The organism is Flavobacterium panici (assembly GCF_903819335.1).
Classification (GTDB): Bacteria; Bacteroidota; Bacteroidia; order Flavobacteriales; family Flavobacteriaceae; genus Flavobacterium; species Flavobacterium panici.
In genome coordinates, this window is sequence record NZ_CAIJDE010000040.1 from 115,343 (window position 1) to 164,064 (window position 48,722).

Below are 48,722 nucleotides of genomic sequence, written 5' to 3' on the forward strand. Positions count from 1 at the left end.
GGAAGAAATCCTTTATACGTTGTTGACGGTATGCCTACTGATAACATCAACAATATCAATACAAATGATATTACCTCTTATGAGATTTTGAAAGATGCTTCTGCCCTTGCAATTTATGGAACAAGAGGGGCAAATGGAGTAATTATGATTACAACTAAAGCTGGTAAAGGAAAACTTGTTGTTGATGTTGACAGCTATACGGGATTCAGAACACCTTTAAAGAAGGTAAAAATGGCCAATAGTGATCAATATATTCAATATAGTAATGCCGCTTTTTCTGCTCAATATCCAAGCGGAAGATTTTCTACAAATCAGCCATATAATACGAATTGGTTTGATGAGATAACAAGAACAGGTACTTATTCTCAAAATAATATCTCACTTTCTGGATCTTCAGAAAATATCAAATATTTTTTAAGTGCTGGTAATTACGAAGAAAAAGGTATTTTGAATGGAACTGATTATGGGCGTACTACATTTAGAAGTAATAATGAGTTCAAAATTTCAGAAAAACTTAGATTAACGCAAAACTTTAGTGTAAGTTCTATAAAAAATACACCTAAGCCTTTAAGTGCTTTTACTTCTGCTTACAGACAATCTCCACTTGTGCCTGTACGTTTCCCAAGTGGAAAATATGGTGTTCCGTTTGAAAATAACGGAGTTATATCTGAAAGTGGTGATTCATTTAATTCAGTTGGAAATCCAGTAGTTGCTTTAGATTATAATAATGAGCAACAACAAACTGTGATTTTACAGGGTGGATTAAAATTAGATTGGGATATTCTTAAATCGTTAAAGTTTACATCACAGTTTAATGGAGAATATTATACTTACAAACAGTATAATTATGTTGATAATTTAGCTTTATGGCTAGCAGCAGACCCTACAAGAGTTGAATCAGCTTATGATTCAAACACTTTGAATAAAAATACATTGACAAGAAATAGAGATCAATATTTCAATTGGAATTTATCAAACTACTTAACTTATAACAAAGTATTTGGTGAAATTCATGATATTGAAGTTACTGCGGGTATTGAAGCTAACGTAATTGGCACAAGAGAAAAATTATCTATTGATAGAAAAAATGTAGATGCAAATTCTAATTATTGGTCATTAGGCGGTGTGCCGTATGCAGCTAATGTAACAGGGTATAAAGATGAGGCTATCAACGAAAGAAGATTAGCTTCTTATTTTGGACGTTTCCAATATAAATTAATGGATAGATATTTACTTACAGGTACTTTAAGACGTGACGGATCATCACAATTTTCAGAAGCTAATCGTTGGGGGACATTTCCATCAGTTGGTTTAGGATGGATTGTAACTAAAGAAAGTTTCTTGTCAGACATAAAAGGGTTGGATTTATTAAAGTTGAGAGGTTCTTGGGGTAAATTAGGAAATCAGGATGTACCATTGAACGTTCAGTCATTTACTTCTGGAGTTGATTATAACGGAGGTACAGGTGTTACTATTAATTCACAAATTGACCCAAATTTAGGATGGGAAATTGTAGAAGAAACATCTTTAGGTTTTGATATTGAACTTTTTCAAAATAGATTAAAAGGAACTTTTGATGTTTATGATAAAAATACAACTAATGCAATCTTAAATGTTTTACCATATTCACCTTCAGGAATTACAAAAGAGTCTCCAACTCATGTGGGTGAAGTATCTAATAAAGGTATTGAGGTTTCGCTGCGTTGGGATGACAAGATAAATGATAATTTAAGTTATTGGATAGGAGGAAATTATTCTCATAATAAAAATGAACTATCTAGACTTAAAGATGTTCAAATTGCACCGACTAACGGAGGTTCATTAGGAAATGGTCAGGTTACAAAAGTACTTGATAATACATCAGTGGGAAGACCACTTGGAAGTTTCTACATTTATGAATATGCAGGTGTAGATCCGGCAAATGGACAAATGCTTTATTATAATGCAAACGGAGACAAAGTAGCTCAGGGTGCATTAGACCAAAATCGTGATAGAAAATACGTAGGTACAGTTTTACCAAGTTCTAATTACGGAATCACATTAGGGTTAAACTATAAAAGAATTGATTTCTCTGTAGATGGTTATGGTACTGCGGGAGCTAAAGTTTACAATGGTAAAAAATCGCAGCGTTTTTATGGAGAAAACGTAGAAGCATCTCTTGTTAATGATTATTGGACTCCAACAAATACTAATGCTTCAAACCCTGCACCATTTAACCAAGTTCCAGTTGCATCAACTTATTACTTAGAATCTGCGGATTATTTTAGAATCAATAATATTACATTAGGATACAAACTGCCTCTTAACGAAGATGGATTTATTAACTATTGCAGAATTTACGTAAACGCAATGAATCCGTTTATTAGCCAAAAATTCTCAGGTTTTTCTCCTGAAGTTGTAGGAGACGGTGAGGTGATTAAAGGAACTCAAGGAATTGAGTTGGATGCATATCCGGCATTAAGAACGTTTGTAATTGGGGCTAATTTAAAATTTTAATATTATGAAAAAGATATATATATCACTTTTTGTGCTTGCATCTCTATTTTTATCTGGATGTTCAGATGATTTTTTAGATGTAAATCCAACAGAAAATAAGCCTGCTGATCCAGAGTTAATTAATAATGATCAGGATGCAACAACAATGATAGATGGGATTTACAATATATTTTTATCTTGGGATATGTCATCATTTGCATGGAACGGAGCAACAAGTATTATCTCAGATGATGCAGATAAAGGTTCTGATCCTGGAGATACAGGAACAGATAAAGATGTTTTAGACAATTTAACTTATAATGCCTCAACACCTTCATTTAAAAGTATTTGGGATTATAATTATGCAGGTATCAATAGAGCTAATCAAGCACTTGCAATTTTACCAAAATTAGATAAAGTAACTCCTTCTTTAAAAAACAGATTAGAAGGTGAATCTAAATTTTTAAGAGCATTTATGTATTTTACTTTGGTAAAAGGATTTGGAGGAGTGCCTATTGTTGATCATTTACCAATTCCAGGAAATGCAGACGATAAAATTATGCAGTTGACCCGTAAAACTCCGGCAGAAGTTTATGCTTTTATTGAAAGTGATCTAAACAGAGCGATTGAAACATTACCATTAAAATCTACTTATACTGGTAAAGATGTTGCAAGAGTTTCAAAAGGATCTGCTTATGCATTATTGGCTAAAGTAAATTTATATCAAAAAAACTGGCAGAAAGTAGTTGATAATTGTGATAAAGTGACTGGATATACTTTAGTTTCAGATTATTCTTTACAGTTTAAAAAGGAAGGAGAATTTGGTTCAGAATCAATTTTTGAAATTAATGGAATTGGAGGAACTTCTTCTCCAGGATTTGGAATTGGAAATTATTCAGTATCTCAAGCACCTCGAGGAGCTGGAGGCTGGGGCTGGGGCTTCAATACACCAACAGAAGGTTTAGCAAATGCGTATGAGCCAGGTGACGTTAGAAAAAATGCAACAATTATCTTTAGAGGAACAACTTTGTATGATGGAAGAGAAGTAGCTTCAACAGTTAGCAATCCTAGATATAATTATAAAGCATATTCATCAGCTTTTTACAATCAGGAATTTACAGATACAAATCTTAGATATTTGAGATATGCTGAGGTTTTATTAATGAAAGCCGAAGCTTTAAATGAATTAGGACAGACAGCAGCTGCTATCCCTTTATTAAATCAGGTAAGACACAGAGCTAATTTAGGTGATACTCCTGCAGTATCTCAAACAGATGTAAGAAAAGCAATCTACAAAGAAAGAAGAGTAGAACTTGCTTTTGAACACGACAGATGGTTTGATATTATTAGAACTGGTCAGGCAGAGGCAGCTATGGCAGCAGACGGTAAAACATTTGTGGTTGGAAAACACGAATTATATCCAATCCCATCTAGTTTCCTTCAACAAGCAGTAGGATATTCATCTCAAAACCCAGGCGGTTACTAAAATCTTAAAATCACTTCCTTCAAACTTTTGAAGGAAGTGATTATTTATTCAATATTTAAATTTTTATAATGATTAGAATTTCAGTTTTATTTTTAGCTTTTACTTTTTTTAGTTGTGGATCCAATGCTGAGAAATCAAAAGGAAATGCAGAAGAAAATACTTCTGGTGTTGCATTAACAGATGAACAGCTTCTTGATGCTGTTCAAAAACAAACTTTTAAATACTTCTGGGATTATGCAGAACCAAATTCCGGATTAGCCAGAGAACGTTTTCATCCAGACGGAGTTTATCCTGAAAACGATTCAAATATCGTTACAACAGGAGGTTCAGGTTTTGGATTAATGGCCTTGGTTTCAGGAATGTCTCAAGGTTATATCACAAAAGAACAAGGAGTAGAAAGACTTAACAAAATTGCAGATTTTTTAGGCAAAGCAGATCGTTTTCATGGCGCATGGTCACATTGGATCGATGGAAATACAGGAAAAGTAAAACCTTTTGGAACCAAGGATAATGGCGGCGATTTAGTCGAAACTTCATTCTTGGTTGCAGGGATGATTACAGTTCGTGAATATCTTAAAGATGGCTCTGAAAAAGAAAAAGCTGTAGCGCAAAAATACGATGTACTTTGGAAAGGCGTTGACTGGCAGTGGTATACAAACAATAAAAATGTTTTATACTGGCACTGGTCGCCAAGTTATGCTTGGGAAATGAATTTTCCACTACAAGGATATAATGAATGTTTGATTACCTACGTTATGGCAGCTTCATCTCCAACGCATACAATAGATGCAAAAGCATATCACGAAGGATGGGCGAGAAGCGGTGGAATTGTTTCTTCTAAAACAAAATATAACATTCCGTTAGTTTTAAAACACAATGGAGCAGAAGAATTTGGAGGTCCTTTATTTTGGGCACATTATTCTTATGTTGGTTTAGATCCAAATCAATTGAAAGATAAATACGCGAATTATTGGGATTTGAACGTAAATCAAACCAAAATAAATTACCAATACGCAATAGAAAACCTAAAGAAAGTAAAAGGTTACGGAGCAGATTATTGGGGATTAACAGCATCTTATTCAAGAAATCCTGATGGATCTATTGGTTATAATGCCCACATGCCAAGTAATGATCAGGAAGTTATTTCACCAACTGCAGCAATAAGTTCTATAGTATACACACCAAAAGAATCAATGGCAGTAATCCGAAACTTATATGACAATCATAAAAAAGAAACTTGGGGAGAAGCTGGTTTTTATGACGCTCTAAGTTTAGGAAACAATTGGGTTGCAAAACGTTATTTAGCTATTGATCAAGGACCTGAAGTAGTAATGATAGAAAACTACAGAACTGGTTTATTGTGGAAGTTATTTATGAATGCACCAGAAGTAAAACAAGGTCTAAAAAAACTTGGATTTACATCTGGAAAATACGGTATTTAAGAAATAATCTATTATGAAATACAAACTAGGTTTAGCACTGCTGTTTATTTCTGCATTAAGTTTTGCACAAAGTGAAACCACTGGAAAAATAAAAACAGTTATTGTAACGAATAATGAATTAGGCTACATATTGCATAAACCAGCCAATACAAAAGATAAAAAGCCATTAATAGTTTTTATTTCAGGAGATGGGGAAAAAGGGACAGACATTGAAAAAGTAAAAATTCATGGACCTTTTAAATATTTAAAAACACATCAGTTAGACGTTTATGTTTTGGCGCCGCAATGTAAAGAAGATGAAAATTGGAATACAGAATCAATTTACGAACTGATTTTAAAAATTCAGAAAGAAAACAAAATTGATTCAGAACGAATATATGTTACTGGTTTGAGCTCAGGAGGCTGGGCTTCGTGGAATTTGGCTTTTGCACATCCGGATCTATTTGCCGCAAACGTACCTGTCGCTGGCTTTGTAGATTTAATTCAGTTAGAGAAAACTTGTGAAATAGCCAATATTCCAACCAGAATTTTCCACGGATTATTAGATGATGTGGTAAAAGTAGATTATGCTATAAGCGTTTACAAAGAATTAAAAAAATGTGATGCAAAAGATGTTCAGTTAACTATTTTTGATGATGCTGGACACGACAGCTGGACACGGGTTTACGACAATCCCGAAATTTATGACTGGATGTTGAAACAGAAAAAATCGAATACGAACAAATAAATATTATAGAATGAAAAACAAATTAGTCTTACTTTTTTTAGGATGTGCTGTTTTGGGTTACGCTCAAAAAAAGAGCACAAAAAGTACAGTGAAAATTAAACCTAAGTCAGAGTTTGTAGCAGAATTAATGTCAAAAATGACATTAGAAGAAAAATTAGGACAGTTAAATTTACCAACATCTGGTGATATTACAACAGGACAAGCAAACAGCTCAAACGTTGCAAAAAATATCGCAGAAGGAAAAGTGGGCGGTTTGTTCAATATAAAATCAGTACAAAAAATTAAAGAAGTACAAAAAATCGCTGTCGAACAAAGCCGTTTAAAAATTCCATTACTTTTTGGTATGGACGTTATCCACGGTTACGAAACAACATTTCCAATTCCGTTAGGATTATCTTGTACCTGGGATATGGCTTTAATAGAAAGAAGTGCGCAGATTGCTGCAAAAGAAGCAAGTGCAGACGGAATCAACTGGACATTTTCTCCAATGGTAGATATCTCACGCGACCCACGTTGGGGAAGAGTTTCTGAAGGTTCAGGAGAAGATCCGTACTTAGGAAGCCAGATTGCAAAAGCAATGGTTAACGGATACCAACAGCACGATCTTTCAAAAAATAATTCCATTTTAGCGTGTGTAAAACACTTTGCATTGTACGGAGCACCAGAAGCAGGTCGTGATTACAACACAGTTGATATGAGCCATATCAGAATGTTCAATGACTATTTCCCACCTTACAAAGCAGCAGTTGACGCTGGAGTAGGTTCGGTTATGGCTTCTTTCAATGAAATTGACGGAATTCCTGCAACTGGAAATAAATGGTTAATGACTGATGTTTTAAGAAAACAATGGGGTTTTAAAGGTTTTGTAGTAACAGATTTTACAGGAATTCCTGAAATGATCGAACACGGAATGGGTAACCTTCAGGACGTTTCTGCTTTAGCATTAAACGCTGGTGTAGAAATGGATATGGTTGGAGAAGGTTTCTTAGGAACTTTGAAAAAATCATTAGACGAAAAAAGAGTTTCAATCGAAACAATTGACAATGCCGTTAGACTTATTTTAGAAGCAAAATATGACTTAGGATTATTCCAGGATCCATATAAATATTGCGACGAAAAAAGAGCTAAAACGGAGATCTTTACAACAGACAGCAGAAAAGAAGCACGTCAAATCGCTGCACAATCATTGGTATTGTTAAAAAATCAAAATCAATTACTGCCACTTAAAAAATCAGGAACAATTGGTTTAATCGGGCCTTTGGCAGATGCTAAAGAAAATATGCCGGGAACATGGAGCGTTGCTACAAGAATGGAAAATGCCGTTTCATTATTAGCTGGAATTAAAGAAGTTGCAGGACCATCAACAAAAGTTTTATATGCTAAAGGAAGTAATTTAGATTACGACGAAGAATTTGAAACTAAAGCAACAATGTTTGGAAAAACATTACACCGTGATGCACGTTCAAAAGAAGAATTATTAGCAGAAGCTGTAAAAGTAGCACAGCAATCTGATGTGATTATTGCTGCAATTGGAGAATCTGCAGAAATGAGCGGAGAATCAAGCAGCCGTACGAATTTAGAAATTCCACAAGCGCAAAAAGATTTATTAAATGCATTATTAAAAACTGGAAAACCAGTTGTTGTAGTTTTATTTGACGGACGTCCGTTAGTAATTACTGATGAAGAAAAAACAGTTCCTGCCATTTTAAATGCTTGGTTTGCGGGTACAGAAGCTGGTTACGCAATTGCTGACGTTTTATTTGGAGATGTAAATCCTTCTGGAAAATTAACAACAACTTTCCCAAGAAGCGTAGGACAATTGCCAATTTATTACGCACACAAAAATACAGGAAGACCACTTTCTAATACAGAAGGGAAATTCGAAAAATTCAGATCAAATTATATTGACGAAAGAAACGAACCTTTATTCCCATTCGGATTTGGTTTAAGTTATACAACTTTTGATTATTCAAACCTGAAAATTTCTTCTGATAAAATGAATTTTAGTGGAAAACTAAAAGTAACGGTTGATGTAGCAAATACAGGAAATTTTGACGGAAAAGAAACAGTTCAATTATACATTAGAGATTTAGTTGGTTCAGTAACAAGACCAGTTAGAGAATTGAAAGGTTTCCAAAAAATAGCACTTAAAAAAGGTGAAAAACAAACAGTAAGTTTTGACATTACTGTTGAGGATTTAAAATTTTATAATTCTGATTTGCAATTCGCAGCAGAACCTGGACAGTTCGATATTTTCGTTGGAGGAAATTCAACTGCCGACAAGAAAGTTAGTTTTGAGTTAACTAAATAGTTGGTTTATTGATTAGTAAGGCCCTCCGTTTGGTTGACGGAGGGCTTTTTTTATAAAACAACATTTTTATAAAACATAATTTTAAAATAATGAAGACTATTAAAGCACTCAGAATACTACTTTTTTTAGCAGTAATAATTGTTTTTCAATCATGCTGTGTAAAGGAGAATGCAATAGTGGCACATCGCGGCGCATGGAAAAAAAATAACCTTCCTGAAAATTCTATTGCTTCTTTAAGACATGCTATTGATTTAAAATTGCCCGGATCAGAATTTGACGTTTGGAGAACTGCAGATGATTCGCTTGTAATTAATCACGATGCACATTATAACAAATTGCTTATCGAACAAACCAATTATGCTGACTTAATAAAGTTTAAACTTTCTAATGGAGAAAAACTTCCAACATTACACGAATACATTTCAGAAGGAAAAAAGAATAACAAACAAACTCTTTTAGTCTGCGAAATAAAACCTTCGGAAATAAATAAAGAAAGAGGACAAAAAACGGCGTTAATGTCTGTTGAAATCATTAAAAAGCTAAAAGCAGATAAAAACACCTGCTATATAAGTTTCGACTATGAAATTCTAAAACAAATTAGACAAGTTGACCAGAAAACAGTTTTGCAGTATTTAGAAGGAAATAAATCTCCAAAAGAAGTAAAAGCAGATAATATTTCAGGTGTCGATTATCATTATTCAGTCTTTAAAAAACATCCCGAATGGATTAAGGAAGCGAAAGACAATAAGATTATTCTAAATGCCTGGACAGTTAACGAAGCGGCTGATATGGATTGGATTATAGCTAATAAATTCAATTACATTACCACAAACGAACCTGAACTTTTAAGCGAAAGATTAAAAGAAAAAAAATAGATTTTCATCATCATTTTACTAAGAGATTGAATTCTATAAACTTAAAAAGAATACAAATGAAAAAGATATTCCTATTGCTTTTGGCTGCCTGTACAACAAGTATTTGGTCGCAAAAAGCTAATATTCCCGGAAAAACAGATTGGTTTGACCCAAATAAACCCGCAACAACTTATTGTAACCCAATTAATATTGGCTACAATTTCACCACTCATAATCATAACGGAATTCCTGAATCGCGCCGTTCCAGTGCTGATCCTGTCATTATCACTTACAAAGGTGAATACTATTTATTTGCAACTAATCAGGCAGGTTTCTTTTGGAGTAAAGACATGTCAGACTGGAATTTCGTTTACGGAAGTTTTCAAAGAAAACCCGGCGACGATGATCAATGTGCACCTGCGGCGTGGGTTGTAAACGATACCTTATTTTATGTGGGTTCAACATGGAATAGAGATCATCCAATTTGGAAAACTGCCGACCCAAAATCGGGAAAATGGACACGTCACGTAGACAAAGCTATGCTGCCAACTTGGGATCCTGCCATTTTTCAGGATGATGATAAGAAAGTATATATGTATTATGGTTCAAGCGGAAAACTGCCGCTTGTAGGTACTGAGGTTGATTATAATACATGGCTTCCAAAAGGGAATCAGGCAGATTATGCACAATTATACAAAGCTACAGAAGTAGAAGATATTCAGCGTCCGTATGGGCAGATCAAAGAAGTTGCGATTTTAAATCCTTCAGCTCATGGCTGGGAACGTTTTGGTCCAAATAATGACATGGAACCTGCACCTTGGGGAAATTTTATTGAAGGAGCGTGGATGACGAAACACAACGGAAAATATTATATGCAGTATGGCGCGCCTGCAACCGAATTTAAAGGTTATGCAAACGGAGTGCATGTTGGAGATAATCCGTTAGGACCATTTACGTATCAAAAACATAATCCAATGTCATATAAACCCGGCGGATTTGTAATTGGTGCCGGACACGGAAATACTTTTGCAGATAAATACGGAAATTATTGGAACACAGGAACATGTAAGATTTCTATAAAAGACCGTTTTGAGCGTCGTATTGATATGTTTCCTGCTGGATTTGATAAAGATGATGTCATGTATTCTATTACGTCTTACGGAGATTTTCCAATTGTTCTTCCAACAGGTAATCGTGACCAGACAAAAGGAGCTTCATCTGGATGGATGCTGCTTTCTTATAAAAAACCTGTAACGGTTTCTTCTTCTGAAGAATGTTTGGAAGTTGAAACGCACAGAATGGATAACGGCGGAAAAAAAGTCTACGAGAAATTTTGTTATGGCTCTGAGAATTTAACCGATGAAAATATTCAAACGTATTGGTCTGCTAAAACAGGCAATCCGGACGAATGGCTTCAAATGGATTTAGGCCGTCAAATGGAAATTAAGGCACTGCAGATCAATTATGCAGATCATAAAGCAACGCAGTATAACAAAGCAATGGATATTTATTATCAGTATAAAATATTCATGTCTGATGATGCACAAAACTGGACTTTGGTGGTTGATAAATCTAAAAATGATAAAGATGCTCCGCATGATTATGTTGAATTAACAAAATCATTTAAAGCGCGTTACATCAAAATGGTTAACATTCACAATGCATCTGGCTTGTTTGCCATTTCTGATTTCAGGGTTTTTGGAAATGGATTATCAGAAAAACCAAAAGCAATTTCATCTTTTAAAGTAGACAGAAATAAACTGGATTCAAGAAACGCTATGATTTCATGGAAAAAACAAAATGATGCTGTAGGATACAATATTTATTACGGAATTGCTCCGGATAAATTATACAACAGTATTATGGTTTATGGAGATAACGTATACGATTTTAGAGGTTTAGACAAAGGAACAAAGTATTATTTTACAATTGAACCTTTTAATGAAAACGGAATCGGTACAAAAAATAAGATTATCGAAGTAAAGTAACATTATTTTAAAGAAAATAAGAAAAACTCTAATTATGAACAAAAAAGGTTTATAATTAGAGTTTTTTTTTGAGAAATGGCTGCGAAAAAACTCTGACAGTTCTACAGAATTTTGTTTCTTTGTAAGAGAAGCCAAAAAAGCAACATAACCCCAAAATGTTATTAAAATTATGAAAAAAACGATTCTTTTAACTGCATTAGTTTTAAATGGATTGACCGCATCTTTTGCTCAGTCAAATGATGAAAAAAACATTAAATTATTTTATAAAAAAGCTCTAACCGAAGCTAAATGTTATTCTTGGTTAGAATATCTTTCAAATGATATCGGAAGCCGTTTATCTGGATCAAAAGGTGCTGCAGAAGCTGTTGAGTATACAAAAAGACAATTAGAAACTCTTGGACTTGATAAAGTTTATCTGCAGGAAGTTATGGTTCCTCACTGGGTTCGCGGTGAAAAAGAAACTGCTTTTATCGTAGATGGAAAAGTAAAAACTGCTGTGCCAATTTGTGCATTAGGCGGATCTGTTGCTACTCCAAAAACTGGACTTACAGCAGAAATAATTGAAGTGCAGGGAATTAAAGAATTGAATGAATTAGGTGCTGATAAAGTAAAAGGAAAAATTGTTTTTTATAACAGACCAATGAATCCTGAAAATATCGAAACTTTTACCTCATATGGTGCGTGTGTAGACCAAAGATATGCCGGTGCAAAAGAAGCTGCTAAACTAGGAGCTGTGGGAACAATTGTTCGTTCAATGAATTTACGTTTAGACGATTTCCCTCATACAGGAGCGCAGAGTTATGGTGATTTGCCAAAAGAGCAATATATTCCAACCGCAGCAATTAGTACAAATGGAGCTGAATTATTAAGTAAAACTTTAAAAGTAAATCCAGCTGTAAAATTTTATTTCAAACAATCTTGCGAAACATTGCCAGATGTATTATCTCATAACGTAGTTGGAGAATTAACAGGATCTGTAAACCCATCAAACATTATGGTTGTGGGCGGACACTTAGATTCTTGGGATTTAGCCGATGGTTCTCATGATGATGGAGCAGGAGTAGTACAAAGTATGGAAGCTATCCGTATTCTTAAAAACTTAAATTACAAACCAAAAAATACAATTCGTGTAGTATTATTTATGAACGAAGAAAATGGTGGAAAAGGTGGTGCTAAGTATGAAGAGCTTTCAAAACAAAATAATGAAAATCATATTTTTGCATTAGAAAGTGATTCAGGCGGATTTTCTCCAAGAGGATTTTCTATTGAAGCTGATGATGCTAATTTGAAAAAAATACAAGGATTTAAAGACTTTTTTGAACCTTATTTAGTTCATAGTTTTACAATTGGACATGCGGGTTCAGATATTAATCATTTAACGTCTAAAGCAATTGTTAAAGCAGGATTAAAACCAGATTCTCAGCGTTATTTTGATTACCACCACGCAGCAAATGATAAATTTGATGCCATCAATAAAAGAGAATTAGAACTTGGTGCAGCAACAATGACTTCGTTACTTTATTTAATTGACCAAACAGGAATTGTTCTTCCTTCTGCAAACTAAGATTTTTAAAATCGATATATCTAAAGCTGCGAGTATAAACTCGCAGCTTTTTTATTAGATGAAATTCTAAATTTTAATTTTTCATTACTAGTAAGTAGTAAAAAAACGTAATTGGAATATTAGAAAGCAGAATTAAAATTTTAACAGCAATATCTCTTCTTTGTTCAGGAAGATGAATAAACCGGTCTGTTAAGTGAATGAACATTATAGCATTTACAATTATGGCTGAAAATGCAAATGGCCAGGCAATTACAAGAATGTTCGGACTTTGATTTGTAATAATATAAAGTATAAATAGTATTGTAATGATAATGAAAGTTCCAATTGCTAACTCTGTAGATTGTTTTTCTTCAAATGTTTTATGGTTGATTGTTTTCATAAGTTTTAAATTTTAAATGTTTGTTGAATAGATTCGATAGGCATCAAAAGCATTTTTGAAAAATCCAAATAATAGAACGAATGTGCTTGTTTTCCTCTTTTAAATTGCTCCATGAAATATTTTATTTTCTTAGGATAAAATATTGTCCCAGTTAAAATAACCATAAACAAATACAAACTTCTTTTTCCATTTCCAAGAAGGTAATACTGCATCCCGATTTCTTCATAAACAGAAATTCCAGTATTGGTTAAAACATGAATAATATCATGATCCTCCAGTTTTTCCTGAATATCAAAATGATTTTTGAAGTGAAAATTTCCTAAACCATAGCCTAAACTATCTTTAGGGAAATTCATTAATTCGGTTTTATTGATTTCCCACGGATCATTTTTCTTAAAATACTTCTGATAAGGTTTTTTAGTGGTTTCGTATAATTTTTCAATTAAATAATCTCTCATACTTGGTTAGTTAAAAGTTCTTTGAGTTTCAAAGTGAATAATCAAATAAAAAAGCTAATTGGTTTTAAAATTAGCTTTTTTGTCGAATTTTAGTAATTATCAATTATAGTTTTAAGCAAATTTGAATCGTCCAGGTCAGAAGGGGCAACCACTTTTTCCTCTAACGGAATTTCATTGCCATATCTTTCTTTTAATATTTTTTGAACTCTTGGGTCTTCTAAATTAAAACTCTTCAATTCTCTTAGTTTTGAAAGCTCGATTCCGGCGGCGTTTTTATATATCTTCCAAACCAATTCAGAACAATAAATTCTAGTATCTGTCCATTCAAAATAAGCGTCATATTCTTTTCCATCAAACTGCTGGCTGTACTCTTTCATTTTTTCAAGAACAGCCGGAGTTAAAACTTTATCAGCATTTTTTAATCGTTTTACCACATATTTATTGTCTTTTCCGTGCTGAATCCATTCATCAAAAGGCGTAAGTTTTACAGGCTGAACGGCTTCAAAAACAAACCAATTTCCGTTTACATTGTAAATAATTCCGCAATGAGAAAATTTAGAATTAGTTGCAATTCGTACCGCTTCGCATTGAGGAGATTGTGAAGTTTGAAATATAATATCTCCATCCTGAATTTTACTCGATTCAGTTTTCGTTTCCGTCTTTGTTTTTGAAAACGGATTATTTGGAAAAACTTTCATAGCCACAAATAGCGCTAAGCCAAAACTTAGTGCGAATGTGATGATAAGGAAAATATATTTTTGTTTTTTCATGATGTGTTCAAATAGCAAATAAAGTACTTTGAGTTACAAAGTAAATAATAAAAAAAATAGTTACCAAATAAATGATAACTATTTTTAAAATATATTTTTGAAGAAGTATTAGATTCTAAAGATTCCTCCAACAGCAATAATTCTTTGAAAGTAATAAAAGTGCTGTGAGGCCTTATCATCGTTACTTACAGTAGTTTTAATATCGTGCATATCGATATAACCGCCTTTTAGTTCTCCCTGAAGGTAGAAATGTTTGAAGAAAGTAATATTTAGACCCGCTTTTGCAGAAATACCATAACCAGAAACATGAAAATCATCATGACGTTCTTTTCCTAAAAGAGTAGTATTGGTTTTAGGATATAAAATACCAGCTCCTAATCCTTCAGTCAAGTTAATCTGTACTTTGTCAATATTTGGAAGACTGAACAATTTCGAAATATCATCAAATCTTGAAACCTCTGTATTAATGTAATTTAAACCATCTGTATGTTCGTACATTAAAAAAGCAGGTCCATTTGGATTAGTAACCCCCATGTCATAACCACCTTCTATAGCACCATTTAAAGACATATCTACAGGTCTATTAACGTAATCTCCATTGTAAAGAGCAGCAGCAAGATCATTCGCAGGTAAATTAATATAACCATTAACTTTTGCTGTTTGATTCTGAGCCATTACATATTTCATATGATCAACACCAATTGTAACACTATAGTGATCACTAAAGAAATAACCCAATCTCAAATTCGTTTGAGGAATTGTCATATTAGCAGGGTTGATATAATCAACGTGCCATCCTTTTGGTTTATCATGAGCAGACATATCTTCTACTCTAAACTTATAATCTTTTCCAGTAAAAGTTACATCAGATTTTGAGTAACTTTCTCTGTTACCACCCCACATTACAAAGAATTTTCCTTTGTTGTGAGCAGTATATTTTTGTACAGGTATTTCTTCCTGAGCAAAAGTGTTTAATGAAAAACACAATAAGAAGAAAACTAAAATATTTGTTTTCAATGAACGTAATGTATTAAATTTAAAATGAGTTAACTGTTTTTCTGATAGCAACAAGCTTATTCATTAAACCTTCAAAATAGTCTAAATGAAGCATGTTAGCGCCATCACTTTTTGCGTTTGCAGGGTCAAAATGTGTTTCGATAAAAATTCCGTCAACACCAACTGCAATACCAGCTTTAGCAACAGTTTCGATCATATCAGGTCTTCCGCCCGTAACTCCGGCAGTTTGGTTTGGCTGTTGTAAAGAATGCGTAACATCTAATACCGTTGTTGCATATTGCTGCATAGTAGGAATTCCTCTAAAGTCAACAATCATGTCCTGGTAACCAAACATAGTACCACGATCTGTAACGACAACATTTTCGTTATTACAGTCTAATACTTTTTGTACAGCATGTTTCATACTTTCAGGACTCATAAATTGTCCTTTTTTCAAGTTTACCACTTTTCCCGTATTTGCAGCTGCCACAACTAAATCAGTTTGGCGAACTAAAAATGCAGGAATTTGTAAAACATCAACGTATTGTGCTGCCATGTCAGCATCTTCGTTAGTATGAATATCTGTAACTGTTGGAATTTGAAAAGTTTCAGAAACTTTTCTTAAAATTTTTAAAGCTTTTTCGTCCCCAATTCCAGAAAAACTGTCAATTCTGGAACGGTTTGCTTTTTTAAATGATCCTTTAAAAACATAAGGAATTTTAAGATTGTCGGTAATACCAACTAATTTTTCAGCAATTCTAAGAGCCATTTCCTCTCCTTCAATAGCGCAAGGTCCCGCCAATAAAAAGAAATTCCCGCTGTCAGTATGCTTAATTTGTGGAATATGTTGTAAGTTCATAAAATTATTTTTTTGCCCTGCAAAGGTAGTTATGATTTATGAATAGCAGATGAAGATTTAAGATTATTTTAAGAGCAATAATTGTTAAATATGTAATACTTTTCTGTACGTAATCGGTTTCTTTATTTTTAGTAAGAGTTTCTACACAAGAGTTATTATACCGTCAAATTAAATTCGGTTTTTAAAATGGTATTCAATTGATCATCTTCAAAAGGAATAAGTTCAGTAACTCCGTTTGTTACTGATTTTATCGAATTTTTAAATAGTATTTTTTTACCCAACGGGTTCTGTAAAACCACAATTAAGTTTTGTGTGAAAAATGAATCAGGATGTGAGTAATTGTAATGATTGGCAGGTTTAAAATCGATCCATCTTTGAGGAGTTAAATCAAACGAATATAGATCAGACCAATCTTTTCCAATTTTTATTTGCAGTAAATAGTCATCATCTTCTGTTTTTACCAAAGTAAAAGTATCAAAATCCTGCTGAATTTCAGTTCCAATTTGACTCAGTTTTAAAGGTTCTCTAATACTATTACCTCCAAATCCTAAATCAATCAAATAATCTTCATTTTCAATTTCAGCAATAATTGCTAAATGCGTTTTAGCATTTGGAATAGGATTAACCAATGGACGTACCGCAATATAATAATGTGGAAGACCAATTTCCTGAAGTAATAAAGAAAAGATTCCGTTAACCTGATAGCAATAGCCGCCACGATTTTTAGTTACGATGTGGCTTACAATATCATCACCAAGAAGAGAAATTGTTTTACCTGCCTGTACATCAAGATTTTCAAAAGGCACACTAAATATCTGACTTTGCATCAGTTTTTTTATTCCAGATAAGTCTAATTTAATTTCTTCTGAAAAATTGATTCTGTTTAAATATTGCTGTAAATCGAAACTTGGAGCTTCAATTTTATATTTTTTTGATTGTTCCATTTGATTAAATTTTATTTGTTTCGATAAGAAACAAGAGTGTTAGAAGCATATAGAAATGCTTATTTGTAAAGTTACAAATTCAGTAAGTTTTGAATTCGATTTTTTTGATTTTTTCTTTTGCCAGCTTGTTACCAATGCGCTGTTAACGCGAGCGTCCCGCTCATGCTAACGAGGATTAATCATTAACAATATTCTTTTTTGCTAATACAGCATTTAATACATTTAACAAAACTGTAGTATTCCAGTCATTTAAATAGCTGTAACCACGATTAACATTAACTGCATCATCTTTAGAATAAATAGCGAAATAGGTTGAATATCTTTTAGTTCGAACTTTTTCCCACGGAATTAGTACGTTTTTTTGTTTTAAAGATGAATTGCTAATTATGCTTAAACCATCTTTATTAAAAATAACTTCACCAATTTTGAATTCTTCGCCTTGTTCAGATTTCTGGATATAATTTGAAGTTAAATCTCCAAAATAAAAATCCCAAAGTGATAATAATATGTCATTACAAAGTTTATGATATTCGTCTTTCTTTCTGCCAAAGTAAGTTTTGAAATTAATCTTGATAACTTGATTATCATTACTTCGAATTGAAATTATATACTCACGTCCAAAAGTAAATTTATATTGCATCCACTTTACTCCGTAACTATATTCTAAAATTTGATCTTTTTTGAAGGTAACAAATGAATCATTTCTTAGATCTTTACTCTCGAATTTTAACTCGTTTTCATTAATGAATAATTTTCGAGGATAGTTATCTGTAATTCCTCTTCGTATAATAAACTCTTTTTGAACCATTTTATTTATCGCAATTGTTTTTTTAGTTTTTGGTAATGTAATCCAAACAAAATTTGTCCAGTAAAAAATAGAATGTTAATGCAAATATTTATAAAGACAATTATTTGTATAAGATTTACAAAACTATCAGCATCTAAAGAATGAAGATCAAATAGTTCAAAAACGCTTAGCAGTCCAATAAAAACTGCAGGAAATGTCATTAAAAAATGAATAAGGAATTTTTTTAAATTTAATTTGTTTGTAATTTTAGAAAGTTTCCAATAATAAACTGTGGTTATAAAAAGAATAATGAACTTAATTAAATTTGAAATTGTTCTTCCTGCAATAACATTGGTATGCCAGCCTGGAATCATTGATGATAAAAAATCTGATTGCAAATAGATGATATGATAAGGAAATAATAGAAGTAATAGAATTAAAAAAATAATAAAGGCTGATTTCGATTTGATCATTTTATAAGTCTAACTATTTGTAATTTTTTTTAATAAAATATTGAATAACAATAACAACAAAAAGAATTAAAGCAGAAATAAAAGTAAGTCCAATTAAACCAACAAATGGCATTCCGCATCTTGGTGAATTTGGATGTTGTTCAAAGTATTTTGAAAAATTATAAGAAGCAATACAATAAGAAGTAATTGCGAAAACAAATTGAAGAACTATATTAGTTATACATACGGTTTTAAACTTAAAAGAATAATTTCTGAAAATAGATATTGTCCCAAATATTATTTGAAATAATAAAGGAAGAACGATTAAAACGAGAGGAGTTATTCCTAACATATAGGGTTTAATATATAATTATTGTTTACTCCTTTTTCAAACTCAATCCCATCGGAACCATTAAAATTCCCTTTTCATATATATTTAAATACAGCGTAATAGGTTTTTTTTGTCCTTCCCAAGTCAGTTCGTATACATTTAAAAATCCGGCGCCCATACTGCTTCTTTTAGTTGGAAAAGGGCAGCAGGTTTCTAAGCGTTTATAAGTGATTTTTTCGCCGTTTGGTCCCGCTAAAGCATTCAAAAAACGAACCTCATTTGTCGCTTCATCCTGCGTATTTCTAAAAAATAGATTTACCGGATAATCAGGATCATAACCGTATTTTTTGTCTTTGCTAAATTGTGTAATAACAAACGTATTATTCTTATTTAAAATTAAATCAGGAGCATTATCATCTACATTTTTTAAAGTAGATTTTGTACTAATACAAGAAGTTACTGAAATTAATAGAACAATAAAAAGACTAATTTTTTTCATGGTTGAGGTTTATTTTGGTCACACAAATGTAAAAGGTTTTTTGTCACAGATTATAAATTCAAAAAGAAATAGAATAAAAAACTCCGTGATAATTTGTTTAATCTGTGTTATCAGCGTGCTATTATGCTTCCTTTTTTGAATTCAGTTTTAATATACCTTTTACAATCAGATATTGTGCCACAAGATAAGTAAGCATAATAATAAACGAACTTTTCTGAATTGGAAAATGAAACTTGTTGATTGCCAAAATACTATCAGAAATAACAAAAAATAATGCACCAAAAAAGACATATTGGTTCGCTGGTTTTTTCCAGATTAAAAGTCCGTTGTAAGCAAACAAAAGCATAACAGAAATTACGCTGGCATAAACGATAACCGGAATTTTTAAATCGCCTAACGCAGGTAGTAAAACCGATAACATTCCGATTAAATAACAGGCGATAACAAGGCTTCCGAAAATAAAAATTATAGTATCTCTTTTCATTTTCTCTTTAATCTGTCTGTTAAAAAGTACGCAATAAATGATGTGAGAGATTAGAAAAGAAACTAGTCCCAAAATAAAATAGATTTCGGCAATGTCTGCAAAAAGTAGAATTACGTCACCAATCCATGAAAATACCAATGCCGTTAAAAGAATATTTTGCGTTGGAAATTTTTTAGAAAAATACACTCCAACAATTAATAACGGAATTAAAGCCGGTTTTAAATAACAGTCTAAACTTTCATATCCCAGATATAAAAGCAGTAAATATATAAAGCTGAAAGCAATATAAATTTTAAAGAATACAGCATTTTTCATTATGTGGTTTGTGGGTTTATGGTTTGGTTTTGGTTAGCTTTAAAATCGATGGTTACAAAGTAAATCGTGATTAAAAACGATATACTTAAATAGCCCAGAATGATATAATTACTAAAGGAGAAAACAGAATTTAAACCAAACCAATCGCCGTAAAATGCTATAATTGTAATAGCGATCGATAACCTGAAACCTTCCCAAAAAATGGCAAACCTGCTTTTGTCCATTAATTCAGAATTGCTGTAAATGGTAACGAGGATAAAAAATCCGTAAACAAAGATATTTGGCAGGCCAATTTTGGCAATATTATCAAAAAGAAAACTGACAAACAAAAGCGTAATTAGAATTTGTGTAACCGACCAATAAATCAGTTTTTGCGAATTCTGAGTTCCGTATTTATTAAAATTAAAAACATCTTCAATTTTGTTTACAGGATATTTTTGTTCAAAATTTTCAGGCCGCCATCCGGTTGGCTTAAACCAGATGGTAAGTTTGTCTTTCCAGCTTTCGGCACGCCAGGCATCTTTTATTAATAACGTTAAATGCTGAAAATTTATTTTTATTGGATTCCATGTATTCGCTGGTCTTGTGATTCCGAAAACTGGTGGAACATCATCTAATTCTTCCTGAAAAGTACCAAAAAGTTTGTCCCAGAAAATAAAGATCTGTGAATGGTTTTTATCTAAATATTCAGGATTTATAGCGTGATGAACACGATGATGTGAAGGTGTAACTAAAATATGCTCCACAAATCCCATTTTTTTAATATGTTTGGTATGATACCAAAATTGTAAAAACAAGTGGAGTGGAAGCGTAATGGCAATTACAGAAGCCGGAACGCCTAATAACGCAGCAGGAATCAACAAGAAAGTAAACAAATTGACTAAACTCGCAATAGGCTGACGAAGCGCACAGGCGAGATTAAACTCTTCACTGCTGTGGTGAATAGCATGTTTGTTCCAAAGAAAATTAATTTGATGTGCCAGTCGGTGGCTCCAATAGCCATAAAAATCGATAACAAAAAAGGCAATAAAATAGGAGAGAATATTGGCTTCCTGATGAAAAACAGCAATTTTAGAAACCATCCATTCATAAGAAAGAAAAGTGACGCTGAGCCCTAAAACATCTTTTACAGAATTAGTAATTCCGGAGCTTATACTGGAAACGCTGTCGATTAATGGAGCAGTATCGTTCTTTTTGTAAATGCCGTATAGTTTTTCAATTACAATTAAAACCAGAAAAATCGGCATTGCGATAATTAATATTTTTCCATATTCTTCCATAAAAAAACATTCTATTTTATTTCAAATATAAAATAAAATAGAATGTTTTTTAAATTATTGGTAGATTAAACAATTTCGGCGCTCAGTCCGGCTTCCAAAAGTTGTGTACATTGAGGTTTTAATTTATCCATAGGCCCTGTTTTTACAGTGCATTTTCCGTTGTAATGTACAATTAAGGAACATTGTTCTGCTTGCTCAGGTGTGTGGTCACACACGCGCATTAAGGTATCAATTACGTGGTCAAAAGTGTTTACATCGTCATTATACACAATGATTTCGTTATTGAATCCGGTCGCTTCTTTTTCGCGAACTCTTTCTCTTACTTTTTCTTTAGTACTCATTTCTTTTTAGTTTTTTGTACTGCTGTAATTACTACTAACTAATTTACGTATTTTAATGAAACCCAGTTGTTTCTTTGAAGTTTTTTAACATAAGTCAATCCTTTTTCAGTGCACGAAGCATCGATAAACGGAATGTCTTCTTCATAAAAACCGCTAAATAAAATAATTCCGTTTTTGTTTAAACAATCTACATAACTCTGCATATCGTTTAATAAAATATTTCTGTTGATATTAGCGATAATCAAATCGTAACTTTTTCCGGCTAATAAAGCAGCATCGCCTTCGTAAACGCTAATATGTTTGCAATTATTGCGTTCGGCATTTTCGATAGAATTTAAATAACACCAATTGTCAATATCAATAGCATCGATTGGTTCAGCGCCTTTCATTTCTGCCAAAATAGCCAAAATAGCAGTTCCGCAGCCCATGTCTAAAGTTTTAAGACCTTTTACATCCATTTCTAATAAATGCTGAATCATCATATGTGTAGTTTCATGATGTCCGGTTCCAAAACTCATTTTAGGTTCGATTACGATATCAAATTCAGCATCGGTTTTTGGGTGAAAAGGAGCGCGAACATGGCATTTTCCGTCAACATCAATAGGTTCGAAATTCTTTTCCCATTCTTCGTTCCAGTTTACCTGATCGATTTCTTCAATTGTATATTCAATTTTAAACTCTTCTGATTGTAAAATATAAATATCATCCAGAATATTCTCATCCCATAAATCTTTCTTCACAAAAGCCGAAATTCCGTTTTCTGTTTCTGTAAAACTTTCAAAAGCTTTTTCGCCTAATTCAGCCACTAAAATTTCTGATCCAAGTTCTTTTGGCTCAATTGTAAAATGATATCCTAAATAAATATTCGACATAAATAATTTTTTTGCAAAGGTAAGAATCCAAAGCAGAAGTTGTTTAAAAATCTAAGTGAACATTATTAATTTAAGAATTATTTAAAACATAAAAAAAGCGATACTATTTAAGTATCGCTTATATTTTTTTTCTGCCACAGATTAAAAGGATTAAAAGGATTTTTTTTCTGCCGCGAATTCACTAATTTTTTTAATTTGAATTTGTGAATTCGTGGCGAAAAGTCATAGAAAATAAATCTGTGTAAATCTTTTTAATCTGTGGCTAATAAATTTAGATAGCCGTTACAATTGCTAAGAAATCATCTGCTTTTAATGCAGCACCTCCAATTAAACCACCATCAACGTCTGGTTTAGAGAAAATTTCTTTAGCATTGTCTGGTTTTACAGAACCACCGTATAAAATAGAAACTTCATCAGCGATTTCAGCTCCAAAGGCTTTACGGATAGTTTCTCTGATAAATTCGTGCATTTCCTGTGCCTGTTCTGGTGAAGCAGTTTCTCCAGTTCCAATTGCCCAAACAGGCTCATAAGCTAAAACAACTTTTGCCCAGGATTCTTTTGCAATGTGGAAAATTCCGTCACGTAATTGGTTTTCAACAATATTGAAATGATTTCCTGATTGACGATCTTTTAATTCTTCTCCAAAACAGAAAATTACAGTTAAATCATGTTTTAAAGCTGTATCTACTTTACTTGCGATTAATGCATCAGTTTCGTGGAAAATAGCTCTACGCTCAGAGTGACCTAAAATTACTGTATTAACACCAATACTTGTTAACATATCTGCAGAAATTTCTCCTGTAAAAGCACCGCCTTCAGCCTGGTGAACGTTTTGTGCAGCAACACCAATAGTTGTGTTTTTTACTTTTGCTACAGCAGCTTGTAAGTTTACAAATGTTGGAGCAACGATTACTTGTGCAGTAGTTTGTGCTGGTATTTTAGTGATTAATTCGCTTAACAATTCTTCAGTTTGTGCTGCGTTTTTATGCATTTTCCAGTTTCCTGCAACAATCTTTTTTCTCATTTTGGTAGTTTTTGTTATTTTTTAATTTTTTGTTTTTTGTTGTGATTTGTGTGCTGTTTAAGCTTGTTTTAAACTTTTTAAAGTTTCATTGATTTTATCAAAATCAGTTTCGATAGCACGGTAAAGAACAATTTTCCCTGTTTTGTCAATGATAATGTATCTTGGAATCCAGTCTAAATCGATCGCTTTTCCAAAAACACCTTTCATACCGTCGTTCATCATAAAATGATCGCCTTTTAATTCGTGTTTTTCAATTCCAATTTTCCATTTGTCAGCTGTTTTATCAGCAGAAAGAAATAAATACGAAACATCAGGATTATTAGCTTGCAGCTCCTTAACTTTTGGCATTGCTTTTACGCAGTCGCTGCACCATGAAGCCCACACTTCAATGACTAAAGTTTTTCCTTTATATTTTTTTAAAATGCTTTTGAAAGAAGTCTGACCTCCTTCAAGAGTTAATAATTTTTCAGACAAAGCTTCTTTAGAAAAACTTGTTTTCTGAGCTTGTGAGCATGAGAAAGTTATAAATGCGATAATAAGTAGTGCCGTTTGTTTCATGTGATAAATGATTTTTAACAAAGTTAAACAAACAATTGGAAAGCCAAATACAGATTAACAAAATTTGAAGAGTCATTTATTTTGTAACAAAAAGTTAATTTTCGGTTAGAAAATGAAGAATGAAAACGTAATAGTTGAGGATGAAATTCACGATTTTTTAAATATTGCTTTTTCGAACACAAAAAAATGATTGGATTTTTAGTTTTCTGAATGATTTTGGAAGCAAAAAAACGTCAGGTTTGAAGTAAAAAATCCTTTAATAAATTTAAATTATTAAAGGCTTTGCTATGTTTTTCTTTCGGGATTTTTAATTCAGCTCATAATTTCCATTTGCCCATTTTTTGCATGGAACAATCCATTCATCTAAAGCTTTATATAAAAAGCCATGTTTTAAATTCGTATTCAGTTCAATTTGTTTGAAATGATTTATTTTGAGTTTTGAAGTTTCTTTTCTTCTGATTGCCGAAACGCCATAAATATCTGATTTTTCATAAATGGTTAAAATGTTTCCGCAGAAATTAATATCCGGAATTTCTTCAATATCTACATCTCTAAAACATCCAATAAAAACAAAATTCACATCAGGATTTGCTAAATAGGTTGAAACATATTGTGCAATATAACCGCCTTTTGAAGTTCCAATTACGGTTATTTTGTTTGGTGAAACTCCTTTTTTTAAAAGCGTTTTGATTTGTTTTACGACTTTTTCTGCGTAATCAGAAGCATTTGTGTTTTTCTTTCTTTTTTCGCTAAAAACAATAAAATTATCTTTCCTGAATGATTCTAAAATTTCATTGTATTCGGCTTTGCCATATTCAGGATGCGGAGTATTCAAATCATTTTCTTCAACAAATTTATTATGAAAAAAGAAAATATAACGCTGGTCTGCAGTCTGGCTAAAAACTGTACTATTGCAAAGTATTATAAGTGATAAAATAAAAAACTTAATTGTATTTGGCATCGATTATTGGTTTTGAGTATCAATTAAAATCTTATAAACTCCAGTTGTTTTATCTTCCTGAAATTCTACATTTTTGATTTCCAGGGATGTTATTACAGTAGAACTACAATGCTCACTTTTTCTTTTTTCAGTAGAAACCTGAAACTCAAAAATACTTTTGTCTTCTATCTTTACAGCATATTTAAATGTTCCTGCATCCCATCCCATAGCATTGAAGCCAAGACGATAAAGATTATCTTCTTTTAGGTAAGCATATTGTATTATTTTGTTTTCGTTTAAATCAGTTATGGTTACCGCCTTTTTTGCATCAAATGTGCCATTTTTAAATAAATTCTCTCCAGAAGTTTTATCTACAAATTCAAAAGTAACAGAAGGTGGAGATGTAGTACAGTTATAAGGATCGCTTGTGCAGCCAAAACTAGTAATTATTAATAAAATAAGTGATAATTTAATTAATCTCTTCATAGGTTTGATTTTGTTTTTGATTGAGTCAAATATAGGATTATTATTATATTTAAAATCTTTTTCTTACTAAAAGATAATTGTAAATACTAATGATAAAAGGGAAAATTATAAAGGTAATCCAAATTGCAAATTGTTTGGGAACAGTTTGATAATAATAGTTTAAAAAGAAGACTGTACCAATAATGACAATACAAATCAGGGAATGAATTAGCGGCACCTGCTGATCTGAATACCTATTAATATGTTCGTCTTTGAGTTCTCTGAATTCTTCAAAATATCTTGAATTGAAAAATCTTTTCCATCTTGGCAGGAAACCAATAAGCATCATGAAATTCTGAATCATATAAATGCTTGAAACCCCTAAAAGAAAATATTGAATGGCAACGTATATTCCCTGTAGAATATCATCTGAGTTTGCAGTATTGTGATTTTCATAAATTGAATTTAGATTATCTATAGCAAAAAACATCATGATTATTGAGCTCCAGATACTTAAGATAAATTTGTTTCTGTTTGATAAATGAGTTTTTGTAAAAGCATGAAAAAAAGAAAATAATGAAAATGAAATACCAATAATTATTAAGGTTTGGGAAATTATGTTGTCAAAGTTGATCAAACCGTTATCAACTACCCAATATATCATGGCAATCGAGAGAAATAATGTTATGCCTTCTGTTAGTTTTGGAGTAATATTTCGTTCGTTAAATATTCGGGAATAAATAACATAAAAGACAAAGAATATAAAAGGCCAAAATACAAGGCATCTATTCAAAATGAATTCAAGACTGCAATTTGATTCATCAACTATACTGCATAAAAAAGAACCGAGGAGAAATATAAAAATAAAAGAAAGGATTCCTATAAAAACGGATGTTGTCCATTTATTTGAAATTCTCCTGCTTTCAAAAATTACTCCTGTAATTAATGCCAAAATCTGAAGAGAAACTAAATGTGTACCAGAAGATTTGTGAATATAAAAATCATAAGCTGCATAAATAATTAAAAATAATATAAATAAAAACAGGAAAGGATTTGAAAAAAACAGCCTTAGTAATTTTGTCATCATAGTTATAAATTGGTTTTATTTAAGATTTGGTTGTTGGTTTTGTGCTAAAAAAAACGCCAATATATCTAAAAAATAGAATATTGGCGTCTTTAATTGTTGTCAAATATTGTTAAATGCCATAAGCAACATCAGATAATTTTAAATCATCAACATCGTTGTAATGTACTTTTTGAACTACAGTTCCTTTGTGTAAAACCACGATACTTGGATTGGCTCTTTCGACAGTTTTTAAAGCTGTTGCATCGCAGAAATAAAAATCAACATCTAAATTGTATTGTTTTTTTGCTTTTGCAATTTCCTCAGCTCCAGAAGCCGTCATTGCAATTACTTTATAACCTTTTGCTTTTGCATCTGCAGCAACTTTTGCTAGTTTTTTCATTCCGTCAGGATTTGATAAAGCCAAATCATAGGTTACAAAAATTAAAAGTTTAGGCAGTTTTAATAATTCTGCTTTGTAGTCAGAATCATCTTTTGTCATTGTAAAATCGTGAATTGGCGGTACATAACCTTCTGTAATCACTTTGTCTTTTCTGTCCACAAAAGTAGCGCCTTCCGGAATATTCATTAAATCTTTCTCTGTAAATTCTTTATCAACTCCGTTTACTTTATAAATAAACACCATTTCAACTACAGATTTTGGTGCGCCTTCCGGAATTTCCATTCCTTTTTCGATGTTTGTTCCAACTTTGTATGGACGGAAATCTTTTATAGGATTATGATTTAAAACCCAATACGCCATAATTGCACTCAAAGTAACGCTTATTATTGTAATCGCATTTGTAACCGTATTTGAAAATAAAGGTTTTACTAATTTTTGATTGATGAATAAAATCAAAATAAAGAATAATAAAACAACATCTTTTGTGAATGACTGCCAAGGTGTTAAATGCAAAGCATCGCCAAAACATCCGCAATCTTTTACCACATCAAAATAAGCAGAGTAGAAGGTAAGGAACGTAAAAAAAACGATTAAAAGCAATAATGCCCAAATTGTTGTTTTAGCTTTATATCCCACTAGTAACATTACACCCAAAACTACTTCTAAAATTACCAGAAAAATAGCTAAACCTAAAGCCAATGGTTCTAAAAATGGCATATTGAAAACTGGTTCACTAAAATATTCGGCTAATTTATATGAGAACCCAACAGGATCATTTAGTTTGATTAATCCGGAAATGATAAATAATACACCGACAAATAATCGGGAGAATTGAGTAATGATGTTTTTCATAGGGTAAATATTAAATTTGAAATTCCAATATTTGAAAATCTAAATTCCAAAATCTTGTTGAAAAATTGGAATTTGGAATTTGTTTTTTGGAATTTTATTTGTTTATTGGGTTTAAAATCAAGGCAAAAACCGAGTAATTAATCATATCCTGATAATTTGCATCTATTCCTTCAGAAACTAAAGTCAGGCCTTTATTATCTTCAATTTGCTTTACGCGAAGTAACTTTTGCAAAATTAAATCGGTTAAAGAACTCACACGCATATCACGCCACGCTTCGCCATAATCGTGATTTTTAGCTTCCATTAAATCTTTGGTTAGTTTTACTTTAGCATCATATAATTCGGTTGCTTTTTCAACATCCAAATCCGGCTGATCAACAACGCCCAGCTCTAGCTGAATTAAAGCCATGATAGAATAATTGATGATTCCGATAAATTCTCCTTTTTCATCCTCATCAACTTTACGAACATCATTTTCCTGTAAACTTCTGATTCGTTGTGCTTTTATGAAAATTTGATCGGTCAATGAGGGAAGTCTTAAAATTCTCCATGCACTGCCGTAATCTTTCATTTTATTGATAAATAAGGTGCGGCAAACCGTAATTACATTATCAAATTCAAGGGAAGTATTCTTCATTTATTGCTGTATATTTGCTAAAATTTCTCCAAAAATAAGGATAATTTTTTAAGAGTTTCAAGTTTAAGGTTTTCTTTGTTTCAAGTTTTTTCTAAACAAATTGTTAATGCCGATAACTTGAAACTTAAAAATAATGTTTCAAGTTTCAGGTTTGAAGTTTCAAGTTGATGCAGATCGCGCAAGTTCTAGAACTTGAAACCTGAAACCTGAAACAAAAATAACAAAACAGATGACGATTAACTGCAAAGGCGAACTTATAGATTTATCGATTCCTAAAGTTATGGGGATTTTGAATGTTACGCCTAATTCTTTCTTTGATGGAGGAAAATATAAAAACGAAGATGAAATTATTTCTCAGGTAGATAAAATGCTGTCTGAAGGAGCTTCATTTATTGATATTGGAGCTTATTCAAGTAAACCAAGTGCCGAATTCGTTTCGGAACAAGAAGAAATCGACCGAATTGTTCCTGCCATAGAATTGATTTTAAAGCATTTTCCGAAAGCTTTATTATCAATAGATACATTTAGAGCCGAAGTTGCAAAAGCGAGCATAGAAAGTGGCGCAGCGATTATAAACGATATTGCAGCGGGAGAGTTAGACGATAAAATGTTTGATGTTATTGCAAAATATAACGTTCCCTACATTATGATGCACATGCGCGGTAATCCGCAGACTATGCAGAGTTTGACAGAATATGAAGATATTGTAAAAGAGATACTTTTCTATTTTTCTGAAAAAGTGAAACAGGCAAGAGCTTTAGGAATCAACGATTTGATTCTCGATCCAGGATTTGGTTTCGCTAAAACAACCGATCAGAATTATGAAGTCATGCAAAAAATGGAGCTTTTTAATCTTTTAGAATTGCCTGTTTTAGCTGGAATTTCAAGAAAATCAATGATTTATAAAACGCTTAATATAACTCCGCAAGAAGCTTTAAACGGAACAACTTTTTTAAATACAATTGCATTGACAAAAGGTGCGAAAATTTTAAGAATTCATGATGTAAAGGAAGCGATTGAATGTGTGGCTTTATACAACAAATTGAATTTGAATACTATTTAAACGACAGATTTGTCATTCCGAGGAACGAGGAATCGCACTCGGGATTCGACAAAGATTGGCGACATTCTGTGTGGAGTTTCTAGTGCGATTCCTCGTTCCTCGGAATGACAAACTTTGAGTAAAATCATTAGATAAAAAATTAAATAATATGAAATACTTCTCTTTGATCATAATCTGTTTATTATTTTCCTGCGAAAAAAAACAAGATGTTCTACTTCCAAAATCAAACATAACAATTGTAAAAGATGTACAAGATCTTTCACCAATTTATATCTTTTTTGAAACCGATGGAAAAGACACAATCGCAGATGTGAACCGAAAAAGTGCGATAATTTCAACCAACTGGATTTTCAATATTGACAAACGTCTGCCTCTAAAAGTAGTAATTCCGGAAGTAATGAAATTACAGGAAAAAAAGCGAGCCGACAGCGCCCACAAAAATGAAAATGCCGAAAATTATTATTCTTACGCAGATTCTATTGGGAAAAATTTAGCCTTTGTGCCTTTCACGAAAGTGTATTATAAAACAGAAAAACCAAGTAGAGAAAATTTGGTAGTTTACTTTAGAAAAGGAAAAAAACAGGTTTTTATGGCAAATAAGGAAATAAAAGTTTCAGAAATACTACAACGTTTCTACACTATAAAATTTGAAAGAGTGCCAGATTTGGTGTTTTTCTTCGATAAGAACATGACTTATGAAGAATACATACAATATAAAATTCTACTGCAAAAACATGTAACTTACAATCTAGATAAACTTCCAGTAGAGTTCATTAACTAAAAAACTGAGCACTGAAAACTGTGACTGAATACTAATTTTATTGATGATGATAAGGTTCATTACGTAAAATCGTAAATCCGCGATACAATTGTTCGATAAAAAATAAACGAACCATTTGATGCGAAAACGTCATCAGCGAAAGCGAAACTTTTCCCTGTGCTTTGCTGTAAACTGTATCAGAGAATCCGTATGGGCCGCCAATTACAAAAACCAAAGTTTTGATCCCCGAATTCATTTTCTTTTGCAGTTCTTCAGAAAAACCAACACTTGAGAAGTTTTTTCCATTTTCATCCAATAAAATCAATTGATCCGTTGGCGACAGTTTTGACAGAATCAATTCGCCTTCTTTTTCCTTTTGCTGACTTTCAGATAAGTTTTTTACATTTTTGATATCAGGAATAATCTCTAAATCAAATTTGATGTAAAACGACAAACGTTTGGTATAATCGTCAATCAAAGTTTGAAGCGATTTATTATCTGTTTTGCCAATGGCGATGAGTTTGATATTCATTGGGTAAAGTTTTTTTGCCACAAATTACACGAATTGTCACGAATTTTTTAAAATTAATTCAGTGTAAATCCGTTGAATCTGTAAAATCTGCGGGCTCTATTTTTTATTCTCAAAAACGGTTTCGAAATGTTCTACAACAGGAAACGGTTCGTAATAATGATGCAGAATCTTTTTCCATTCCAGATAAGCTTCAGAAGTTCTAAAACCTACTGTGTGATCTTCAAGAGTATTCCAATCGACTAACAAAAGATATTTGTTTTCGACTTCCAGGCATTTCTCTAATCGATGTCCTAAATAACCTTCAATAGACGAAATATATTGGCTTGCTTTTGCAAAATCAGCTTCAAATTGAGATGCTAATTCAGGTTTTACAAAAAGATATGCGGCTTCTAGAATCATAATTAAATTCAATTTACCTGCTGAATCTGCTAAATCTGCGGGAGAAAATTATACTCTCGCAGATTTAGCAGATTCAGCAGATTTTATTTTTTAATATTTTGACATAAAAAATCTGCGTTCATCAGCTTAAATCTGTTTAAAATCTGCGTGCAATTTCGCAAAGATGAGACAACTTTAGTTTTTAGAAAACTTCGCTTCAAAAGCTTTAAATCTATTATCAAGATCTTTAATCAATTGTTTTTTAACCGATTCATCTTGAATAAAACTGTAATTGATGCTGTTGTAAACGTATTTCTTTATTGTTTCATAATTAACATCCTGATATCTTTTTGCTAATAAAACATATTGTTCTGTCATATTGCTTCTTAAAATTCCCGCATCGTCTGTACTGATTACAATTGGTACATTAAATTCTTTGTAAAGCGTAAACGGATGTCTGTTTTCTTTTACCTTCAAAATGAATTCATTACTCACTAAATTGATTTCAATTGGAATATTATTTTTAGACATATATTTCAATAAATCGTATGAGTTTGCTTCGTAAGCAATATCAACTCCATGACCAATTCTATTTGCGCCGGCGATATGAATTGCGTCGTTAATATGCCAAGTTAAATCTTCTGGCTGTACCAAACCTAAAGTCAATTCACCAGCGTGAAGCGTATATTTTACATTTGGAAATTTAGAATGGCAGTATTTAAACATCTCCATGTGTAACCAATAATCTTTCATTGAATTTTCGCCATGTTCTGGAGAAACGATATTTACACCCGCAGTAAGTTTACTTTCACTTGAAGAAATAAAAGCGATAATTAAATTTTTGAATAAATCTACAGGTTCCATAAAACGCAGCACAAAGTTTTGATAACGCATTGTAAAACGCTCATCATCCATTTTTAAATCTTTGTGTAGTTTTGCTATGAAATTATTGTTGAAATCATCAGCATATTTTTTAGCGTCTTTTTTCTGAATCGATTTATACAATTCATCTAAAAGTTTTGTAACCGCTTTTTCGTCTTTTTGGATGGCTGCCTGACGCAATTTTGTATTGAAATCAGTTAAATCAGAAACATTCATATCACACGGAATCGTTGATAATTGCGTTTCGATATAGCTTACATTTTCGGCAATGGCGCGTTTTTTTAATTCGAGCATTCCTTCAGCAAAATGACCTGCAATAGTTGGTTCAAATTTCATAAAAGAATCAAAAAACTGATCATCAGAAGGAACAGAACCGTTATAATCTTTAACCGACCAAGTCTGCATTACTTGCTGTTGGTAATAATCTAATTTGCCATCATTTTTTAGAGAAGAAAAAGTCTGCCAGTTTCCTTTTTCAGGTTTGGTTTTCGAAACCGCCATGGTTTCTAAATTCAAATAAAAATCTTCTGCAATAGCTCTTTCTAAAAGCGGTTCTGCATAAACTGATCCTGAAAAATGATGGTGTAAATCGCCTCCTTTTGGCATTTGTTGAAAAAAAGCTGTTAAGAGAGCTTCATTATTTCTGATTTTTTCTAAATAACTATCAGCTGTTTGAGAAAAGCCGATTTGTGCTATAAAAATACAGAAAAGCGTAATTATCCTTGTCATACTCTAAGTTTAAATTACATGCAAATGTAAGAGTTTTGGAGCAGATTAAAAAATTGAATTTTGTGTGGTGGGTTTTTAACGCAAAGAGCGCTGAGATTTTTCGCAAAGTTCGCAAAGTTTTTTGGAAAATGGTTAAAGGTTTTTAAAGTTCGCTAAGCTGTGGTGTAAAGAATTTAAAAAGAGTTCCGAAGGAACAGTAAATATTGTAGGGATGGATTTTAATCCATTCACGCATGCAGAATCGATAATTTATGTCATTTCGACGTAAGGAGAAATCGCACTAGAAACTCGACAAAGGGAATCGTCAATCTTTGTGGATTCCCGAGTGCGATTTCTCCTTACGTCGAAATGACAAACTTGATGTCTATAAAATGCGAAAGACGCACTGCTGTGCGTCTCTACGAAAAAAACTTTGCGAACTTTGCGTAATTCTTTGTGTGCTTTACGGTTAAAAAAAACTCAGAACCTTAGTATCTCTTTTAAGAAAGTACATCACGTATTTCCTCAACCTTATCAAAAACGCTTTTTGCAAAAGGACAAAGCGGAATAATTTTTACATCGTTAGCTCTGGCATATTCTACAGCAGCCATAACTAATTTTTTACCGACACCTTTTCCGTTAAAATCTGGACTTACTTCGGTATGATCGATAATGAATTTTGAATCTCCAGCCCAGGTATATGTCATTTTTCCGGCTTCTTTTCCATCTTCGATGGCTTCAAAATATCCTTTTTTTGTATCGTTAATTTGTTGAATTTCCATGATTATATTAATGTGGTTTTAATTTCTATTGAGTGTGTAAGTGTTTTGTGAATTGGGCAGCTGTTAGCAATCGTTTCTAAACGTTGTCTTTGTGTTTCGTCGACTTCGCCAATTACTTCAATTTTTCTGGTAAATACTGATACACTTCGTTCAGAATCTCTTTCAAAATCAATTTTGACATTAATTTCTGAAACGTCCCATTGCTTACGATTGATATACATTCGTAAAGTAATTACGGTGCAGGAAGCCAATGATGCGGCCAAAAGTTCCGTTGGATTTAATCCTAAATTTTTCCCGCCCAATTCCTGTGGTTCGTCAGAAATTAAAACATTGTCGCTTGCTGATGTGATTTCCGTTCGATACAAACGAGTATCTATTTTTGCTGAGATTGTATCCATATTTATTTGATTCTTGGTTCAGGTAATGGAACAAATTCTGTTTCGCCCGGAACTTTTGGAAAAGTCTGTTCTGTCCAGTCTTTTTTAGCTTTTTCGATGAGGTTTTTGTCCGAAGAAACAAAATTCCAAAAGATGAAATGTTCTTCAGGAAATGGTTGTCCTCCAAAAATATAAACGGTAGAATTTTCGGCAATTTCAAACTCACAAAGCGTACTGTCGGTTGTAATTAATATCTGTTTTGGATCGTAAACGTGTTCTCCGCTTTTGATACTTCCTTCTAAAATATACAAACCGCTTTCGCCGAATAAATCCTTACCAATATTGATTTTTTTAGCCTCAGTACTTTTGATTTCTATAAAATAAAGCGGACTATAAACAGGAACCGGAGATTTTTTTCCAAAAGCTTCACCGGCAATTAATTTGTATGAAACTCCGTCTTCTTCCCAAGCCGGAATGTCATCTGCTTCAACATGCGCAAAATTGGGATCCATTTGCTCTAATTCTTTAGGAAGAGCCACCCAAATCTGCAATCCGTGAAGCATTTTGTCTGAATGTCTTAAATATTCAGGAGTTCTTTCAGAGTGAACGATTCCTTTTCCAGCTGTCATCCAGTTTACGGCACCTGGTTTTATTTCTAATTCTGTTCCTAAACTATCGCGGTGCATAATGCTTCCTTCAAATAAAAAAGTAAGCGTTGAAAGTCCGATATGCGGATGTGGAGGAACATCCATATTTTCATGATCACTTAAATGTGCAGGTCCCATATGATCGATAAATACAAATGGTCCAACTGCTCTTTTTTCACGGAAAGGCAATAATCTACCCACCATAAAGTTGCCAATATTGGCAGCACGTTCTTCGATAATTAAACTGATATTTGACATGTGGTATTTTTATTTGATTTGAAAACAAAATTACAGTTGCGATAGAAATCTGTAACTTAATTTAGATTAAGAAAAGTTGTTTATGGATTTTTCTGAATTATAAAAGTAAGCAAAATAGCTAGTTGTTCAAATTCATTTTTTATGATATTTCGGTTTTTTTGTCATTTCGACGAAGGAGAAATCTTCGCAAGAAACTCTACAAAGATTGGGTTTTCGTTGAGGAGCTGCTCGCGGAGATTTCTCCTTCGTCGAAATGACAAACAGGACGGTTAAAACTCTGATGATTTATGAAATTTGTTTAATCAATCAATCAATCAACTCAAATTCCAAAACCTCACTCTCAGTTCCATTAATAATAATCGACAACTGATGCGCTCCAGTATGAAAAACTCTCGTTGTAATCAGTTTAAAAGACTGATTTCTTTCGATTTTAGTTAATTGATTCGGCTGGTAAATCTTCTCACTGATTTTAAAGACTTTTTTCGCCAAATGCCCTTTTGCTTTTTTATAATGAACCGCATATTCTAACCGAATTGTTTTTGGTTCTTCATTTTTATTATTCAAATGAAATTGAAACTGCAAATAATCACCAATTTTCACAACAGGCGTTTTAATTTCAAAAGAAGAAAGCTCAATATTGGTGCTTTCTAAACCATAATGACCTAAAATTTCCGGATGACCTTGTTTCAATAAAGTTCGGCAGCCATGCTTAATAATTCCGTCGGTTTCCTTGCTGTGTCCTTTCCATTTATTGGCGATTTCTAACACAATTTGCGGATTATCTTTTGCAATATCATTTAAGTTATTGGCAACACTTCTGCGGACATATTCTGATGGATCGTTTTTCAGATTCTCTAAAATTGGAAGAATAGAAGAGGGATCTTTTTTAAGAAACGGAATCGCCATTGCCCACGGTAATCTTGGGCGTGAACCTTCGCTGGCTAATCTTCGAACATGATGATTTTCGTGTAAAGACCATTTTGTCATCTCTTCAATCATTTCTTCTTTATATTTTAAAATAAAAGGACGAACGGCAAATTCACAGCTTATAAATTGTGTTATAGAAACAAAGGCTTTCGCCGAAGTTTTAAAATCGTCTAAACCGTACATTTCGATATAATCGGCGAAGAAAATGAAAGCCAGATTGCTGTTTGCAAAATTATTTTTCTTTAGGTTTTTAATAATTTTATCAATTAAGGAAACGGCTTCAGGGAAATTTTGAGGCATAAATTGATGAAACACAACTGTGGTATGTTTCATTCTTTCTTTCCATTCTTTTTGAGTAAAATCACCTTCGTAAATTGTCTCAATAAATTTTTGTTTGTTGAATGCCGTATGTACTTCGGCGACAGCCTGACTGAATTTTTCGTAAAAAGAAACCGAATAAATATCTTTAATTAATCCCATAAATTTTGCTTGATTGAACCTCAAAGATATTTAATGTTTTTGAATTGTTGAGGGAGATTTTGCTTGAAAATATATAGACTTTAGATATTCGTGATAAAGATTTATGCCACAGATTAAAAGATTAGCACAGATTTTTTGAAATCATTTTAATCTTAATAATCCGTGGCTCATAAAAAAAAGTTAATAAGAAACTTTTAGCAGAAAGGAAACTTTTAAATCCATAAAATAAGTCCTAATTTAGCATATTATTAAAATTAGAAAAAATGATAAGCGAAGCTCAATTTCAAGCAGAATTGCAACTTTTGATAAGCAATGCCATTAGAGAAGATGTTGGACCGGGCGATTACAGTTCACTTGCCTGTATTCCCGATACTGCTCATGGCCAGGCAAAATTATTGGTAAAAGATCAGGGAATAATTGCCGGTGTTGAACTTGCTAAAATGATATTCGAACATGTAGATCCAAAATTAAAAGTAAAAACTTTTATTGAAGATGGAACGCATGTAGAATACGGAGAAGTTGTTTTTGAAGTTTCAGGAAGCTCACAGTCTATTTTAAAGGCAGAAAGAGTGGTTTTGAATACCATGCAGCGTATGTCTGCCATTGCGACAAAAACAAATCATTTGATGAAGCTTTTAGAAGGAACAAACGCTAAAATATTAGATACACGTAAAACAACGCCAAATTTTAGAGTTGCCGAAAAATGGGCTGTAAAAATAGGCGGAGGCGAAAATCACCGTTTTGCCCTTTATGATATGGTTATGCTAAAAGATAATCATATTGATTTTGCAGGTGGAATAACACGCGCTATTTCAAAAACTAAAGAATATCTAAAAGAGAATAATCTAGATTTGAAAATCATTGTTGAAGCCCGTAATTTAGATGAAATTAGAGAAATTTTGCTGAGCGACGGCGTTCACAGAATCCTGATTGACAACTTTAATTATGAAGATACAAAAACGGCAGTAAATTTGATTGGTACAAAATGCCAGACAGAATCATCTGGAAATATCAGCGAAAAAACAGTCCGCGAATATGCTTTATGCGGTGTAAATTATATTTCTTCAGGCGCTTTAACGCATTCTGTTTATAATATGGATTTGAGCTTAAAGGCTTTTTAATGAAGTTATGAATTTTGAGTTATAAGTTATGAGTTTGATTGTAATCTAAAATTAAAACTCTAAAATCTAAAATCAAATATATGTCGAAAGAGATAGAAGATCGGATTGAAAAATTGCCCATAATACGCAATGTGGCCCGACTTTTTAAAAGAATAAAACTCCCTTGGTTAGAGGGATTTTCTTTGTATGATTTACTCGAAATGTACACTTTAGGAATTCTTGAAGGAGCTTTTTCGTATCATGCAAGCGCGGTTTCTTTTAGCTTTTTTATGGCTTTGTTTCCTTTTACGTTATTTATTCTAAACTTAATTCCGTTTATTCCTATTGATAATTTTCAAAATGACTTTCTGCAGTTTGTGCAACAAGGCGTTCCTCCAAATACTTATGATGCAATTAGTAAAATTATCAGCGATATTTTAAATAATAGTCATTCAGGCTTATTATCTTCGGGATTTTTGCTTTCTATTTTCTTGATGGCAAATGGTATTAACGGAATTTTAAGCGGTTTTGAATCGTCTAAACACGTATTTGACAAACGCGGATTTTTTAGTCAGTATTTGGTGGCATTGGCAATTTCGCTTGTAATGACTATTATATTGTTTGTAACAGTGGCTACAATTGTTGTTTTTGAGGTTTTTATTCAAAAAACAATCATTCAGGATGTATTGAGTGATCGTATTCCGCTCATAATTTTGGGACGATATTTATTCGTTGTTTTAATGATTTTGATAACATCTTCAATATTATTGCGTTATGGTACAAAACAGTACAATAAAGTGCCTTTTATAAGCATTGGATCTGTTTTTACAACGATACTAATTGTTATATCTTCGTTCTTTTTTGGGATTTGGGTTATAAAATTTTCAAAATACAACGAACTTTATGGTTCTATTGGAACATTATTAATTCTAATGTTTTATATTTGGATAAACTGTATGATTCTGCTTTTAGGGTTCGAATTGAACGCTTCTATCAGAAAATTAAAACAAAAAAAAAATAAATAATATGAAAAATTGGATGTTAACGATTGGTGTGTTTTTCTTTGCAATGAGTATTCAGGCTCAAAGTGTTATAGGAAAATGGAAGACCATAGATGATGAAACGGGAGAAGCTAAATCTGTAGTTGAGATTTACGAAAAATCAGGAAAAATTTACGGGAAGGTAACAGAAATACTTCGCGAGAATCATAAAAAAGACGTTTGTGTAAAGTGTGAAGGAGCAGAAAAAAACAAACCAATTTTAGGAATGACCATTATAAACGGTCTTAAAAAAGACGGTGCTGAATATAACGGCGGAACAATTTTAGACCCAACAAGCGGTAAAAAATACAAATGTTATATCTCATTAGAATCTGCAGATAAATTAAAACTTCGCGGGTATGTTGGAATTTCTATTATGGGAAGAACTCAATACTGGACACGCGTAAAAAATTAATTCAAAATTAAATGCGAAAATTAGCTTCAATAGTTTTATTCTTAGTCATAACCTTAAATAGTTTTGGACAAAAGAAGAATTCTCCATTACCAATAAGTCATCTTACAGGTGACTTTTATGTTTATAAAACATTTCATGATTATAATGGAACGTTGATTTCTGCCAATGCCATGTATCTTGTTACAGATAAAGGTGTTGTGATGTTTGATGCGCCTTGGGACGAAACTCAGTTTCAGCCTTTATTAGATAGCATAAAAGCAAAACATAATAAAGAAGTGATAATGCTTTTTGCGACCCATTCTCACGATGATCGTGCAGGAGGATTTGATTTTTACAGAAAAAAAGGAATCAAAACGTATTCGATTAAGTTAACAGATGATATTCTTAAAAAAGAAAACAAACCGAGAGCAGAATTTATAATTCCAAATGATAAGTTTTTTACAGTCGGGCAGCATACTTTTGAGGTTTATTATCCCGGAAAAGGTCATGCATCTGATAATATTGTAGCTTGGTTTGATAAAGAAAAAGTGCTTTACGGAGCTTGTTTCATAAAAAGTGCCGATGCCAAAGACCTTGGTTATTTAGCGGATTCTGACGTAAAAGAATGGAAAAAATCGATTGAGAAAGTAAAGGCAAAATTTAAGAATCCAAAATATATTATTCCGGGTCATGAAGACTGGACTAATACAGAATCTTTAAACCATACTTTGAAATTGGTTGATAAGTATTTGGCTCAAAAATCTTCAGGAAAAAAGTAATAGATAATTATTAAATTCAGATTGTAGTTAAAAAATAGTTTAATTTTGTTTGAACTAATAAGAGGATATATGACTGTAACGGATAAAAATATATTGGAAACCTACTCAAATTTATTTGAAGGACTTAGTTTTTCAAATAAAATTGAACTTATAGAACGATTAACAAAGTCTATTAAAAGTAATAAATCAAAAGAGAATAATTTCTATAAATCTTTTGGAGCTTTTGCATCTGAAAAATCTGCAGAAGAAATTGTTTCTGATATAAAAAGATAACCACAATTAAGAATCAATTGATTTTTTTTTTACTGATAATACTAAAGATTTTAAGCTTTTAAACGGAATTCAAATGGAGAACTGGTTTGAAAGAAATTAAATATTTTTGTTCAAATACATTCTTCAATCTTTATTAAAATATCTGCATGTTTTTTATCGAAGTTATTTTACCGCTTTCCTTAGCAAAAACCTTTACATATCGTGTTTCTGAGGCCGAATTCCATTTTATAAAAAAAGGAATGCGTGTGGCGGTGCCTTTTGGTAAAAGCAAAATATATACAGCACTTGTATTAGATACACATGAAAATGCGCCCACATTATATGAGGCTAAAGAAATCCATCAAATTTTAGATGAAAAACCAATTGCAACCGAAACGCAGATTAAACACTGGCTTTGGGTTGCTAATTACTATATGTGCGGAATCGGCGATGTGTACCGTGGAGCATTTCCAACCGGATTATTATTAGAAAGCGAGACTATTGTTTCATATAAACCAGAAGTTATTGTTAACGATTCTGAACTTTCTGATGATGAATTTTTGGTTTATGAAGCACTGCAGCATCAAAGTTCGCTTAAGGTTCAGGAAATTGCTTCAATCTTAAATAGAAAAAATATCCTGCCTATTCTTCAAAAATTAATAGCAAAAGATATTATTGTTTTAGAAGAAGAAATAAAAGAAAGCTACAAACCAAAACTGGTTCGGTATGTAAAATTACATTCACAGTACGAAACAGATCAAGGTTTGATGAATTTGCTGGATATTTTGAGAAGTGATAAGCAAAAAGAAATTGTTTTGGCTTATTTTCAAATAAGCGCTTCAGAAAAAAAGCCAATAACAGTTAATAAACTGGTTGAGGTTTCAGGCTCAACTTCAGCAGTTGTAAAAACTTTGATTAAGAATGAAATCTTCGAAGAATATTATTTACAGCAAGATCGTATTTTATTTAACGGAGAAAAAACAGATAAGGAATTACAGTTAAGCGAAGCACAGCAAAATGCTTTTACCGCAATAAAAGAGAGTTTTACTGAAAAAGAAGTCTGTTTGCTTCATGGCGTAACTTCAAGTGGAAAAACAGAAATCTACATTAAATTAATCGAAGAATATCTGCAAACGGGAAGACAAGTTTTGTATCTGCTTCCGGAAATTGCGCTTACAACACAATTGGTTTCACGTTTACGACTTCATTTTGGAGATAAAGTAGCTGTTTTTCATTCTAAATACAGTAATAATGAAAGAGTTGAGGTTTGGAAGCAAACACTCGAAAATTCAGAAAAAGCACAAATAGTAATAGGAGCTAGGTCGGCATTGTTTTTACCTTTCAACGATTTAGGTTTGTTGATTGTTGATGAAGAACACGAGCAGACTTTTAAACAGACCGATCCTGCGCCGAGATATCACGCCAGAGATGCGGCTATTGTTTTGGCTAACTTTCATAATGCCAAAGTACTTTTAGGTTCTGCAACACCAAGTATTGAAACCTATTTTAATACACAGAGTGAAAAATACGGTTTAGTTACGCTTACAGAACGTTATAAAAATGTTCGAATGCCGGAAGTTGTTTTGGTCGATTTGAAAGACAAACATTTTAGAAAAAGAATGACGGGGCATTTTAGTGATGTTTTAATAGAAGAAATTGCTGAGGCCTTGTCTTTAGGTGAACAGGTAATTTTGTTTCAAAATAGAAGGGGATATTCTCCTATAATAGAATGTATCACCTGCGGACACGTACCGCATTGTCAGCAATGCGATGTAAGTTTGACTTTTCATAAATTTAAAAATCAATTGCGCTGCCATTATTGTGGATATTCGATTGCAAAACCAACGCATTGTCACAGCTGTTCCAGTATCGATTTAACAACAAAAGGTTTTGGAACAGAACAAATAGAGCAGGAGTTGTTATCGCTTTTTCCGAAAGCTAAAACGGCTAGAATGGATCAGGATACGACTCGTGGTAAATTCGGTTTTGAAAAGATTATCGATACTTTTAAAAATCGGGAGATTGATATTTTGGTTGGAACTCAAATGTTAGCCAAAGGTTTAGATTTTGATAATGTGAGTTTAGTCGGAATCATGAATGCGGATAATATGCTGCATCATCCAGATTTCAGGGCTTTTGAGCGAAGTTTTCAAATGATGACGCAAGTTGCGGGAAGAGCAGGAAGATCTGAAAAACAAGGTAAAGTTGTGATTCAGACTTATAACCCAGATCATAATACAATTCAGCAGGTTACAAACCATAATTATATAGGTATGTATAAGGAGCAATTGTATGACAGGCAAATTTATAAATATCCGCCTTATTTCAGGATTATTAAACTAACGATAAAACATCGTGAGTTTGAGAAATTGAAAGAAGGTTCGATGTGGCTGTATCAGGTTTTAAGCCAAAACCTGAATATGCCGGTTTTGGGCCCGGAAGAACCGGCTATAAGCAGAATCCGAAATGAATATATAAGGACTATATTAATTAAGATTCCGCAGAACCTGCATTTAGGAAACACAAAAAAAACTATTCAGAAAATGTTGAATAGTTTTGAAGCGGTTGCTCAGTACAGAGCTATAAAAGTTGTTGTCAATGTCGATTTCTATTAATTAGATGTCGACAATGCTTTTACTAAATCTTCTTTTTTGTTTCGACTAAGCGGAATTTTAGTAATACCGATTTCTGCAAATTTACTATTAAAGCGTTCTACCTTATCAATATTAATGATATACGATTTGTGTACACGAATGAATTTGTCTTTTGATAAATCGTTTTCAAAAGACTTCATTGTTGAAAGTACTAAGTTACTGTCATCTTCTGTAACCACTCTTACGTAATCTCCAAAAGCTTCAATCCATTTGATTTTAGCAGTAAATATTTTAAGCTTTTTAAGGTTGCTTTTAATAAAAATATGTTCGCCTTCTTCTTCTTTGACTTCTTTTTTAAGCAAATGCATATCAATTGCTCTTTTTACAGAAGCATTAAAACGGTCTACAGCGATTGGTTTTTGCAGATAATCAGTGGCATCATAATCAAAAGCTTTTAACGCGTATTCAGCCTTAGAAGTGATAAATATAATTTGTGGTTTAGATTTTAAACCATCAAGAAAATCAAAGCCATTAATGACAGGCATTTCTATATCAAGAAAAATTAAGTCGATATTATTTAATGAGATACAACTTTTTGCTTCTATTGCATTAGAAAAATCCCCGATTAAGTGCAAACCTGGGTGATTATTAACTAATTTTGCAATAATTGTCCTTTGTATAGAACTATCATCCACAACAACACAGTTTAGTTTCATAACATTTAAATTTAGAATAAATTCAGGATAGCAGTAGTAAATGTATAGTTTTTTTGGAAAAAAAACTAAAATAGACGTATAATTTTTGCATTATGACGAATAATAGAAAAAATGTGTTGTATATTTAAAAATAATGGTTACTTTTGCACCCAATTTTAACAAATAAATTTTTTATTTATGAATCATTATGAAACTGTTTTCATTTTAAATCCCGTTTTATCTGAGGTTCAGGTGAAGGAAACAGTAACGAAATTTGAAGAATTTCTTACTAGCAGAGGAGCTGAAATGGTATCAAAAGAGGATTGGGGTCTTAAAAAAATGGCTTACGAAATCCAAAACAAAAAAAGTGGTTTTTATCACTTATTTGAGTTCAAAGTATCAGGAGAAGTTCTGATTGCTTTTGAAACTGAATTTAGACGTGACGAAAGAGTTATGCGTTTCTTAACTGTAAGTTTAGATAAGCATGCTATTTCATGGGCGGAGAGAAGAAGAGCAAAATTAAAATCTACTAAAGCTTAATCATTATGTCTACAATAGAGCAATCTGCAAAAGGAAAAAAAGACGGAGATATCAGATATTTAACGCCTTTAAACATTGAAACTAACAAAACTAAAAAGTATTGCCGTTTCAAAAAATCAGGAATCAAATACATCGATTATAAAGATGCTGATTTCTTATTGAAATTCGTAAATGAGCAAGGAAAAATTCTTCCTCGTCGTTTAACGGGAACTTCATTAAAATACCAAAGAAAAGTTTCTGTAGCTGTAAAAAGAGCTCGTCACTTAGCTTTAATGCCATACGTGGCCGATTTATTAAAATAATTAAAAACTCTAGTCGCTGGTTTCTGTTCAGCAGAACCTAACTTCTAAAATATAAGGACAACAACATGGAACTTATTTTAAAACAAGACGTACAAAACTTAGGATTTAAAGATGATGTAGTATCTGTAAAGCCTGGTTACGGTCGTAACTATTTAATTCCTCAAGGTTTTGCTGCATTAGCAACTCCTTCTGCTAAAAAAGTTTTAGCTGAAAATCTAAAACAAAGAGCACATAAAGAAGCTAAAGTTGTTGCTGATGCTAAAGCATTAGCTGAAACTTTAAAAGCTCTTGAAATTAAACTTACTGCAAAAGCTGGTGGAGAGAAACTTTTTGGTTCTATCACAAACATCGACATTGCTGAAGCTTTAGAGAAATCAGGTAACGCTATTGATAGAAAATTCATTACTAGTGGTATCGTAAAACGTACAGGAAAATATACAGCTAGCATCCGTTTACACAGAGATGTTATTGTTGAATTACCATACGAGATTATTGCTGAAAAATAACATTTTGTTAACTTCTTGTTAATAAAATATAAAAACCACTCTTAGGAGTGGTTTTTTTTTGCCTAATTTTGAGGGAATTAACTCACTCAAAACCAGGAAAATGAAAAAACTATTTGCATTAATGTTATGTGTTTTGGCGTTCACAGCAGCTACAGGACAGACTACAACGTCGAGTATAAAAGGTATTGTAAAGAGTTCAGGTAATGAACTATTACCGGGAGCTGGTATCTTAGCAGTTCATACTCCAACTGGAACTAAATATTCTGCCGTTTCCAATGAAGATGGAAGGTTTAATATTTTAAATATGAGAATTGGCGGACCTTACAAGATTTTGGTAACGTTTGTTGGGTACCAAAGTCAGGAATATAATGACATATATCTGGATTTAGGAAAACCATTTAATATTGATGTACTTCTGGCTGACGAAAGTCAGACTCTTGAAGAAGTTAAAGTCACCTCAAAAGATAAAGTTTTTAAAAGCGGAAAAACCGGTGCAGAAACGACAATTGGAAGGAGAGAGCTAACAGCGCTGCCAACAATTTCAAGATCGGCGGAAGATTTTACCCGTTTAGAGCCAACCGCGAGCGGCGGATCTTTTGGCGGTAGAAATGATCAATATAACAATTACTCTTTAAACGGAGCAGTTTTTAATAATCCTTTCGGACTTGACGCTGCTACTCCCGGAGGACAAACAGGTGCTCAGCCAATTTCCTTAGATGCAATTGAACAGATTCAGGTTGCTACGGCTCCTTATGATGTAACATTGTCCGGTTTTACAGGAGCTTCTGTAAATGCGGTTACTAAATCGGGAACGAATGAAATTCACGGAACTGCTTATGCTTTTTACAGAAATCAGGATTTAACGGGAAGTAAAATTAAAGGAGAGAAAATATTTGTACCTTCATTAGAGCAGACTCAGGCTGGATTTAGTTTAGGAGCGCCAATTATTAAAGATAAATTGTTCATTTTTGGGAATTTTGAAATTGATAAACGAAGTGATTTGGGTTCTAATTTTGTAGCCAATAATAATGACGGCGTTACGGGAATTAATGAATCAAGAGTTTTAGAATCTGATTTAATTGCAGTTTCTGATGCTTTGGCAAAATTGGGTTATAATACTGGGGCTTATCAGGGATTTAAGCATGAATCAAATTCAAGTAAAGGAATTATAAAAGTAGATTGGAATATTAATGATAATCATAAATTAGCGGTTATTTATAATTTTCTAGATGCTTCAAAAGATAAACCTGCTCACCCGACAGCTTTAGGTTTTAGAGGGCCAAATGCTTCTATATTACAATTTCAAAATTCAGGATATCAAATCAATAATAAACTGAGTTCTTTTTTAGTAGAGCTGAATTCTAAATTCAGCGAATCGGTATCTAATAAACTGCAAGCAGGTTATACTCATTTTAATGATTACAGAGATCCTTTTTCTGTTCCGGCGCCTGTTATAAATATTCAGGATGGGGCAGGATCGAATTATATTATTGCGGGGCATGAGCCATTTTCTATAAATAATACCTTAGATCAAAAAGTAATTCAAATCACTGATAATCTAACTTATACAGTAGGTAAACATGCTTTTACCTTTGGAACTTCTTTTGAAAAATTCGCTTTTAAAAATTCTTTCAACTTAGCGGGTTATGATAATTTCGGAAACCCAAATGGTTATGCAGGAACATTCTTTACACCTTATTTCACAGTTCAGGATTTCTTGACTGATGCGGCAAAACCATATGCTACAAGTATTATTGCGCAAAATCTTCAGTATGCGCAAGATATCTATAATTCAAAAAGTAACTTTGATGTAGGCAGCGACGGCGGTTGGAAACTGGCCGAGTTAAACGTAGGGCAGTGGGCGCTTTATGCTCAGGATGATATTAGTGTAAGTGATGATTTTAAATTGTCTTTGGGTTTAAGAATTGATAAACCATTATACTTTAATACTGCAGATTTGATTCAAAAATATATAGATACTGATAACGGAGGAGCAGGAAGAGATAATAGTATAGATTATTATAATCCGCAAACAGGTCAGGCGGTAAAATTAATCTCGACGGATTTACCTAGCGATAGAATTTTATGGTCGCCTCGTATAGGTTTTAATTGGGATGTAAAAGGAAATGCGACTTCGCAGCTTAGAGGAGGATCTGGAATTTTTACAGGAAGAATCCCGTTTGTTTGGTTAGGAAATCAGGTAAGTGGTGCAGATGACAGCTTTTTTCAAATTATGGATCCGGATTATAAATGGCCACAAGTATGGAGAACTAGTTTAGGTTACGATCATAGATTTGAAAGCAATTATATTGTAACGCTGGATTTATCGCTTAATAAAGATATTAATGCGGTGCAAGTGCAGAACTGGGGATTAAAACCTCCAACGGGAGTATTGGCTGGTGTAGATAACAGGCCGATTTATGTGGCTGCAGATCATGGCGCGAATAACGCATATGTAATGACAAATTCTGATAAAGGAAGTGCTTTTAATGCTTCTGTTAAATTGCAGAAAACATTTGTAAACGGATTATATGCTAGTGTTGCTTATAATTATATGAAATCAAAAGATGTTAACTCTATTGAAGCAGAAATTACCGGAGATGCTTTTTCTTTTAATCCGGCTTTAGGAAATGTAAATAATGATGTGCTTTCGAATTCTAAATATGGCGATAACCATCGTTTTATTGGCGTAGCTTCAAAAAAATGGAAATACGGAAAGGATAAATGGGCGACTACAGTTTCTGCATTTTTTGAATATGCTCAGGGCGGACGTTTTAATTATACGTATGGAGGGGATATTAACGGAGACGGTTCTACTGTAAATGATTTGATTTATATTCCAACAACGGCAGAAATTGGTCAAATGACTTTTAGCGGGCCTGGTCAGGGCGAAGCTTTTGATAAATTTATTTCGCAGGATAAATATATGAAAGACAGAAGAGGGCAGTATGCTGAGCGTTATGGTGCTATATCGCCTTGGAGAGGACGTTGTGATATTAAGTTATTACAGGATTATAATTTTAAATATTCATCAGCATCTGAAAAAACAAACACGATTCAGTTTAGTATTGATATTTTGAATTTTGGAAATTTATTAAATTCTGATTGGGGCGTTGTTCAGGTACCAACTAGTGTTCAGCCTATTGGGGTGACTGTTGTTGGAAATACACCAACTTATACCTTTAATAATATGCAGACCAAAACATTTAGTTATGATGCCAGTTTAACCTCAAGATGGCAGGCTCAATTTGGTGTTAGATACATTTTTTAGTAATGACAAAAAAGTTATAAATTTGCCCTCGCATTTGCGAGGGCTTTTTTATGATTAAAAGTTCTTTTTAAAGCGTTTAAACAATAAATAATAGATGAAGTACGCAAGATTAACAAAAGAGCAGTTTGATGAATTGCATGCAGAATTTGCAAGTTTTTTAGCAACTCAGGCAATAGATAAAGCAGAGTGGGATTCTCTTAAAATAAATAAACCAGAAGTAGCAGAGCAGGAACTGGATGTTTTTTCAGATTTAATTTGGGAAGGTGTTTTGGGCAGGGCAGAATTTTTAGAGCATTTTTCAAAAAATCATATCTTTTTGTTTCATTGTTTTGATACTTATGTGCAATCAATAGTTTTGAAGTCATTAGTACCCGAAACCGATTTTTTGAGTAAAGAAGGTTTGCAATGGCTTAGTGATAATATGTTTACGGATAATATCGAAATGAAAGTGGGGAAAAAGGTCTTTACTGAGGATAGAAATTCTTCTATTTTTGAATTGATCACACAGGGCGCTTTTTTAAGTGACGGACAATTATTTACTCAAATTAATACAATTTTAAAATCTTAGGCCGTAATAAGTTCATTTTCAAAATATTATAAAAGGATAAGCAATTGTGTTAATTGTTTATCCTTTTTTTAATTTTTTAACTATTGTTTAGACTTTTGTGTTTTCTGATACCCGTATTTTTACGCGGTTTTGTAATAATAATTAAAATTTTAAGATTTTATTTAATTTCGGTAAATTTTAGACCATTACATACTTAAAATTGTTAAATATCAATCGATTGCGTAATTTTTATTGTAATTTTAAACTTACAAATATTAATTTTAACACAAAAACGTTAATATTTTTAAGCCTTGAAAAATGGGATGTTTATCTATTAAAAACTCCGTATTTT

Annotated in this window: 48 protein-coding genes (1 of these 48 cut by a window edge); 21 read left to right on the forward strand and 27 right to left on the reverse strand. The window is 32.5% G+C overall.

Features of this window, described 5'->3' with window-relative positions:
* The 8 genes from FLAPXU55_RS10750 to FLAPXU55_RS10785 form a co-directional block, all read left to right on the forward strand.
* A protein-coding gene (locus FLAPXU55_RS10750; protein WP_180857654.1) for a SusC/RagA family TonB-linked outer membrane protein crosses the window boundary here: on the forward strand, positions 1-2,496 show its 3' portion. Its footprint begins 513 nt before the window's first position; the window shows 2,496 of its 3,009 coding nt (coding positions 514-3,009); the start codon falls outside the window, past its left edge; the stop codon is at positions 2,494-2,496.
* Positions 2,497-2,500: 4 nt separating this feature from the next.
* The gene (locus FLAPXU55_RS10755) at positions 2,501-3,961 is read left to right on the forward strand and encodes a RagB/SusD family nutrient uptake outer membrane protein (protein ID WP_180857655.1); all 1,461 of its coding nucleotides are present in this window, start codon (positions 2,501-2,503) and stop codon (positions 3,959-3,961) included.
* Positions 3,962-4,029: 68 nt separating this feature from the next.
* On the forward strand, positions 4,030-5,403 hold the full coding sequence (locus tag FLAPXU55_RS10760; RefSeq protein WP_180857656.1) for a glucoamylase family protein: 1,374 nt from the start codon (positions 4,030-4,032) through the stop codon (positions 5,401-5,403).
* A gap of 13 nt (positions 5,404-5,416) precedes the next feature.
* Complete coding sequence (locus FLAPXU55_RS10765; RefSeq protein ID WP_180857657.1) at positions 5,417-6,130, forward strand: carboxylesterase family protein; 714 nt, start codon at positions 5,417-5,419, stop codon at positions 6,128-6,130.
* Between the two features lie 10 nt (positions 6,131-6,140).
* Positions 6,141-8,441: a beta-glucosidase BglX gene (bglX, locus tag FLAPXU55_RS10770; protein ID WP_180857658.1), complete on the forward strand. Its 2,301-nt coding sequence runs from the start codon at positions 6,141-6,143 to the stop codon at positions 8,439-8,441.
* Positions 8,442-8,530: 89 nt separating this feature from the next.
* On the forward strand, positions 8,531-9,316 hold the full coding sequence (locus FLAPXU55_RS10775; protein ID WP_180857659.1) for a glycerophosphodiester phosphodiesterase family protein: 786 nt from the start codon (positions 8,531-8,533) through the stop codon (positions 9,314-9,316).
* A gap of 56 nt (positions 9,317-9,372) precedes the next feature.
* Complete coding sequence (locus tag FLAPXU55_RS10780; RefSeq protein ID WP_180857660.1) at positions 9,373-11,283, forward strand: discoidin domain-containing protein; 1,911 nt, start codon at positions 9,373-9,375, stop codon at positions 11,281-11,283.
* A gap of 169 nt (positions 11,284-11,452) precedes the next feature.
* The gene (locus FLAPXU55_RS10785; protein WP_180857661.1) at positions 11,453-12,847 is read left to right on the forward strand and encodes a M20/M25/M40 family metallo-hydrolase; all 1,395 of its coding nucleotides are present in this window, start codon (positions 11,453-11,455) and stop codon (positions 12,845-12,847) included.
* 73 nt (positions 12,848-12,920) lie between these two features.
* On the opposite strand, the gene FLAPXU55_RS10790 is transcribed toward FLAPXU55_RS10785, so the two are convergent.
* The 19 genes from FLAPXU55_RS10790 to FLAPXU55_RS10880 form a co-directional block, all read right to left on the reverse strand.
* Positions 12,921-13,226: a hypothetical protein gene (locus FLAPXU55_RS10790; RefSeq protein ID WP_053473493.1), complete on the reverse strand. Its 306-nt coding sequence runs from the start codon at positions 13,224-13,226 to the stop codon at positions 12,921-12,923.
* Between the two features lie 5 nt (positions 13,227-13,231).
* The gene (locus tag FLAPXU55_RS10795; RefSeq protein WP_180857662.1) at positions 13,232-13,684 is read right to left on the reverse strand and encodes a hypothetical protein; all 453 of its coding nucleotides are present in this window, start codon (positions 13,682-13,684) and stop codon (positions 13,232-13,234) included.
* Between the two features lie 89 nt (positions 13,685-13,773).
* Positions 13,774-14,454, reverse strand: coding sequence for a YiiX family permuted papain-like enzyme (locus FLAPXU55_RS10800; protein WP_180857663.1), 681 nt, complete (start codon positions 14,452-14,454; stop codon positions 13,774-13,776).
* 108 nt (positions 14,455-14,562) lie between these two features.
* Positions 14,563-15,471 (reverse strand): hypothetical protein, encoded by a 909-nt coding sequence (locus FLAPXU55_RS10805; protein WP_180857664.1) that lies wholly within the window; start codon positions 15,469-15,471, stop codon positions 14,563-14,565.
* Between the two features lie 19 nt (positions 15,472-15,490).
* A complete protein-coding gene (gene kdsA, locus FLAPXU55_RS10810) occupies positions 15,491-16,309 on the reverse strand; it encodes a 3-deoxy-8-phosphooctulonate synthase (protein WP_180857665.1) in 819 nt (272 codons plus the stop codon).
* A 155-nt stretch (positions 16,310-16,464) separates the two neighbouring features.
* Positions 16,465-17,253 carry an arylamine N-acetyltransferase family protein gene (locus tag FLAPXU55_RS10815; RefSeq protein ID WP_180857666.1) on the reverse strand — a complete coding sequence of 263 codons (789 nt, stop codon included), beginning with the start codon at positions 17,251-17,253 and terminating at the stop codon, positions 16,465-16,467.
* A 175-nt stretch (positions 17,254-17,428) separates the two neighbouring features.
* Positions 17,429-18,061: a hypothetical protein gene (locus FLAPXU55_RS10820; protein WP_180857667.1), complete on the reverse strand. Its 633-nt coding sequence runs from the start codon at positions 18,059-18,061 to the stop codon at positions 17,429-17,431.
* 808 nt (positions 18,062-18,869) lie between these two features.
* Positions 18,870-19,322: a hypothetical protein gene (locus FLAPXU55_RS10825; protein ID WP_053473487.1), complete on the reverse strand. Its 453-nt coding sequence runs from the start codon at positions 19,320-19,322 to the stop codon at positions 18,870-18,872.
* Between the two features lie 121 nt (positions 19,323-19,443).
* Positions 19,444-20,121 carry a lysoplasmalogenase gene (locus tag FLAPXU55_RS10830; protein ID WP_180857668.1) on the reverse strand — a complete coding sequence of 226 codons (678 nt, stop codon included), beginning with the start codon at positions 20,119-20,121 and terminating at the stop codon, positions 19,444-19,446.
* The gene (locus FLAPXU55_RS10835; protein ID WP_180857669.1) at positions 20,121-21,401 is read right to left on the reverse strand and encodes a sterol desaturase family protein; all 1,281 of its coding nucleotides are present in this window, start codon (positions 21,399-21,401) and stop codon (positions 20,121-20,123) included. Before FLAPXU55_RS10835 ends, FLAPXU55_RS10830 begins: the two co-directional genes overlap by 1 nt.
* A 65-nt stretch (positions 21,402-21,466) precedes the next feature.
* Positions 21,467-21,742 (reverse strand): ATP-dependent Clp protease adaptor ClpS, encoded by a 276-nt coding sequence (locus FLAPXU55_RS10840; protein ID WP_053473484.1) that lies wholly within the window; start codon positions 21,740-21,742, stop codon positions 21,467-21,469.
* 38 nt (positions 21,743-21,780) lie between these two features.
* A complete protein-coding gene (gene prmA, locus FLAPXU55_RS10845; RefSeq protein WP_053473483.1) occupies positions 21,781-22,614 on the reverse strand; it encodes a 50S ribosomal protein L11 methyltransferase in 834 nt (277 codons plus the stop codon).
* Between the two features lie 271 nt (positions 22,615-22,885).
* A complete protein-coding gene (tpiA, locus tag FLAPXU55_RS10850; protein WP_053473482.1) occupies positions 22,886-23,638 on the reverse strand; it encodes a triose-phosphate isomerase in 753 nt (250 codons plus the stop codon).
* 57 nt (positions 23,639-23,695) lie between these two features.
* Positions 23,696-24,196: a TlpA family protein disulfide reductase gene (locus FLAPXU55_RS10855; protein ID WP_180857670.1), complete on the reverse strand. Its 501-nt coding sequence runs from the start codon at positions 24,194-24,196 to the stop codon at positions 23,696-23,698.
* 307 nt (positions 24,197-24,503) lie between these two features.
* Positions 24,504-25,157, reverse strand: coding sequence for an alpha/beta hydrolase (locus tag FLAPXU55_RS10860; RefSeq protein ID WP_180857671.1), 654 nt, complete (start codon positions 25,155-25,157; stop codon positions 24,504-24,506).
* 3 nt (positions 25,158-25,160) lie between these two features.
* Positions 25,161-25,622: a hypothetical protein gene (locus tag FLAPXU55_RS10865; protein ID WP_180857672.1), complete on the reverse strand. Its 462-nt coding sequence runs from the start codon at positions 25,620-25,622 to the stop codon at positions 25,161-25,163.
* 49 nt (positions 25,623-25,671) lie between these two features.
* Complete coding sequence (locus FLAPXU55_RS10870; RefSeq protein ID WP_180857673.1) at positions 25,672-26,688, reverse strand: hypothetical protein; 1,017 nt, start codon at positions 26,686-26,688, stop codon at positions 25,672-25,674.
* Between the two features lie 109 nt (positions 26,689-26,797).
* A complete protein-coding gene (locus tag FLAPXU55_RS10875; protein ID WP_180857674.1) occupies positions 26,798-27,919 on the reverse strand; it encodes a BT_3928 family protein in 1,122 nt (373 codons plus the stop codon).
* A 94-nt stretch (positions 27,920-28,013) separates the two neighbouring features.
* Complete coding sequence (locus FLAPXU55_RS10880; protein ID WP_053473476.1) at positions 28,014-28,556, reverse strand: DUF1599 domain-containing protein; 543 nt, start codon at positions 28,554-28,556, stop codon at positions 28,014-28,016.
* Between the two features lie 229 nt (positions 28,557-28,785).
* Between FLAPXU55_RS10880 and folP the strand changes: the two genes are divergently transcribed.
* On the forward strand, positions 28,786-29,619 hold the full coding sequence (gene folP, locus FLAPXU55_RS10885; protein WP_180857675.1) for a dihydropteroate synthase: 834 nt from the start codon (positions 28,786-28,788) through the stop codon (positions 29,617-29,619).
* A gap of 148 nt (positions 29,620-29,767) precedes the next feature.
* Positions 29,768-30,400 (forward strand): hypothetical protein, encoded by a 633-nt coding sequence (locus FLAPXU55_RS10890; protein ID WP_180857676.1) that lies wholly within the window; start codon positions 29,768-29,770, stop codon positions 30,398-30,400.
* Between the two features lie 37 nt (positions 30,401-30,437).
* Here the strand turns inward: FLAPXU55_RS10890 and rlmH are convergent, their stop codons facing one another.
* The 7 genes from rlmH to FLAPXU55_RS10925 form a co-directional block, all read right to left on the reverse strand.
* The gene (gene rlmH, locus FLAPXU55_RS10895) at positions 30,438-30,911 is read right to left on the reverse strand and encodes a 23S rRNA (pseudouridine(1915)-N(3))-methyltransferase RlmH (RefSeq protein ID WP_053473473.1); all 474 of its coding nucleotides are present in this window, start codon (positions 30,909-30,911) and stop codon (positions 30,438-30,440) included.
* A 96-nt stretch (positions 30,912-31,007) separates the two neighbouring features.
* Positions 31,008-31,310 (reverse strand): antibiotic biosynthesis monooxygenase family protein, encoded by a 303-nt coding sequence (locus FLAPXU55_RS10900; RefSeq protein ID WP_180857677.1) that lies wholly within the window; start codon positions 31,308-31,310, stop codon positions 31,008-31,010.
* Between the two features lie 174 nt (positions 31,311-31,484).
* Positions 31,485-32,900: an amidohydrolase family protein gene (locus FLAPXU55_RS10905; protein WP_180857678.1), complete on the reverse strand. Its 1,416-nt coding sequence runs from the start codon at positions 32,898-32,900 to the stop codon at positions 31,485-31,487.
* A 479-nt stretch (positions 32,901-33,379) separates the two neighbouring features.
* Positions 33,380-33,661, reverse strand: a complete 282-nt coding sequence (locus tag FLAPXU55_RS10910; RefSeq protein WP_180857679.1) for a GNAT family N-acetyltransferase — start codon at positions 33,659-33,661, stop codon at positions 33,380-33,382.
* 2 nt (positions 33,662-33,663) lie between these two features.
* Entirely contained in the window at positions 33,664-34,059 is a 396-nt protein-coding gene (locus FLAPXU55_RS10915; RefSeq protein ID WP_053473469.1) for an OsmC family protein, read from the reverse strand.
* 2 nt (positions 34,060-34,061) lie between these two features.
* Positions 34,062-34,943, reverse strand: a complete 882-nt coding sequence (locus tag FLAPXU55_RS10920) for a pirin family protein (RefSeq protein ID WP_053473468.1) — start codon at positions 34,941-34,943, stop codon at positions 34,062-34,064.
* A 306-nt stretch (positions 34,944-35,249) separates the two neighbouring features.
* Positions 35,250-36,350, reverse strand: a complete 1,101-nt coding sequence (locus FLAPXU55_RS10925; RefSeq protein ID WP_180857680.1) for a DNA alkylation repair protein — start codon at positions 36,348-36,350, stop codon at positions 35,250-35,252.
* Positions 36,351-36,613: 263 nt separating this feature from the next.
* Between FLAPXU55_RS10925 and nadC the strand changes: the two genes are divergently transcribed.
* From nadC to priA, 6 genes are all read left to right on the forward strand, one after another.
* Positions 36,614-37,471 (forward strand): carboxylating nicotinate-nucleotide diphosphorylase, encoded by an 858-nt coding sequence (gene nadC / locus FLAPXU55_RS10930; RefSeq protein ID WP_180857681.1) that lies wholly within the window; start codon positions 36,614-36,616, stop codon positions 37,469-37,471.
* Between the two features lie 80 nt (positions 37,472-37,551).
* On the forward strand, positions 37,552-38,475 hold the full coding sequence (locus FLAPXU55_RS10935) for a YihY/virulence factor BrkB family protein (RefSeq protein ID WP_053473465.1): 924 nt from the start codon (positions 37,552-37,554) through the stop codon (positions 38,473-38,475).
* A gap of 1 nt (position 38,476) precedes the next feature.
* The gene (locus FLAPXU55_RS10940) at positions 38,477-38,905 is read left to right on the forward strand and encodes a DUF2147 domain-containing protein (RefSeq protein ID WP_180857682.1); all 429 of its coding nucleotides are present in this window, start codon (positions 38,477-38,479) and stop codon (positions 38,903-38,905) included.
* Between the two features lie 11 nt (positions 38,906-38,916).
* Positions 38,917-39,663, forward strand: coding sequence for a subclass B1 metallo-beta-lactamase (bla-B1-FLAV, locus tag FLAPXU55_RS10945; protein ID WP_180857683.1), 747 nt, complete (start codon positions 38,917-38,919; stop codon positions 39,661-39,663).
* 69 nt (positions 39,664-39,732) lie between these two features.
* The gene (locus FLAPXU55_RS10950) at positions 39,733-39,936 is read left to right on the forward strand and encodes a hypothetical protein (protein ID WP_053473462.1); all 204 of its coding nucleotides are present in this window, start codon (positions 39,733-39,735) and stop codon (positions 39,934-39,936) included.
* A gap of 146 nt (positions 39,937-40,082) precedes the next feature.
* A complete protein-coding gene (gene priA, locus FLAPXU55_RS10955) occupies positions 40,083-42,530 on the forward strand; it encodes a replication restart helicase PriA (RefSeq protein WP_180857684.1) in 2,448 nt (815 codons plus the stop codon).
* Here the strand turns inward: priA and FLAPXU55_RS10960 are convergent.
* The gene (locus FLAPXU55_RS10960) at positions 42,527-43,225 is read right to left on the reverse strand and encodes a LytR/AlgR family response regulator transcription factor (RefSeq protein WP_053473460.1); all 699 of its coding nucleotides are present in this window, start codon (positions 43,223-43,225) and stop codon (positions 42,527-42,529) included. The two genes, priA and FLAPXU55_RS10960, sit on opposite strands and share 4 nt — an antisense overlap.
* A 177-nt stretch (positions 43,226-43,402) precedes the next feature.
* Between FLAPXU55_RS10960 and rpsF the strand changes: the two genes are divergently transcribed.
* The 5 genes from rpsF to FLAPXU55_RS10985 all read left to right on the forward strand — a co-directional run bounded on the left by rpsF (position 43,403) and on the right by FLAPXU55_RS10985 (position 48,391).
* Entirely contained in the window at positions 43,403-43,744 is a 342-nt protein-coding gene (rpsF, locus tag FLAPXU55_RS10965) for a 30S ribosomal protein S6 (RefSeq protein ID WP_041518692.1), read from the forward strand.
* 5 nt (positions 43,745-43,749) lie between these two features.
* On the forward strand, positions 43,750-44,046 hold the full coding sequence (gene rpsR, locus FLAPXU55_RS10970) for a 30S ribosomal protein S18 (RefSeq protein WP_002987043.1): 297 nt from the start codon (positions 43,750-43,752) through the stop codon (positions 44,044-44,046).
* 65 nt (positions 44,047-44,111) lie between these two features.
* Complete coding sequence (rplI, locus tag FLAPXU55_RS10975; protein WP_180857685.1) at positions 44,112-44,552, forward strand: 50S ribosomal protein L9; 441 nt, start codon at positions 44,112-44,114, stop codon at positions 44,550-44,552.
* Between the two features lie 100 nt (positions 44,553-44,652).
* A complete protein-coding gene (locus tag FLAPXU55_RS10980) occupies positions 44,653-47,823 on the forward strand; it encodes a TonB-dependent receptor (RefSeq protein WP_180857686.1) in 3,171 nt (1,056 codons plus the stop codon).
* Positions 47,824-47,917: 94 nt separating this feature from the next.
* Entirely contained in the window at positions 47,918-48,391 is a 474-nt protein-coding gene (locus FLAPXU55_RS10985; protein WP_180857687.1) for a DUF6495 family protein, read from the forward strand.
* The last annotated feature ends 331 nt before the right edge of the window (positions 48,392-48,722 follow it).

What these genes read in the sequence shown, in the direction of transcription:
- FLAPXU55_RS10755 (WP_180857655.1), top strand. Translation starts at nt 2,501, where the DNA reads ATGAAAAAGATATATATATCACTTTTTGTGCTTGCATCTCTATTTTTA.
- FLAPXU55_RS10760 (WP_180857656.1), top strand. Translation starts at nt 4,030, where the DNA reads ATGATTAGAATTTCAGTTTTATTTTTAGCTTTTACTTTTTTTAGTTGT.
- FLAPXU55_RS10765 (WP_180857657.1), top strand. Translation starts at nt 5,417, where the DNA reads ATGAAATACAAACTAGGTTTAGCACTGCTGTTTATTTCTGCATTAAGT.
- bglX (WP_180857658.1), top strand. Translation starts at nt 6,141, where the DNA reads ATGAAAAACAAATTAGTCTTACTTTTTTTAGGATGTGCTGTTTTGGGT.
- FLAPXU55_RS10775 (WP_180857659.1), top strand. Translation starts at nt 8,531, where the DNA reads ATGAAGACTATTAAAGCACTCAGAATACTACTTTTTTTAGCAGTAATA.
- FLAPXU55_RS10780 (WP_180857660.1), top strand. Translation starts at nt 9,373, where the DNA reads ATGAAAAAGATATTCCTATTGCTTTTGGCTGCCTGTACAACAAGTATT.
- FLAPXU55_RS10785 (WP_180857661.1), top strand. Translation starts at nt 11,453, where the DNA reads ATGAAAAAAACGATTCTTTTAACTGCATTAGTTTTAAATGGATTGACC.
- FLAPXU55_RS10790 (WP_053473493.1), bottom strand. Translation starts at nt 13,226, where the DNA reads ATGAAAACAATCAACCATAAAACATTTGAAGAAAAACAATCTACAGAG.
- FLAPXU55_RS10795 (WP_180857662.1), bottom strand. Translation starts at nt 13,684, where the DNA reads ATGAGAGATTATTTAATTGAAAAATTATACGAAACCACTAAAAAACCT.
- FLAPXU55_RS10800 (WP_180857663.1), bottom strand. Translation starts at nt 14,454, where the DNA reads ATGAAAAAACAAAAATATATTTTCCTTATCATCACATTCGCACTAAGT.
- kdsA (WP_180857665.1), bottom strand. Translation starts at nt 16,309, where the DNA reads ATGAACTTACAACATATTCCACAAATTAAGCATACTGACAGCGGGAAT.
- FLAPXU55_RS10815 (WP_180857666.1), bottom strand. Translation starts at nt 17,253, where the DNA reads ATGGAACAATCAAAAAAATATAAAATTGAAGCTCCAAGTTTCGATTTA.
- FLAPXU55_RS10820 (WP_180857667.1), bottom strand. Translation starts at nt 18,061, where the DNA reads ATGGTTCAAAAAGAGTTTATTATACGAAGAGGAATTACAGATAACTAT.
- FLAPXU55_RS10825 (WP_053473487.1), bottom strand. Translation starts at nt 19,322, where the DNA reads ATGAAAAAAATTAGTCTTTTTATTGTTCTATTAATTTCAGTAACTTCT.
- FLAPXU55_RS10830 (WP_180857668.1), bottom strand. Translation starts at nt 20,121, where the DNA reads ATGAAAAATGCTGTATTCTTTAAAATTTATATTGCTTTCAGCTTTATA.
- FLAPXU55_RS10835 (WP_180857669.1), bottom strand. Translation starts at nt 21,401, where the DNA reads ATGGAAGAATATGGAAAAATATTAATTATCGCAATGCCGATTTTTCTG.
- FLAPXU55_RS10840 (WP_053473484.1), bottom strand. Translation starts at nt 21,742, where the DNA reads ATGAGTACTAAAGAAAAAGTAAGAGAAAGAGTTCGCGAAAAAGAAGCG.
- prmA (WP_053473483.1), bottom strand. Translation starts at nt 22,614, where the DNA reads ATGTCGAATATTTATTTAGGATATCATTTTACAATTGAGCCAAAAGAA.
- tpiA (WP_053473482.1), bottom strand. Translation starts at nt 23,638, where the DNA reads ATGAGAAAAAAGATTGTTGCAGGAAACTGGAAAATGCATAAAAACGCA.
- FLAPXU55_RS10855 (WP_180857670.1), bottom strand. Translation starts at nt 24,196, where the DNA reads ATGAAACAAACGGCACTACTTATTATCGCATTTATAACTTTCTCATGC.
- FLAPXU55_RS10860 (WP_180857671.1), bottom strand. Translation starts at nt 25,157, where the DNA reads ATGCCAAATACAATTAAGTTTTTTATTTTATCACTTATAATACTTTGC.
- FLAPXU55_RS10865 (WP_180857672.1), bottom strand. Translation starts at nt 25,622, where the DNA reads ATGAAGAGATTAATTAAATTATCACTTATTTTATTAATAATTACTAGT.
- FLAPXU55_RS10870 (WP_180857673.1), bottom strand. Translation starts at nt 26,688, where the DNA reads ATGATGACAAAATTACTAAGGCTGTTTTTTTCAAATCCTTTCCTGTTT.
- FLAPXU55_RS10875 (WP_180857674.1), bottom strand. Translation starts at nt 27,919, where the DNA reads ATGAAAAACATCATTACTCAATTCTCCCGATTATTTGTCGGTGTATTA.
- FLAPXU55_RS10880 (WP_053473476.1), bottom strand. Translation starts at nt 28,556, where the DNA reads ATGAAGAATACTTCCCTTGAATTTGATAATGTAATTACGGTTTGCCGC.
- folP (WP_180857675.1), top strand. Translation starts at nt 28,786, where the DNA reads ATGACGATTAACTGCAAAGGCGAACTTATAGATTTATCGATTCCTAAA.
- FLAPXU55_RS10890 (WP_180857676.1), top strand. Translation starts at nt 29,768, where the DNA reads ATGAAATACTTCTCTTTGATCATAATCTGTTTATTATTTTCCTGCGAA.
- rlmH (WP_053473473.1), bottom strand. Translation starts at nt 30,911, where the DNA reads ATGAATATCAAACTCATCGCCATTGGCAAAACAGATAATAAATCGCTT.
- FLAPXU55_RS10900 (WP_180857677.1), bottom strand. Translation starts at nt 31,310, where the DNA reads ATGATTCTAGAAGCCGCATATCTTTTTGTAAAACCTGAATTAGCATCT.
- FLAPXU55_RS10905 (WP_180857678.1), bottom strand. Translation starts at nt 32,900, where the DNA reads ATGACAAGGATAATTACGCTTTTCTGTATTTTTATAGCACAAATCGGC.
- FLAPXU55_RS10910 (WP_180857679.1), bottom strand. Translation starts at nt 33,661, where the DNA reads ATGGAAATTCAACAAATTAACGATACAAAAAAAGGATATTTTGAAGCC.
- FLAPXU55_RS10915 (WP_053473469.1), bottom strand. Translation starts at nt 34,059, where the DNA reads ATGGATACAATCTCAGCAAAAATAGATACTCGTTTGTATCGAACGGAA.
- FLAPXU55_RS10920 (WP_053473468.1), bottom strand. Translation starts at nt 34,943, where the DNA reads ATGTCAAATATCAGTTTAATTATCGAAGAACGTGCTGCCAATATTGGC.
- FLAPXU55_RS10925 (WP_180857680.1), bottom strand. Translation starts at nt 36,350, where the DNA reads ATGGGATTAATTAAAGATATTTATTCGGTTTCTTTTTACGAAAAATTC.
- nadC (WP_180857681.1), top strand. Translation starts at nt 36,614, where the DNA reads ATGATAAGCGAAGCTCAATTTCAAGCAGAATTGCAACTTTTGATAAGC.
- FLAPXU55_RS10935 (WP_053473465.1), top strand. Translation starts at nt 37,552, where the DNA reads ATGTCGAAAGAGATAGAAGATCGGATTGAAAAATTGCCCATAATACGC.
- FLAPXU55_RS10940 (WP_180857682.1), top strand. Translation starts at nt 38,477, where the DNA reads ATGAAAAATTGGATGTTAACGATTGGTGTGTTTTTCTTTGCAATGAGT.
- bla-B1-FLAV (WP_180857683.1), top strand. Translation starts at nt 38,917, where the DNA reads ATGCGAAAATTAGCTTCAATAGTTTTATTCTTAGTCATAACCTTAAAT.
- FLAPXU55_RS10950 (WP_053473462.1), top strand. Translation starts at nt 39,733, where the DNA reads ATGACTGTAACGGATAAAAATATATTGGAAACCTACTCAAATTTATTT.
- priA (WP_180857684.1), top strand. Translation starts at nt 40,083, where the DNA reads ATGTTTTTTATCGAAGTTATTTTACCGCTTTCCTTAGCAAAAACCTTT.
- FLAPXU55_RS10960 (WP_053473460.1), bottom strand. Translation starts at nt 43,225, where the DNA reads ATGAAACTAAACTGTGTTGTTGTGGATGATAGTTCTATACAAAGGACA.
- rpsF (WP_041518692.1), top strand. Translation starts at nt 43,403, where the DNA reads ATGAATCATTATGAAACTGTTTTCATTTTAAATCCCGTTTTATCTGAG.
- rpsR (WP_002987043.1), top strand. Translation starts at nt 43,750, where the DNA reads ATGTCTACAATAGAGCAATCTGCAAAAGGAAAAAAAGACGGAGATATC.
- rplI (WP_180857685.1), top strand. Translation starts at nt 44,112, where the DNA reads ATGGAACTTATTTTAAAACAAGACGTACAAAACTTAGGATTTAAAGAT.
- FLAPXU55_RS10980 (WP_180857686.1), top strand. Translation starts at nt 44,653, where the DNA reads ATGAAAAAACTATTTGCATTAATGTTATGTGTTTTGGCGTTCACAGCA.
- FLAPXU55_RS10985 (WP_180857687.1), top strand. Translation starts at nt 47,918, where the DNA reads ATGAAGTACGCAAGATTAACAAAAGAGCAGTTTGATGAATTGCATGCA.